41 protein-coding genes (1 of these 41 running past the window's edge) are annotated in these 49,861 nt (G+C 66.3%); 14 read left to right on the top strand and 27 right to left on the bottom strand.

Annotation, left to right across the window (positions count from 1 at the left end; translation table 11 throughout):
- The 4 genes from AC22G6_RS16320 to AC22G6_RS16305 form a co-directional block, all read right to left on the bottom strand.
- Window positions 1-617: retention module-containing protein (locus AC22G6_RS16320; protein ID WP_487367628.1), on the bottom strand; the 617-nt coding region annotated here is incomplete at its 3' end.
- Between the two features lie 133 nt (window positions 618-750).
- Window positions 751-1,371: a response regulator transcription factor gene (locus tag AC22G6_RS16315; RefSeq protein WP_487367627.1), complete on the bottom strand. Its 621-nt coding sequence runs from the start codon at window positions 1,369-1,371 to the stop codon at window positions 751-753.
- A complete protein-coding gene (locus tag AC22G6_RS16310) occupies window positions 1,368-2,804 on the bottom strand; it encodes an HlyD family type I secretion periplasmic adaptor subunit (RefSeq protein WP_487367626.1) in 1,437 nt (478 codons plus the stop codon). Before AC22G6_RS16310 ends, AC22G6_RS16315 begins: the two co-directional genes overlap by 4 nt.
- Entirely contained in the window at window positions 2,804-4,975 is a 2,172-nt protein-coding gene (locus AC22G6_RS16305) for a type I secretion system permease/ATPase (protein WP_487367625.1), read from the bottom strand. Before AC22G6_RS16305 ends, AC22G6_RS16310 begins: the two co-directional genes overlap by 1 nt.
- Before the next feature lie 246 nt (window positions 4,976-5,221).
- Here AC22G6_RS16305 and AC22G6_RS16300 point away from each other — a divergent pair, with 246 nt between their 5' ends.
- The gene (locus AC22G6_RS16300) at window positions 5,222-5,596 is read left to right on the top strand and encodes a PilZ domain-containing protein (protein WP_487367624.1); all 375 of its coding nucleotides are present in this window, start codon (window positions 5,222-5,224) and stop codon (window positions 5,594-5,596) included.
- A gap of 15 nt (window positions 5,597-5,611) precedes the next feature.
- Here the strand turns inward: AC22G6_RS16300 and AC22G6_RS16295 are convergent, their stop codons facing one another.
- Genes AC22G6_RS16295 through AC22G6_RS16280 form a run of 4 tightly spaced genes read right to left on the bottom strand, consistent with a single transcriptional unit; the run spans window position 5,612 to window position 8,707 of the window.
- On the bottom strand, window positions 5,612-6,217 hold the full coding sequence (locus tag AC22G6_RS16295) for a DUF3299 domain-containing protein (RefSeq protein WP_487367623.1): 606 nt from the start codon (window positions 6,215-6,217) through the stop codon (window positions 5,612-5,614).
- A gap of 2 nt (window positions 6,218-6,219) precedes the next feature.
- Complete coding sequence (locus tag AC22G6_RS16290; protein ID WP_487367622.1) at window positions 6,220-7,497, bottom strand: ABC transporter permease; 1,278 nt, start codon at window positions 7,495-7,497, stop codon at window positions 6,220-6,222.
- The gene (locus AC22G6_RS16285; protein WP_487367621.1) at window positions 7,494-8,201 is read right to left on the bottom strand and encodes an ABC transporter ATP-binding protein; all 708 of its coding nucleotides are present in this window, start codon (window positions 8,199-8,201) and stop codon (window positions 7,494-7,496) included. The genes AC22G6_RS16290 and AC22G6_RS16285 overlap by 4 nt, the downstream gene beginning before the upstream one ends.
- Entirely contained in the window at window positions 8,198-8,707 is a 510-nt protein-coding gene (locus AC22G6_RS16280; protein ID WP_234418826.1) for a DUF2796 domain-containing protein, read from the bottom strand. Before AC22G6_RS16280 ends, AC22G6_RS16285 begins: the two co-directional genes overlap by 4 nt.
- Before the next feature lie 108 nt (window positions 8,708-8,815).
- Here AC22G6_RS16280 and AC22G6_RS16275 point away from each other — a divergent pair, with 108 nt between their 5' ends.
- From AC22G6_RS16275 to AC22G6_RS16255, 5 genes are all read left to right on the top strand, one after another.
- Window positions 8,816-9,298, top strand: coding sequence for a Fur family transcriptional regulator (locus tag AC22G6_RS16275; RefSeq protein ID WP_487367620.1), 483 nt, complete (start codon window positions 8,816-8,818; stop codon window positions 9,296-9,298).
- Window positions 9,299-9,366: 68 nt separating this feature from the next.
- Window positions 9,367-9,519, top strand: a complete 153-nt coding sequence (locus AC22G6_RS16270) for a hypothetical protein (RefSeq protein WP_159098084.1) — start codon at window positions 9,367-9,369, stop codon at window positions 9,517-9,519.
- Window position 9,520: 1 nt separating this feature from the next.
- Window positions 9,521-10,279, top strand: coding sequence for a zinc ABC transporter ATP-binding protein AztA (gene aztA / locus AC22G6_RS16265; protein ID WP_487367619.1), 759 nt, complete (start codon window positions 9,521-9,523; stop codon window positions 10,277-10,279).
- On the top strand, window positions 10,276-11,148 hold the full coding sequence (locus AC22G6_RS16260; RefSeq protein WP_108971740.1) for a metal ABC transporter permease: 873 nt from the start codon (window positions 10,276-10,278) through the stop codon (window positions 11,146-11,148). Before aztA ends, AC22G6_RS16260 begins: the two co-directional genes overlap by 4 nt.
- A gap of 16 nt (window positions 11,149-11,164) precedes the next feature.
- Window positions 11,165-12,115, top strand: a complete 951-nt coding sequence (locus tag AC22G6_RS16255) for a metal ABC transporter solute-binding protein, Zn/Mn family (RefSeq protein ID WP_487367618.1) — start codon at window positions 11,165-11,167, stop codon at window positions 12,113-12,115.
- Here AC22G6_RS16255 and recD read toward each other — a convergent pair.
- From recD to AC22G6_RS16225, 6 genes are all read right to left on the bottom strand, one after another.
- Complete coding sequence (gene recD, locus AC22G6_RS16250; protein ID WP_487367617.1) at window positions 12,078-13,928, bottom strand: exodeoxyribonuclease V subunit alpha; 1,851 nt, start codon at window positions 13,926-13,928, stop codon at window positions 12,078-12,080. The genes AC22G6_RS16255 and recD overlap by 38 nt on opposite strands.
- Window positions 13,928-17,698: an exodeoxyribonuclease V subunit beta gene (gene recB, locus AC22G6_RS16245; RefSeq protein WP_487367616.1), complete on the bottom strand. Its 3,771-nt coding sequence runs from the start codon at window positions 17,696-17,698 to the stop codon at window positions 13,928-13,930. Before recB ends, recD begins: the two co-directional genes overlap by 1 nt.
- Window positions 17,699-17,726: 28 nt before the next feature.
- Entirely contained in the window at window positions 17,727-18,578 is an 852-nt protein-coding gene (gene asd / locus AC22G6_RS16240) for an archaetidylserine decarboxylase (protein WP_487367633.1), read from the bottom strand.
- A 72-nt stretch (window positions 18,579-18,650) separates the two neighbouring features.
- Entirely contained in the window at window positions 18,651-22,082 is a 3,432-nt protein-coding gene (recC, locus tag AC22G6_RS16235) for an exodeoxyribonuclease V subunit gamma (protein ID WP_487367615.1), read from the bottom strand.
- Window positions 22,083-22,158: 76 nt separating this feature from the next.
- Window positions 22,159-22,377, bottom strand: a complete 219-nt coding sequence (locus AC22G6_RS16230) for a DUF3820 family protein (RefSeq protein WP_487367614.1) — start codon at window positions 22,375-22,377, stop codon at window positions 22,159-22,161.
- A 21-nt stretch (window positions 22,378-22,398) separates the two neighbouring features.
- On the bottom strand, window positions 22,399-23,013 hold the full coding sequence (locus AC22G6_RS16225; RefSeq protein WP_487367613.1) for a MarC family protein: 615 nt from the start codon (window positions 23,011-23,013) through the stop codon (window positions 22,399-22,401).
- A gap of 202 nt (window positions 23,014-23,215) precedes the next feature.
- On the opposite strand from AC22G6_RS16225, the gene AC22G6_RS16220 reads away from it, so the two are divergent.
- Window positions 23,216-24,880 carry an ATP-binding domain-containing protein gene (locus tag AC22G6_RS16220; RefSeq protein ID WP_487367632.1) on the top strand — a complete coding sequence of 555 codons (1,665 nt, stop codon included), beginning with the start codon at window positions 23,216-23,218 and terminating at the stop codon, window positions 24,878-24,880.
- Between the two features lie 33 nt (window positions 24,881-24,913).
- Here AC22G6_RS16220 and AC22G6_RS16215 read toward each other — a convergent pair whose 3' ends face one another.
- From AC22G6_RS16215 to AC22G6_RS16185, 7 genes are all read right to left on the bottom strand, one after another.
- Entirely contained in the window at window positions 24,914-26,287 is a 1,374-nt protein-coding gene (locus AC22G6_RS16215; protein WP_487367612.1) for a GTPase/DUF3482 domain-containing protein, read from the bottom strand.
- The gene (locus tag AC22G6_RS16210; protein ID WP_487367611.1) at window positions 26,284-27,693 is read right to left on the bottom strand and encodes a DUF2868 domain-containing protein; all 1,410 of its coding nucleotides are present in this window, start codon (window positions 27,691-27,693) and stop codon (window positions 26,284-26,286) included. The genes AC22G6_RS16215 and AC22G6_RS16210 overlap by 4 nt, the downstream gene beginning before the upstream one ends.
- A gap of 10 nt (window positions 27,694-27,703) precedes the next feature.
- Window positions 27,704-27,964: a membrane protein insertion efficiency factor YidD gene (gene yidD / locus AC22G6_RS16205; protein WP_108949868.1), complete on the bottom strand. Its 261-nt coding sequence runs from the start codon at window positions 27,962-27,964 to the stop codon at window positions 27,704-27,706.
- A gap of 72 nt (window positions 27,965-28,036) precedes the next feature.
- Window positions 28,037-28,465 carry an RNA polymerase-binding protein DksA gene (dksA, locus tag AC22G6_RS16200; RefSeq protein ID WP_108971749.1) on the bottom strand — a complete coding sequence of 143 codons (429 nt, stop codon included), beginning with the start codon at window positions 28,463-28,465 and terminating at the stop codon, window positions 28,037-28,039.
- A gap of 127 nt (window positions 28,466-28,592) precedes the next feature.
- Window positions 28,593-29,996 (bottom strand): AdeC/AdeK/OprM family multidrug efflux complex outer membrane factor, encoded by a 1,404-nt coding sequence (gene adeC / locus AC22G6_RS16195; RefSeq protein WP_487367610.1) that lies wholly within the window; start codon window positions 29,994-29,996, stop codon window positions 28,593-28,595.
- A complete protein-coding gene (locus AC22G6_RS16190; RefSeq protein ID WP_487367609.1) occupies window positions 29,993-33,154 on the bottom strand; it encodes an efflux RND transporter permease subunit in 3,162 nt (1,053 codons plus the stop codon). Before AC22G6_RS16190 ends, adeC begins: the two co-directional genes overlap by 4 nt.
- Before the next feature lie 11 nt (window positions 33,155-33,165).
- On the bottom strand, window positions 33,166-34,359 hold the full coding sequence (locus AC22G6_RS16185) for an efflux RND transporter periplasmic adaptor subunit (protein WP_487367608.1): 1,194 nt from the start codon (window positions 34,357-34,359) through the stop codon (window positions 33,166-33,168).
- A 163-nt stretch (window positions 34,360-34,522) separates the two neighbouring features.
- Between AC22G6_RS16185 and AC22G6_RS16180 the strand changes: the two genes are divergently transcribed.
- The 3 genes from AC22G6_RS16180 to AC22G6_RS16170 all read left to right on the top strand — a co-directional run bounded on the left by AC22G6_RS16180 (window position 34,523) and on the right by AC22G6_RS16170 (window position 37,464).
- Entirely contained in the window at window positions 34,523-35,161 is a 639-nt protein-coding gene (locus AC22G6_RS16180; protein ID WP_487367607.1) for a TetR/AcrR family transcriptional regulator, read from the top strand.
- Window positions 35,162-35,321: 160 nt separating this feature from the next.
- Window positions 35,322-36,329: an adenosine deaminase gene (locus AC22G6_RS16175; RefSeq protein WP_487367606.1), complete on the top strand. Its 1,008-nt coding sequence runs from the start codon at window positions 35,322-35,324 to the stop codon at window positions 36,327-36,329.
- Window positions 36,330-36,363: 34 nt separating this feature from the next.
- Window positions 36,364-37,464, top strand: a complete 1,101-nt coding sequence (locus tag AC22G6_RS16170) for a BMP family ABC transporter substrate-binding protein (RefSeq protein ID WP_487367605.1) — start codon at window positions 36,364-36,366, stop codon at window positions 37,462-37,464.
- A 62-nt stretch (window positions 37,465-37,526) separates the two neighbouring features.
- On the opposite strand, the gene AC22G6_RS16165 is transcribed toward AC22G6_RS16170, so the two are convergent.
- Window positions 37,527-38,609 carry a metal-dependent hydrolase gene (locus AC22G6_RS16165; RefSeq protein WP_487367604.1) on the bottom strand — a complete coding sequence of 361 codons (1,083 nt, stop codon included), beginning with the start codon at window positions 38,607-38,609 and terminating at the stop codon, window positions 37,527-37,529.
- Between the two features lie 117 nt (window positions 38,610-38,726).
- On the opposite strand from AC22G6_RS16165, the gene AC22G6_RS16160 reads away from it, so the two are divergent.
- Window positions 38,727-38,996: a hypothetical protein gene (locus AC22G6_RS16160; protein WP_487367603.1), complete on the top strand. Its 270-nt coding sequence runs from the start codon at window positions 38,727-38,729 to the stop codon at window positions 38,994-38,996.
- Between the two features lie 232 nt (window positions 38,997-39,228).
- On the opposite strand, the gene AC22G6_RS16155 is transcribed toward AC22G6_RS16160, so the two are convergent.
- From AC22G6_RS16155 to AC22G6_RS16140, 4 genes are all read right to left on the bottom strand, one after another.
- Complete coding sequence (locus AC22G6_RS16155) at window positions 39,229-42,303, bottom strand: AAA family ATPase (protein ID WP_487367602.1); 3,075 nt, start codon at window positions 42,301-42,303, stop codon at window positions 39,229-39,231.
- On the bottom strand, window positions 42,300-43,445 hold the full coding sequence (locus AC22G6_RS16150; protein WP_487367601.1) for an exonuclease SbcCD subunit D: 1,146 nt from the start codon (window positions 43,443-43,445) through the stop codon (window positions 42,300-42,302). Before AC22G6_RS16150 ends, AC22G6_RS16155 begins: the two co-directional genes overlap by 4 nt.
- Window positions 43,446-43,561: 116 nt before the next feature.
- Complete coding sequence (locus AC22G6_RS16145; RefSeq protein WP_487367600.1) at window positions 43,562-43,963, bottom strand: H-NS histone family protein; 402 nt, start codon at window positions 43,961-43,963, stop codon at window positions 43,562-43,564.
- 103 nt (window positions 43,964-44,066) lie between these two features.
- Entirely contained in the window at window positions 44,067-45,005 is a 939-nt protein-coding gene (locus AC22G6_RS16140) for an alpha/beta hydrolase (RefSeq protein ID WP_487367599.1), read from the bottom strand.
- 209 nt (window positions 45,006-45,214) lie between these two features.
- Between AC22G6_RS16140 and AC22G6_RS16135 the strand changes: the two genes are divergently transcribed.
- The 3 genes from AC22G6_RS16135 (at window position 45,215) to AC22G6_RS16125 (ending at window position 48,602) form a co-directional block, all read left to right on the top strand.
- Complete coding sequence (locus tag AC22G6_RS16135) at window positions 45,215-45,946, top strand: SDR family oxidoreductase (protein WP_487367598.1); 732 nt, start codon at window positions 45,215-45,217, stop codon at window positions 45,944-45,946.
- A 125-nt stretch (window positions 45,947-46,071) separates the two neighbouring features.
- Window positions 46,072-48,189: a 5-histidylcysteine sulfoxide synthase gene (gene ovoA / locus AC22G6_RS16130; protein ID WP_487367597.1), complete on the top strand. Its 2,118-nt coding sequence runs from the start codon at window positions 46,072-46,074 to the stop codon at window positions 48,187-48,189.
- Complete coding sequence (locus tag AC22G6_RS16125) at window positions 48,186-48,602, top strand: secondary thiamine-phosphate synthase enzyme YjbQ (protein WP_487367596.1); 417 nt, start codon at window positions 48,186-48,188, stop codon at window positions 48,600-48,602. The genes ovoA and AC22G6_RS16125 overlap by 4 nt, the downstream gene beginning before the upstream one ends.
- 82 nt (window positions 48,603-48,684) lie before the next feature.
- Here AC22G6_RS16125 and AC22G6_RS16120 read toward each other — a convergent pair whose 3' ends face one another.
- Window positions 48,685-49,861 carry the final stretch of an efflux RND transporter permease subunit gene (locus AC22G6_RS16120; RefSeq protein WP_487367595.1) on the bottom strand. 1,949 nt of this gene lie beyond the right edge of the window, so the window shows 1,177 of its 3,126 coding nt (coding positions 1,950-3,126); its start codon lies off the right edge, out of view; the stop codon is at window positions 48,685-48,687.

The following is a 49,861-nucleotide window of genomic DNA, read 5'->3' as shown; positions in this document are numbered from 1 at the left end:
CTGACCGGGATCGAGGCGGCGTCCTCTTCACCCGTTGCGGCTACAGCGTTGGTCTCAGGTGCGTCATTGACCGGCGCCACCGTAACCGGCGTTTCCGTCTCATCCGTTGTGGTGACGGTTTGTGCTTCGTCGGTCCCGTCTCCTGCAGCCCGCAGTTCCGGCACAACGGCTGCTGCGGATGTCTCGAATTCGAGCTCGAACGGATCAACACCCTCGGTAATCCGCAGCAGGCGCACGAAGTCATTGCCGTCGCCACCGCCGCCACCGGTCAGGCCGGCGGCCGGGTCTTCGAGCACGTCGTCGAGGCTGGTGCCGTCGTTGAGGGCCTGGATGACCTGCTGGATGGTGCCGTCAGCCAGTTGCGCTTCATTGGCCTGCGGACGGGTGGTCTCGGAAAGGTCGGCCGAGATCAGGACGGCCTGGTCTTCACCGACCGGAACGATGCTGCCGTCGGCAACCACCAGGAGCTCGGCGCGAGCACCGGCTGCGGTCACGAGGGTCTCGCCTTCGAGCAGGGCGTCGCCAACCTTGAGCAGGCGGAGATTGCCCGCCTGGTCCCTGGCCTCTACCTTGCCGGTGATACTGACGACGGTTGCGACTGCCTTTGCGCTTGCCATGTTCTGCTCTCCTGATCTGCTGCCCCGTGCGCCAGAGCAGCGCATCGGGAAACGGGTTCGATGGCAGACACCTTATCGGGCTGCGTTCTCCGCCTCTATTGGACCAGTGGACAAGCCGTGACTTAGCTCACGCTCAGGGGGCAAGCGCACCTGCATGGCTGGACATCTTCAACGCAAGTTGCATGCGATCGCGCACAGCAAGCTTCTCGAAGATGGCTGACAGATGGGCCTTGACCGTGCGCTCCGTGATGTCGAGCGCTGCAGCGACTTCCTTGTTGGTGAGCCCGCGCGCAACAGCGAGCGCGACCTCGCGCTCGCGCTCGGTCAGGCCCGCCAGGGCGTGCTCCGAAGACAGATCTGTCGGTACCCCACCCGCGCTGGTGGCACGAATCGCTCGCGCCATGAGCTCCGGACCCACCCACAGGCCGCCGTGAAGCACGACGACCGCCACCTCGCGCAGCATCGCAGGCGTGGCATAGGCATGGCAGTAGCCCCGGGCGCCGGCTTCGAGGGCCTGCAGCCCCTCGATCTGGCCGGGGGTACCGGAGATCACGACGCTGCGGATGCCTGCATCGCCCTGTTGTTGCGCCAGTTGTTCGCGCCAGTCGGGCACGCGGGTGCTGACCCACAGAATGCTGGAATCGTCGTGAATATGACCCACGGGCACGGTGGCCACCGCGACAGCCTCCGGAAACGCCTCCTGCCAACGGGGCAGGAGCTGACGGTCCGGGCTCAGAAAGAAATGCTTTGTCATCGTTCCGTCAAGGCATTGGCCTTGGCCCTGATTACGGGCTTGATCAGATAGGAAAGTACCGTCTTCTTGCCGGTAAGGATGTCGACCTCGGCCACCATGCCGGGAATGATTGGCAGGTTTTCACCGAGGCTGCTCTTGAGCGTGCGCACGCGGACGATGTAGAAGGCATTGCCCTTGTCGTCGGTCACGCTATCGGCCGAGATCTGCTCCACAACGGCGTCGAGACCGCCATAAATGGCGAAGTCATAAGCAGTGAACTTGACCACCGCATTCTGGCCGGGACGCAGGAATGCAATATCCTTGGGCGTAATCTTGGCCTCGAGGATCAGCGCATCGTCGAGTGGAACGATCTCGACCACTTCCTTGCCCGGTTGCACGACGCCGCCGACGGTACTCACCAGCAGACGTTTCACGGTTCCGCGCACCGGCGAACGTATTTCGGCGTGCTTGACCCTGTCTTCCAGCGCGCGACTGCCTTCGGACAGGCTGCCGAGCTTGTTCATGGTGTCCGAGAGTTCGTTGCGCAGCTGGTTGCGGAAATTGAGTTCAACCTCCTGAATCTTGCCATTGGCCTCGTTGATCGCCGACTGAATCCGCAGAATCTGCGACGAAGCCTGATCGCGCTCGCCACGCAGGCGGGAGACGTCGCGGCGCAGGCGCAGCAGATCGACTTCGGACACCGCACCGGACGCAAGCAGCGGCTCGGTGACGGTCAGCTCCTGCTGCACCAGATCAAAGGAGCGCCCGGCCTGCTCCCGGCGCGAACGCACTTCGTTGAGCTCCTGCTCGCGCTGGTTGAGCTGCTGACGCGCAATCGACAGCTGCGCCTCCATCTCGGCGCGGGTCGAGTCGTACAGACGGCGTTCATGCGCAACGATATCCGGCACCTCACGTTCGGCCTCTGGCGGAACCGTCATCGCGGTGCCGGCGGTGAGCGCCTGCAAACGAGCAGCCTTGACCTGCAGGGCGAAGTACTGCGCACGGTTCTCCAGCAGGGATGAGACGAAGCGTGTCGGATCGATACGCAGCAGCAGGTCACCGGCGTTGACGATCTGCCCCTCACGCACCGGCATCTCTTCGACGACACCGCCATCGACGGTTTGAATGACCTGCAACTGGGTCGACGGCACGACCTTGGCCTCGCCGCGGGTGACCTCGTCGATGGGCGCAAAGGCGGCCCACACAAGGAGGATGAGCACCACAGCCGCCACCCCGCGCAACAGCATGCGCGCTCGCAGGGGCTCCTGCTGCAGGCGGGCCCAGTCGGCGTCACCCGCCCAGTCGAGCTTGTCTTCACGCTCGGGCGGCGCAAACCGGCCGAACAGGCGTTCGGAGAACGGTCGCGCGCGCTTGTCCACCTGCGCCGACACCTTGCCGATGCCCTTGAACGCACGTTCCTGGACGCCGCCGCCCCCGGCTTTGTTGTCACTCATCACAAGGCCCTCCCGATCCGGCCCTGACGCAAGGCCTCCACCACCTGGGCCTTGGGTCCGTCAGCCACCACCTTGCCGGCATCGATGACGATGATGCGATCTGCGAGGTCCAGGAGGGAGGTGCGGTGGGTGATCACGATCATGCTGCGGCCTTCGGCATACTTGCGCAGCTGGCCCTTCACCGCCTCCTCGCTGGAGTGATCCATCGACGCAGTCGGCTCGTCGAGCAACAGGATGGGGGGATCGCTGATGACCGCACGTGCAATCGCCACACCCTGACGCTGACCGCCCGAGAGCGACTCGCCGCGCTCGCCCACGAGCATGTCAAAACCACGCGGATGCGCATTGGCGTATTCGAGCACGCCGGAAATCTGTGCTGCGCGCAGGATGGCCGCGTCATCTGCCAGCGGCGCCGACAGCGCGATGTTGTCACGCAGCGAGCCGTAGAACAGCGTCACATCCTGCGGCACGTAGCCGATATTGCGGCGCAGTTCGGCCGGATCGAGCTGGCGCAGGTCGATGCCATCCACCAGCACCGCCCCCGAAGTCGGCTGGTAGAGACCTAGAATGAGCTTTTCCAGCGTGGTCTTGCCGGAGCCGATACGTCCCAGGATGGCCACATGCTCGCCGGGCTTGATCCGCAGCGAGACGTTGCGCAGGGCCAGGGTGTCTTCGCCGGGGTAGGAAAAGCTGACATCACGGAACTCGATATCGCCCTTGAGCCCCTGACGGCTGACGAAGCTGGTGTCCTCGGGGCGCTCGACCGGGCGCTGCATCAGCTCGTCGAGCGAGTGCAGCGCAGTGGCAGCAGTGTGATACTGCACAAGCAGTCCCGCCACCTGGCTGATCGGCGACATCGCGCGCGAAGACAGCATGTAGCAGGCAATCAGGCCGCCCATGGTCAGCAGGCGTTCGTCGATGAGATACACACCGATCAGGATGATGGCCACACTCACCGACTGCTGAACCCACAGCGCGCCATTGGTCGTGGTGGCCGACAGCAGACGCAACTGGGCGCCGACGCGGGCCAGCAGCGCAGCACTGCTCTCCCATTTGCGCTGGATCGCCGATTCGCCGCCCAGCGCCTTGATCGTCTCGATCCCGACCAGACCCTCAATCAGCGTGGCATTGCGCTGGGCGCCGGCACGGTAGGTGGTTTCAGACAACTCGTGCATCCGCCCCTGCACCGTCATTGCGTACACCAGCAGCACAACGACGCCGATGGCGAAGGGAATCAGCAACTGCCAGCTGATCCAGCCGATCACCGCCAGGAACAGCAGGGCAAAGGGAAGGTCGATGAACGCCACCACCGTGGCCGAGCTGATGAAATCGCGTACCGACTCGAACGCGCGCAAGTTGGCCGCGAACGAGCCCGCAGACGTTGGCCGCGCCTCCATGCGCAGGCCAAGGACCCGCTCCATGATGAAACTGGACAGGCGCACGTCGATGCGACTGCCGGCAAGATCGACGAAATGCCCGCGCATCGTGCGCAGCACCAGATCGGCCGTCACCACGACAAAGACACCGATGGACAAGGCCCACAGCGTGTCCGTGGCGTGATTGGGCACGACCCTGTCGTACACGTTCATCACGAACAGCGGCATTGCCACGGCAAACACGTTGATCATGAACGCCGCCAGCAGCACATCGCGGTACAGCGCCCGGTTCTCGGCGATCACGCTCCAGAACCAGTGCCCCTCGCGCGTCTTGCGCACGCCGGGTGCGCGGGCATCGAAGCGAAAACCGGGACGCAGGTAGATTGCATGGCCGGCATAGCGGGCGGCAAGCTCGGCCGCCGGCAGGGTAACGGTGGTCTCGCCAAGCTCGGGGAAAACGACCTCGACTTCGCTGCGGTCGTCCGACCAGGCCGCAAGCACGCAGGCGCGCTCGTCGTCGAGCAGCAGAATGGCGGGCAGCAACGCGGGATTGATACGCTCCAGCGCACAACTGACGACACGGCCATGAAGACCGGCGCGACGGGCCGCGCGCGGTACCAGCGAAGGGGTCAGCTTGCCATTTTCGAGCGGAAGACCGGACAGCAGCGCATCCGGTGTCAGTGCCGCGCCATGTCCGCGCGACACCAGCAACAGGCATCCCAGCAATGCATCATCGACCAGACGCGGGTCCTCTGCAGCCACAGCGTCCTCTGCCCCTGACTGCGCACCAGCCATCGGCGTCGCACCTGCTCCACCTGGTCTTGAATCAGTCACGCATTCCCCAGATTAGGTATTGATTGAGGGCCGATTTTAGACAGGATTGAGCACGGATGACCGGATACTTGCGGCCCTGCCGCTAAAAACCACACAAAGCGGTGGAGAATTTCCGCCAGATGACGCCCCAACGTGCTTGCTGCCACTTTCCGTGCGCCGCAGAATGTCCGCTCATGCGCGCTGCCATGCCGATTGAGGAGACACATGATGAGCGAACAACGCCGACAGTACTCCCGCATTCACTTCAGCAGCGGGGGACGGCTGCTCGTGGCCGACCGCGAGTTCGCCTGCGCGGTGCTCGACCTCTCCCTCAGAGGCGCGCTACTGGCATTCGACGGCGACCTGCCCGATGTGGCGCTGGACGAACGCTGCCTGCTTGAAATCACGCTCAGCGACACCTGCACCGTCATCCGCATGGAAGCTCATGTGGCACACGCCGAGGGCTGCCATCTTGGCCTGACATGCTGCGAAATCGACCTCGACAGCATCACCCATCTGCGCCGCCTGCTCGCCCTCAATCTTGGCGATGCGGAAATGCTGAACCGCGAATTCGCCGCGCTCGTCGCCGGCGCCACCACCTAGCCCGGCGCCTTCGTACTACTTGGGCATCGGCTCCTTGTATTCTTCGACCGTGATGGCGCGCAACTGGTAACCCGCGTTACCCAGATCCGACTCGAAGCGGGCGACGTTCAGCACCCCGTTCACCCACACCGGCAACATGTCGAGCTTGGCGCTCACCGGCTTGTCAGGCATCACATGGATTAACTGGTTGGCCGGTGGCGGCGGCACATGCACACAGGCACCAAAGTAGGGAACGAGCAGAAACTCGCGGATGGTCTTGCCGTCGGTTTCCAGCGGCACGATGAAGCCGGGGATGCGAATGCGCTCGCCGTTGAAGCGCTGCACCAGCGGCGCACGATCCCATTCCTCGCGGATCTTCTGCATCACCTCGGCTGCGCGCGGATCGTTGTCCTGCAGATCGTTGAGCTTGAGATCGAGAAAGAACTTCTCCGGATTCCAGTCGGCCGGGATGAGGTCGTCCCAGCTGATCTCGCGAAAACGCCCGGCCCCTGCCTTGCCCGTCTGGCCGAGCCGCTGCCCAACCTGGTAGCCATCCTGGCCCGCCTTCTGCGCCAGTACCGGCAGCGGAGCAAGCACAAGCGTGCCCACCACTGCGGCAATGGCCCACTTCATGGAATTCATATTCAGATCCTGATCGTCATGCCATCGGCCAGCGAATAGCGATAGGCCCGCACACCCGGCACCACGCTTGCCAGCACACTGGCGGCCAGTACGGCCCCCAGCAAACTCAATTCCGCCGTCGACGGCCAGCTGATGCGGACATGCAGCCCGTATTCTGCCGCGAGCCAGGGTGACAGCGCAGCAGTGCCGACATTGACCACGACCAGGCCAATTAAGATCCCGGCCAGGGCCAGCGACATGCTTTCGAGCATCAGCAGCGCCAGAATCTGTCGCGGCCCGGCACCCAGGGCGCGCAGGATGGCCAGCTCGCGCCGGCGCTCGCCCAGGCTGGCGACCATCACCGCGACGAGGCCGGCGAGTCCGACCACGACCACCAGCGCGGACACGGCCAGCAAGGCCTGCTCGGCCACACCGACCAGCGACCACAGTTCCTGCAAGGTCGCACCGGGCAGGATCGCGGTCAGCGGCTCGGCCGCAAAAGTGTTGATCTGGCGCTGCACCCTGAACACCGTCACCCGATTCTTGAGACCGATCAGCGCAGCGGTCACCGTCTTCGGCGAAATGTCGAACTTGCGCACCTGCTCGGGTGCAATGTGCACGCCGGGAATCGGTGCCCCCGCCTGCCAGTCGACGTGAATCGCTTCGATGCCCTCCAGGCTCACCAGCACCGTGCGATCCACCGGCGTGCCGGTGCGCTTCAGGACACCCACGATGGTGAAGGGCTTGTCGGCGTGATCGGAAAAGCTCACCCCGCCCCCGCTGCCGTGGCTGAGTACGATGCGCTGGCCCTCGGCATAGCCAAAGCGCGCGGCCACCTCCGCACCAACCACCGCCTCGAAGATGCCGTCGGGCGCCGCAGAAAACGAACGGCCCGCCGCGAAAGCGATGGTTTCATCCTCGGCATAGCGGTAGCGCTCGAAAAAAGCCGGCGTGGTTCCGAGCACGCGAAAGCCGCGATGCGAATCGCCGAGCGAGACCGGCACCACCCAATTGACCTGTGGCAAGGCCGCGATCTGTTGCAGGCTTTGCCACGACATGTTGTTGGTGGCGTCACCCATGTGAAATACCGAGTACAGCAGCAACTGCACCGGCCCGCCGCGCGCGCCGACGATCAGGTCGGTGCCGGAGATGGTGCGGGCAAATGCGTGTCGAGCCTCGGTGCGCAGTCGCTCGACGCCGATCAGCATTGCCACCGCCAGCGCCACCGCAACAACGGTCAGCCCGACCGACAAGCGCCGGTTCGCGATGCTGCGCCAGCACAGGTGCCAAACCGGGCTCACGACGCACCTCCCGCAGCGTGGCTGATATCCGCAAGGTTTAGCACGCGGTCAAAGCGCGCCGCCAGGCGCGGATCGTGGCTGACAAAGAGCAGCGCCGCCCCGCTGGCAGCGCACTCGCCCTGCAGCAGATCGAGAAATGCGGCCTGACGGTCTGCATCGAGTGCCGAGGTGGGCTCATCGGCGACCACCAGTCCCGGCCCGCCGATCAGGGCGCGCGCCGCGGCCACCCGCTGCTGCTGGCCCACCGAGAGTTCGGACGCGCGGCGCGCAAGCAGCTCGGGCGGCAGGTCAAGGTGTTCGGCGAGGCGCAGCACCTCTTCGTCCGGCCTTCGTCCGGCGCGCAGCAGGCGCTCGCGTCTGGCGGCCGAAAAGCGGCAGGGCAGCAGAATGTTGTCGCGCGCAGAAAGGTAGGGCAACAGGTTGAAGAGCTGGAAGATGAAGCCGATGTGGTCCGCGCGAAAACGGTCGCGGGCCGACGATGACAGCGTGCAGAGCACCTGCCCTGCCACCGAGATGCTTCCCGCGGTCGGCGCAAGCACGCCACCGATCAGTGCCAGCAAGGTGCTTTTTCCGCTGCCGCTTGGCCCCTGCAGAAACACCCGCTCCCCCGCTGCAAGCTCAAAACGGTCGATGGCAAGACAATCCGCGCCGGCGCCCGGCCAGCGCAGACGCAGATCACGCACCTCGACCGCGGCGGCGCTCACAGTGAAAGCATGCGTTGCTTCGGCGTCAGCTTCGCCGCCACCTGACCACGGGGCGAAGCACGCTCGGCCCGAATCTCCCGAATGCGGGGAAACTGCTCGAACAGTCTGACCTCCAGCCCGGTGAGCGCGCTTGGCGTCGCACATTGCAAGGTGTGGACGACGCTCATCTCCGCATGACCACTGTCGCTGCCGGCGGATGACTCGGCAAAGGGCTGTTCGAGTTCGGTCCTGAGCACCGCGCATGCTGCTTTCGCGGGCAGGGTCACGATGCGTTCGACGCCCTTCAGAATCACCTCTGCCTGCGCCAGTGCCATACGCTCGGCATCGGAGCGTGGCGCATGTTCAAAACCGACCAGATTGTCGAGCGGGCTCTCGAATTCGATCTGCAGGGTGTTGCCGGCAATCGCCACCCGCAGTTCTGCCACGCCATGCTCGTGAGGCAGGTGCTGCGCAAAGGCGGTGCTCGCGCTCAGCAACATGGCCAGCGCGACGGTACGTTGTTTCATGAAATCTCCATCAGGCATGAATGCAGGGCGGTCGAAAAATGAGGTGCAATCGACCGGGCGTGCTAATGCTACAATGTTGCAATACCGATCGCAAACAGCAACAAGCGCATGCGCACTTCATCGAACGCACCGACCTCTCCGCAGCCAGAGCACGCCGCACGTGAGCTGATCACGCGCCACGGCGGCCGCGTCACCCGCACCCGGGTTGCCGTCGTCACGGCGCTGCAGGACAGCGCCCAGCCACTGTCGCACGAGGAACTGGGCGCCGCGCTGGCCGCAATCGACATCCCGCACGACCGCGTCACGCTGTATCGCGCCCTCGACTGGCTGGTCGAACAGGGTATTGCGCGGCGCATTGCCGGCAGTGATCGTGCCTGGCGCTTCGAGATGGTACGCCCGCACAGTCATCGCCATGCGCACTTCCACTGCGACCGCTGTGGCCAGGTGATCTGCCTTGAAGGCCTTCAGCCTTCTCCAAGCGTCAACCTGCCCGACGGCTTTCAGCTCGACCGTGCAGAGCTCGTGCTGCACGGCGCATGCGCCACCTGTGGCCTTCATGGGCTCGCCCCCGAAACGACCGACGAGGACTGAGCGCAGCTCAACTCTCCGCCTCCGCTTTCAAACATTTCCAGGCGTGCGTCAGTGATGCACCCACCGACATGGCCCATTCACACTCTCACTCGCATGCTCACTCGGCGTCCCGCCACCCACCGCGCATCAGCCCGCTCGGCAGCAGCCTCGGGCTGCGTCTCGGCATTGCTGCCGCCGCCACTGCGTTGCTGTGGCTGGCCGTCCTGTGGGCAGTGAACTGACATGCACGCCACCATGCCCCCCCTGATCCGCTTCGAGAACCTGACCCTTGGTTACGAGCGCCATCCGGCCATTCACCACCTGAGCGCGGACATCCCCGCCGGCGCGCTGGTCGCCGTGGTCGGCCCCAATGGCGCGGGCAAATCCACCCTGCTCAAGGGCCTCGCAGGCGAATTGCGTCCAATCGGCGGCCACATCCACCTGCCCGATCTGCCCCGCGGCGGCATTGCCTACATGCCCCAGCGCAGCGAGATGGACCACAGCTTTCCGGTATCGGTGTTCGACATGGTGGCGATGGGGCTGTGGCGCGAGATCGGCCCCTTCGGCGGCCTCAGCCGTGCCCAGCGCCACCGGGTGGAGAATGCCATCGAGGCGGTCAGCCTGTCCGGCTTCGAAGCGCGTCAGATTGGCTCGCTGTCTGGCGGACAACTGCAGCGCGCGCGCTTTGCCCGCCTGCTCCTGCAGGACGCGCCCATCATCCTGCTCGACGAGCCTTTCGCCGCCATCGACGCCCGTACCGTTGAAGACCTGGTTCACCTGATCCTGCACTGGCATGCCGAAGGCCGCACCGTACTCACCGTGGTGCATGACTTCGAGCAGGTACGGCGGCACTTCTCCACCTGCCTGCTGCTGGCTCGCGAGCTCGTCGCCTTTGGTCCGACCACACAGGTCATGACCGATGCCCTGCTCGCCCGCGCCCGCCATCTGTCGGAAGCCTTCGACGACAACGCACCCGAGTGCCATGTGGCGGAGGCCGCATGAGCCTCAACGAACTGCTCTTTGCGCCCTTTGCCGACTTCGGCTTCATGCGCCGTGCGCTTGCCGGCTGTCTCGCACTGTCGCTCGGCGCCACGCCGGTGGGGGTGTTCCTCCTGTTGCGGCGGATGAGCCTGATGGGCGATGCAATGAGCCACGCCATCCTGCCCGGTGCGGCGCTCGGCTACCTGGCCTTCGGTCTGTCGCTCGGCGCGATGACCATCGGCGGCATCCTGGCCGGCCTGGTCGTGGTGTTCGCTGCCGGACTCGTCACCCGCGCCTCTGTGCTCAAGGAAGACGCCAGCCTCGCGGCCTTCTATCTGCTGTCGCTCGCCGCAGGCGTGATGATCGTGTCACTGCGCGGGCGCAATCTCGACCTCCTGCATGTGCTGTTCGGCTCGGTGCTGGCACTGGACGACCAGTCGCTGCTGCTGATCGCGAGCATCACCAGCCTCACCCTGTTCGGTCTCGCCCTGCTGTTCCGGCCCCTGGTGCTGGAGTGCTTCGACCCCTCCTTCCTGCGCGCGGTCAGCCGCCTGTCGCCGGTCGCGCACTACGGCTTTCTGCTGCTGGTGGTCTTCAACCTGGTCAGCGGCTTCCATGCGCTGGGCACACTGATGGCCGTCGGCATCATGATCCTGCCCTCGGCCGCCGCCCGGCTTTGGACACGCAATCTGCCGGCGATGCTGCTGTTCGCCAGCCTGTCCGCGCTTGCCAGCAGCATCGCGGGGCTGCTTTTCTCCTTCCATGCCGACGTTCCGGCCGGCCCGGCCATCGTGCTGATGTGCGGTCTGGTCTATTTCGGCTCGCTGCTTGCCGCGCCCGGCGGGCTGCTGGCCGGACGCCTGCCCATCCGAAAACACCTCGAATCCTGAACCCCTCGGAGTCCTCATGCTGTCGCTGTCACGCCTCACCTCCACCCTGTTTGCCACCTTTGCACTGAGCATGGGCGCAGCCCATGCCGCACCGATCGAAGTCACCGCCAGTTTCAGCATCCTTGGTGACATGGTCCGTGAGGTCGGTGGCGACCGGGTGACAATACAGACGCTGGTCGGGCCGGACGAGGATGCGCATGGCTTCCAGCCGCGCCCATCGGATTCACGTCGTATCGGCAGCGCGCAGCTGGTCGTTGCCAACGGCCTCGGCTTTGACGACTGGATGATCCGGCTGGCGCGATCGGGCGGCTACACCCGGCCGGTCGTGATCGCGACTGCCGGCATCGACACCCTTGCCAAGGCAGCCGGCAAGCACGATCACGACCACGACCACTCGCATGGCGACGAACACGACAAGAAGACCGGCATCGATCCGCACGCCTGGCAGGATGTTGGCAATGCGCAGCGCTACGTCAGCAATATCGCTGCCGCACTGATCGAGGTCGATCCGGCGGGCGCCGACTACTATCGCGCCAACGCCGAACGCTACCAGGGCGAACTCAAGGCACTCGATGCCGAGATCCGCAAGGCGCTGGGCAGCCTGCCGGCAGCGCGCCGCAAGGTGGTGAGTTCGCACGCCGCCTTCGGCTATTTCGCCCATGCCTACGATGTGCAGTTCCTGTCACCGGTGGGCGTGTCGAACAATGCCGAGCCCACGGCGAAAGGCGTGGCACAGCTGATTCGCCAGCTCAGAAAGGAGAAGGTGCCGGCGATCTTCGTCGAGAACATCAGCGATCCGCGCCTGAGCGAGCGCATCCGCGCCGAAAGCGGTGCAGTGATGGGTGGCACGCTGTATTCGGACGCGCTATCGACCACCGCCGGTCCGGCACCCACCTATGTGGCGATGATGCGCCACAATCTGAACACCCTCATGGCTGCGCTGACATCCGCGCCGCCAGCCCGCTGAGGCGCACCGTCCGCAGCCCGCAGCCGGCTGCAAACACCCGCGCCGGCCCCGCCAGCGTGACCTGTCGCGCCGCGCGGGTCACGCCGGTGTACAGCAACTCGCGGGTGAGCACCCGTACCGGTTTTGCCGGCAGCACCAGCAACACCTCTTCGAACTCCGAGCCCTGACTCTTGTGCACTGTCAGCGCAAAGGCGGTGTCATGCACCGGCAGGCGCAAGGGTGCAATGCAGCGGTAACTGCCGCCCGGCTGCGGGAAAAACACCATCAGCGTACCGCTGTCGTCCGGCAGACACAGGCCGATATCGCCGTTGTACAGGCCGAGCAGGGCGTCGTTGCGCAGCACGATTACCGGGCGTCCGAGCCATGCATGTCCCGGACCGCGCTCTGGCGGAAGATCCAGCGCAGCGCGCAGCACACGTTCCAGATGGGCGTTGAGCGCCACCAGCCCGCGCCCGCCTTCATGCACCGCCACCAGCACGCGAAAGCGGTCGAAGGCGGCAAAGGCCGCTGCGGCGCGCGCCTGCGCATCGACAGCCGGTGCGCGCGAGGCCGCCAGATAGGGGGCATAGCCTGCCTCCATCGCGTTCAGCGTGGCTTCGGATGGGCGGGTGCCTTCATCATCGATCCAGCGCGCCGACGCATCTTCGCCACCACGCAGCCAGGCCAGCGCCTCGGCGCCCTCGCCGGCGTTGATGTTGGCCGCCAGCCGACCGATGCCGGAGTCCTGGCGGAAACGGTGGCTCTCGGTGAGCCAGACCACGCTGTCGGCCAACGCCTGCGCGGTGGCGGGCGACTGCAGGTGCGCCAGATCCGCCGCCGGCGTGCCGGTCAGCAGCGCCAGTTGTTCGAGGGTGTGTGCACCGAACACACGCGCAGCAGAGAGTTCGGCAAACACCGCGCCGGCCTCGACTGCCGCAAGCTGGTCCTTGTCGCCGAGCAGGATCAAACGGGCGTCGGGCGGCAGCGCGTCGAGCACCCGGGTCGCGAGTGCGAGATCGAGCATCGACGCCTCGTCCACCACCAGCACATCGACCGCCAGCGGGTTGCCGGCGTGATGTCGGAAGCGCCCGGCGACCGGGGTCACACCCAGCAAGCGGTGCAGGGTATGGGCTTCGGCCGGCAGACGCTTGCGCAGCTTTGCCGGCAGATCGGCTGCACGCGCACGCAGCGCTTCGAGCATGCGCGCCGCCGCCTTGCCCGTGGGTGCGGCGAGCGCGATCCGCAGCGTGGGCGTGAGCTCCAGCAGACAGGCGAGCAGGGCCGCCACCGTGGTGGTCTTGCCCGTGCCCGGCCCGCCGCTGATCACCGTCAGCCGCCCCTGCAGCGCGAGCGCGACCGCCAGTTTCTGCCAGTCCGGCCCCGGTGCCGTTCGCGGCTTGAACAGCTTGTCGAGCGTGCTGCGCAAGGCGGGCGGCACAAGCTGGGCCGGCGCACGGGCGCGCATCACCAGCGCCGCAGCGAGGCGCTGTTCGAGATCGAAAAAGCGGCGCAGATAAAGGCGGTCGTCGGCGTCGAGTACCAGCGGATGCGCGCAGTTCACGGGTGGCAGCGGCGCCGCAAGTACCGTCACCCCGCTTTCGAGCAGCCTTGCGCGCAGCCCGGCCGGCGTGCAGGCGATGGCCTCGTCCTGCGCAAGTTGCGCCAGCGGCAGGCACACATCGCCCTCGCTCGCGGCCAGCGCCAGACTGCGCGCCACCGGCGCCAGCACCGCACACGCACTTGCCGGCGCACCGAGCGAACTCGACCAGTCCTGCAAGTGGCGGGAAAAGCCCTCGGCGAGGTCGAACTGCGGCATCGAATCGAGTGCAGCCATCAGTGCGCCACTCCCTCGACACGCACCCGTGCCGCCAGCAGATCGTCGAGCGCCTCGATCACCTGCCGCGGCGCACGGTGGTGGAAGACCCCGGCAGGCTCACCGCCCGCCTGCCAGCCCGGACGCACGCCGCGCACGAAGAGGTAGAGCACGCCACCGAAGTGCGTGTCGTAGTCGTAGCCCGGCAGACTGCGTGCGAGATGGCGGTGCAGCGCGACGGTGTAGAGCAGATGCTGCAGATGGTAGCCATGTGACTGCATCGCCCCTTCGAGCGCGGCCGGACCGTAATCCGCAGGGCGCTCGCCGAGATGGTTGGACTTCCAGTCCAGTACCCAGAAGCGGCCATCGTGCTCGAACACCAGGTCGATGAAACCCTTGAGGTAGCCGGCAAGATCGGAGAAGCCGAGCCGTGGCATGCGGTAGCCCTTGTCCGCCAGCCAGGCATTGAGGCGCGCCGCCGACAAATGCGGTGCCGGCAGCTGGAAGCCGAGTTCGACCATGCGCTGCGTCTTCGCAATGCGTGACAGCAACAGCGGGGCCCGCCCGGCCTCTTCCACCAGCGCGGTGGCGAGCACGTCCTCGAGCAGGTGGCGCAGCATGCGCGGATGGCGCTCGGCCTCGGCCGCATTGGCAGCCGGTTGCGGATGGGCGCGCAGGGCAGCGGCAATCGCGTCGTCCCATGTGTCCGGGTCGGTGAAATCGACGTTTTCGAACGCGGCATGCAGGCAATCGCCCGCGGCCGGACCGCGCGGAAAGCGCAGGATGTCGTCGGCCGCGGGCGGCAGCAACACGCCAGCGTCGGCCTCGGCAGCCGCCTCGTCGCCGGCCTCATCCAGCTCAGAGCGCTGCGGCAGAATGCGGGCATCGTGGTCGAGCGCCGCGGACTCGTGTGATGCACCCGAAATCAGCGCACTGAAACTGCCCATGCGCCAGCCCGACGGAATCTGCGGCGGGCGCTGCGCCCGCGGTGTGCGACCGCCCGCCTCGGCCGGCGGCAGGGGATCGCCACTGCCATCGGGCAGATCCTCGAGCGCCATGACCGGCTTGCCGTCGAGCACACTGCGACCGACCAGGCTGCGCCACTGCGCATCGACCTCGGCCGGGCTGAGCTTTGCCTCGCGCCACTTCTCGAGCCCGTGTTCGGCACCGGCCACCATCCAGTTGAGCAGGCTGCGGGCACCCTCGCTGTAGCTTGGACGGCCGAAGCTCGTCTTTGCGTAACAGCCGACGGTCAGGTAGCAGCGATGCACGGCGCGGGTGAGCGCCACGTAGATCAGGCGCATGTCCTCGGCCTGGCGCTCGCGCAGCTGACGCGCAGCGATCTCCTTGTCCGTGGCCGAGGCCATGCGGTAGTCGAGGATCAGCTGGTCGGTGTCGTCATGCCAGGCGCGCATCGGCCCGCTGTCGCCCTTTGCGGGATGACCGTCGAACAGGAAGGGACAGAACACCACCCCGTACTCCAGCCCCTTGGCGCGGTGGATGGTGATGATCTGCACCAGGTTGCGGTCCGACTCCAGCCGCAGCTGGGCCGCCTCGCCCGCGCTGGCATCGGTACGCCGGGTTGCGAGCGTGCGCAGCAGCACTTCGGGCGACGCGCTGCCAGCCGTCTGCTGCAGCAGTTCGGCGAGATGCATCAGATTGGTCAGACGGCGCTCGCCATCGTCGCGCGCCAGCAGTCGTGCAGCCACGCCATCATCAGCCATCCAGCGCCGCAGCATCACGCCGAAGCCGTGGCGCAGCCAGGCGTCGCGCCAGCCGGCGAAGCGGTCGAGTACGTCGAGCAGCGCGGCCTCGTCTTCGGAAAGCGCTGCGAGTGCCTGCGCATCGCACCCCATCAGCGTGGTGGCGAGCGCAGCCTTGACCCGACGCTCGCGCGCCGGCTCGCTGATTGCCAGCAGCACCCGCTCCAGTTCTTCCGCATCTTCGGTGGCGAATACGCTCGCCTGCGACAACTCGACGCTCACCACCCCCATGCGTGCCAGCGCCTGGCGCATCCGCGCGCCCTGTCCGTGACTGCGCACCAGCACCGCGATATCGCCCGGTGCCAGACCGCGCTCACCGATGCGGACCGCTCCCCTGGCGCCGGCCGCCAGCAAGCGCGCAATCTCGGCCGCGGTGGCAGCCGCCGAACGCTGCATCGCCAGCGCCCGCGGCAGACGGTCGCCGCCCTCTTCGCCCTCCTGCGCCTCGTCGCGCGGGATGCGCCACAGGCGCAGGGCCGCGGGGCTGGTGCCCGAGTGTGTGTCATCCACCAGCGGCGCACGCGTGCGCTCGCCGCTGCCGACCGCACGATAGTCGAGCCCGCGCAGCATGAACACGGCCGGATTGGCACCGAACAGGCGGTTGCAGGCTTCGATCAGCGCCGGGGTCGAGCGCTGGTTACGCCCGAGACTGTAACGCGTGTCTGCCCTGTCGCGGGCACTGAGATAGGTGAACAGGTCGGCACTGCGGAAACTGTAGATCGCCTGCTTGGGATCACCGACCAGGAACAGGCTGCCGTGACGGCCTTCATGGCGATAGATACGATCGAAAATGGCGAACTGCAGCGGGTCGGTATCCTGGAATTCGTCGATCAGGGCCACCGGGTAGCGCGCATGCAGCGCCGCTGCCAGCCACGACTGCGTGCCCGAATGCAGGGCTTCGTAGGCATTCCACAGGATGTCGTCGAAGGAGATCAGGCGCCGCTCGCGCTTGCGCCGGCGCAGATCCTCCGCACCCTGTTCGAGAAAGCGGCGCAACAACTGCAGCCGCGCCGCCTCCAGCCCCTCGTCGGCAAGCCTGCGTGCCTCCAGCAAGGCGGCTGCGGCATCGAAAAAACCGTGCTGCGGTGGCGAAATGCCGCGCTTGAGACCGTCCTTGGTGGTCTTGTCGTTCAGGGTGTCGGCCGACAGCAGATGCAGCTTGCGCTCCTTTTCCGCCGGCAGGGCGTTCAGTGGATTGCCGGCGCCGAGCCAGTCGTCCCACTGCTGGCGCGCGCGCTCGATGGCTTCCGGCTTGTAGCTGTTCTTGTTGAGGCCGTCGAGTGCAGTGCCGAGTGCCGCCATCGCGGCATCAATACTCACCCACTCCACCACCGCATCGCCATAGGCGCGGACAAGCGCATCGCCGGCGTCACCGAGCGCGCCCGGCGCCGGCGACTCGTCCCACCGCGCCTGCGCCAGCGGTCTCCCCATCGCCGCCTTAAGCTGTGCCGCCCAGGTGTCGGGGCAGTCGCCACGCTGCACCAGCGACTCGACCAGCACTTGCGGCAGTGCGCCGCTCGCCACTTCACGCCGCCAGAAGTCCTGCGCTACTTCGAGGCGCAGGGCGCTGTCGTCCTCGACCAGCTCTACCGCATAGGGCAGCACCGCGGCAAAAGGGGTGTCAGCGAGGGCGCGCTGGCAGAAACCGTGAATGGTGAAGATCGCCGCTTCATCGAAGGTCTGCAGCGCATGGCGCAGACGCTGGCGCATCTGCGCCGGATCGACGCCGGCCGCACTGACCGTGGCGATCAGCTGCGGCACGAAAGGGTCTGGCCCGGCATCGCCGCCGTCGAGCACGCGCAGGGTATCGACGATGCGGTCGCGGATGCGGGTGGAAAGCTCGGCGGTTGCGGCCTTGGTGAAGGTCACTACCAGCAGCGCACCCACCTGCAGATCGCGCTCGAGCAGTTGCCGCAGGTAGAGTCCGCAGATGTTCCAGGTCTTGCCCGTGCCCGCCGAGGCCTCGATCAGGCTGATGCCGTCGAGCGAACAGCTGAACACGTCGAGATCGATGTCGATCGAGGCCATGGGCGCGAGGACGGCAGTGAAGTGAGGCTCAGGCTGTTGTCAGCGCGGCCATGGTTTCACCCATGCGGATTGCCGCGCCGGGCGCCCATGCCGGATTGAACTTCACCCGCGGCTTGGGGAAGAGCATCACCACGGTGGAGCCGAGCAGGAAACGCCCCATCTCCTCGCCCTTCCTGAGCTGGATGTCCTGATCTTCGTAGCGCCACTCGCGCACGCTCGCCGAACGCGGCGGGTTCACCACACCGTGCCACACCGTGGCCATGCTGCCGACAATGGTGGCCCCGACCAGCACCAGCACGAAGGGGCCGAAAGCCGACTCGAACACGCACACCACGCGCTCGTTGCGTGCAAACAGGCCGGGTACCCCGCGCGCAGTGGTCGGATTGACCGAGAACAGCTCGCCCGGCACGTAGATCATCCGCGTCAGGCGGCCGTCGCAGGGCATGTGGATGCGGTGGTAGTCGCGCGGGCTGAGGTAGAGGGTGGCAAAACTGCCGTCCTCGAAGCCTGCCGCCAGTTCGGCATCGCCACCGACCAGCGCGGTGGTCGAGTAGGCATGGCCCTTGGCCTGGAAGATCTGGTCGCGCACGATCGGACCGAACTGGCTGATCGCACCGTCCACCGGGCTGATCAGGTCGGCCTCGGCCAGCGGCCGCGCGCCGTCGCGCAGGGGCCGGGTGAAGAATTCGTTGAAGCTCGGGTAGCTGCCAATATCCGGGTTGGCCGCCTCCTCCATGTTGACCCCGTAGCGGCCGACGAACCACCTGATCACACTGGTGGTGAGCCCGCCCGCACGCATGCCGGCCAGCTTGCCCGCCAGAACGGTAAGCGCCTGCTTGGGCAGAAGGTACTGGGGCAGAACGGAGAGACGGTCGGACACAATGGATACCTGAGACAAGGACAGTTGCGGATTATACCGGTGGCAGTGCCTGCGCTTCGTGCCGCGCAGGCATCAAGCCTGTTTGCCGGGGAACAAGCCGAGCCGCCCGTCCTCCAGCTGCGCGCGCAAAGGCCCGAACACCCGCCGCGCAATGTCGAAGAAGGCCTCGTCCAGCGGATCGCCGAGACCACGCAGGGCCAGTCGGTACGCGGGGTTCTGCGCTTCACCGAATTCGGCACGCTGACCGCCACTCCACTTCAATCTCGCCTTGGCAGCACTCTCGTCATTGAAGATGTAGGCCCAGGCCGACTTCGGGAAGAAATGCAGCGGCGCGCTCAGGCCTTGCCTGTAGAGCGCCAGCAGGTCGGCAAGCAGCTGCCTGGCGCGATCCGGCGCGACCGCATGCAGACGGAAAGACCCGTCGCGCGACAGCCCAAGGGTTTCGCAGGCCACCCCCGGCGCCGGCGCAGCGCACAGCATCAGGTGCGCTAGCCAGGCGGCGAGGTAGTCTGCGGGTCGGGTGTCGTCATAGCGGTGACGCACCAAGCCTTGTGCATGGAGGTCGCCAAAGGCGGCGCTCAGTGTCCAGCACTCGGGCTTGCCGTCGGCCGCAAGCTCGAACTCGAGGGTACAGACATGCGCTGGCAGTGGCTTCGCCACGGCCGCCGCAACCTGCCGTGCGTAGTGGTCGAGCACGCTGACTTCGCGCTGCAGGGCCGCCGCACCGAGCACACCGGCAGGATATTCGCCGCCGGCACGCGCAAGTTCAAGCAGTGCCGCGGGAGCCACCTCTGCAGCCTGCGCCTTCTCATCGCGCGCGAGCAGGGCCGGCAACAGGCGCGCAGCAAGTGCCTGCCGTCCCTGCCAGTCGGGCAGGAATGGCTCGACGTCCTCCAGTTCCTCGTCGGCCTCGGGCAGGTCGAGGCCGAGGCGGTCGCGCAACAGGCTTCGGCAGGGATTGCGGAAGAAGCGGATCAACTGCTCCAGCCCGACCTCGCGCCAGGCCGCTTCCAGCGCAGGCAGCGGAGTCTCGAAAAAGGGGCGCTGCGGCACTGAAGGGGCGGTGTCACCTTCGCTCTCTTCGCCCTCTCCGTCTTCGTCGGCCTCGTCCCACGCACTGTCCGGCACCGCCTGTGCAAGGCTGGACGCCCTGCGCAAGCGGGCAGCGAGCGCGGCCGCGTAGTCCTCGTGAAAGCTGCTCAGGCGCGCATCGGGCGAGGCGTCGGCAACGAAATATTCGATCGAGAAGGGCTGCAGCGGATGGGAGACGGTCAGCCGGCGCCGGGCAGCTGCCAGCTGTTCGGGCTGCGACGCATCTTCGGCACACGCCGTGGCAAGTGCGTCGAGCAGTTCGTCGACCAGTACCGAGGGCGGCAGCGGACTGCCGTCGCGCACGCTGCGCCCGACATGGGACAGATGCAGGACATCGCGCGCCGAAAGCACCACGTCGAGGAACAGGTTGCGATCGTCGAGCCGGCGCTGACGGTCGCCGCGCTGCGGGCGGGCGGCCATCAGATCGAATTCGGCCGCACGGTCGCTGCCCGGAAAAGCGCCCTGGTCCATCCCGATCACGCACACCACCCGGTAGGGCAGGCTGCGCAGCGACGATAGCGCGGAGAAGGTGACGGTGCCGCCGGGCACGCCACCGCGCGCCGGGTCGTCCAGGCGCGCAGCAAGCGCCGGATGCACGACGTCGAGCGCCACCTTGCCGTCGGGATGACCGCTGCCCATGTCATCGGCCAGCGCATTGATCGCGGCACGCACTTCGCGCGCGGCTTCGGCCTGGTCGGCCGCCTCACCGACGATGGCCTCGAGCGCACCGATCAGGGCTAGACGCCAGCCCTCGGCGTCGTGCGTACGCAGCAGGCTGTCGCGCAGCCGCTGCAAGGTCTCGGCGTAGCGCCAGAATCGGCCAAGCGCCAGCCCCGCACTCCCCTCGGGCGCGCCCGCACCGATGCGTCCGGCAAAGGGCGTGGCATGTGCGGCTTCGCCACCGGCCCAAGCCAGAAACAGCCGGTGCAGACCTTCTTCCAGCGTGTGCAGCGGCAACGCCGCGGCGGCCTCGGCCTGCGCCGCATCCAGCCCCCAGCGGATACCTGCATCCCGCATCCAGTCGTGCACCGTTTCGAGTTCGGACTCGCCCAGCCCGAAATGCGCAGCAACCAGCGGTTGCTGCAGCAGATCGAATACCCGGCTCGCCGGGAAGCGGCTCGCCACCAGCGCCAGCAAACGGTCGAGTGCCTGCGCCACCGGGTTTTCCTGCGTACCGCCAAGACCGGTGATCCGCCAAGGGATGCGCCGGGCAGGCGGCGCAGTACCGAACACCGCCTCGATCAGCGGCGCGCTCGCGTCCAGATCGGGCGTCAGCACCACGATCTCGTCGGGTCGCGGCGGGTTGAGGCCCTTGAACAGGCCGAGCAGGCGGTCGTGCAGCACTTCGAGTTCACGGGTGCGCGAATGGCACACATGCAGCTCGATACTGCGATCCCCCGCAGCCAGGCTGACGCTGCCCGGCTCGAGGTCTTCGAGATCGAGTATCGCGTTATGCAGGCGGGCAAGCAGATGGCGCCCCGGGTGGGGATCGAAGGCCGCGTCCTCGACCACCGCATGCTCGCCCTCGAACAGCAAGCCGATATGCGCCTGGGTCTGCTGCCCCCAGGCCGCGAGCAAACGGTTGCCGGTTTCGTGGAACATGTCTTCCTGACGCGCGGCCAGCCACGACAGCCTGCGCGCATCGACGATCTCGAACCAGAACTCGCGGCAGGGGTTGAGCACGTACAGACGCACATCCACCACCCGCGAGAGTTCGCGCAGCATGTCCAGATACAGCGGCGGCAGCGTCGGCAGACCGAACACATGCACGGTTTTCGGCAGGCCGATGGCGGCGAGCTCAGCGTCGTCCATCTTCGTCACCCGGCTCAGGAAGAGCGCGGCCGGATGCGTCTGTCGCAGCGCCAGACCATCACGAATGCGGCGCCACAGATCGGCCTGCCAGGCCTCGTCGGCAGCCTCGGCCTCGCTTGCCTGGCCCAGACCGGCGGCTTGCCCCGCCGCCCAGCGCTCCAGCCACTGCGGACGATAGGTGAGGTAATGATCGAACACGCGCGCGATACGCTCTGCCAGTTCGAAGCGCATGCGCGCATCCGCCCCCTGCAGGTAGTGCGCAAGCCGCGGATGCGCCGCCACCCAGGCGCCCGCCTCGGAATCGGCATCGATCAGCGCGAACACCCGCCACGCCAGCAGCGCCGGTGCAAACGGCGAGCGCACAGGCACTTCGACCACATGCCCGATCTGCGTCCACAGCCACTGCGCCAGGTAGCCGAAATCAACATTGGCACAGATCCCCTCACGATCCGCGACTGCCAGCTCCACCTGGCGCCGCAGCGCACTGCTCGGCACCACCACCTCGCGCAGCCCGAACGGCCCCGGCTGCTCTTCGGCAAGCCGGTCGAGCAGGGTATCGAGGAGGATTTCGAAGCGATTGGAAAAAGCGATGGAAAACATGTCGAGTGGGCAGGCCTGAGCCGGTGAATGATGGCGGAGCGGCGCGCGTCTGTCATCCAGTCGCAGGCGCCGGGCGCTACTTCGGTGGTTCGCGCAGGGGCTTCAGCAAGTCCGACAGCCCGTTGTGGTCGATCTCCTGCATCAGCGCGAGCAGGCGACCGATTTCGCTGTTGGGGAAACCCTCGCGGGCGAACCAGTTGAGGTAGTTGCCCGGCAGGTCGGCAATCAGTCGTCCCTTGTACTTTCCAAAGGGCATCGTGCGGGTGACGAGCAGACGCAGGTCTTCGGGGTTCATGTCAGTCCCGGGTGTCAGGCGTCAGGCCGAGGCCAGGGTACGCACGCCGACGGCGATGAACTCCACCGCTAGCGCCGCCAGCACCAGGCCCATCAGCCGGGTCATGATGTTGAGCCCGGTCTGGCCGGCAAGCCGGCTGATGGGGCCGGCGAGGCGCAGCGTACCCCACACCACGCCACCGATGACCAGACCGATCACGATCAGAATCAGCATCTCCCACCAGCGCTGCACGCGCTCGGAATAGATGATGACCGTACTCACCGTGCCCGGACCGGTCAGCAACGGAATGGTCAGCGGCACGACCGCGATGCTCGAACGCTCGGCCGCCTCATGCGCCTCCTCGGGCGTGGTGCGGGCGCGGGTGGGCTCGGCATTGAACATTCTGAAGGCGAGCACGAACAGCAGGATGCCACCGCCTACCTGCAGCGAAGCGATCGAGATGCCGAACACGCTCAGCAGCGTCTGCCCGAACAGGGCCGACACCCCCAGCACCACGGCGGTCGCGATCGCTGCAGTGTTCACCGTGCCGCGCACCTGCGGCGGTGTCTGCGTGGCGGTGAGGCTGAGGAACATCGGGATCGCCCCGAAGGGGTTGATCAGGGCGAGCAGGGTGATGAAGACTTTCAGTGTTTCCATGGTGGTTCCGTAGCGAAACTGGGGGCAGGAGATGGCGCATCCGCCCCGCGGCCGTCGAGCATAGCGCATCGACCGTGGGCACGGCAGCGGGACTTGTGCCAAAGTTGCGCCATCGGCGCACCCGGCCCGCACGCATACTGAACCCGCACATGACCGTCATCCTCGTTTTGTCCTCCGCTCCGGGCCTCGCGCCATGCTGAAGATGGCCCGCGTCCACCCCGAAGGCTGGCGGCATCTGCCCGCGAACGGTGCGCAGGGCCGCGAACTGGCCACCCTGGCGCTGCTGGCCGAAGGCTTGCCGCACGAATTCAACATCTACCACGGGCTGCACTGGACCCGCGCCGAAGGACAGCACGCAGTATTCGGCGAGATCGGCTTCGTCATTCTCGGCCCGGACGGACGCATCCTGCTGATCGAACAGCAGTCGGGCTTTCTCGACGAGAGCGCCAGCGGCCTGTTGCGCCCGGGCAAGCGCCGCAACCGCGACATCAGCCTGGACCTTGCCCGCACGGCCGATGCGCTGCGCGCGCGCCTGCGCCCGCTGCTCGGCGGCACCGAGCCGGTACTCGATACCCTGCTCTACTGCCCCGACTACACCGTCCGCCAGCCCGGCACCGCAGGTCTGGACCCGGCCCGCATCGTCGATGCAAGCCGGCGTGGCCGCCTGCTCGACATCGTGCGCGAGCTGTGCCGGCCGCAACACGATGCGGCCGGAGCCGGCACTGCCGCCCATCGTCACGCCCTCCATCGTTTCTTCGCCGAACTCCTGGAACTTGTACCGGACGTGCAGGCGCTCGCCGGTCAGGCGGTGGCGCTGACCACGCGGCTATCGGGCGGGCTGGCCGAATGGGCGCGCCGCATCAGCCTGCATCCGCACCGGCTGCGCGTCACCGCCACCGCCGGCAGCGGCAAGACCCAGCTCGCGCTGGCGGCCTATACCGACGCCCTGCACGCCGGGCGCCGCCCACTGTACGTGTGCTACAACCGGCCGCTGGCAGATCACTTCGCGCGCGTCGTGCCGCCCGGCGGCGAAGTCGCCACCTATCACCAGCTGTGCGATCGCCGCCTGCGCGCGGCCGGCCGCACGCCGGACTTTTCCGCTCACGACCGCTTCCGGCGCATGGAAACGGACTTCGCCGCGCTGCTCGCCCACGGCAACAAGGATCCGGCCTGGCGTTTTGACGAGCTGATCGTGGACGAAGGCCAGGACTTTACCGATGCCTGGCGCGACAGCCTGCTCGCCCTGCTCACGCCCGAAGGCCGTGCCTGGTGGCTGGAGGACCCGCTGCAGAATCTGTACGGCCGCGAACCGGTAAAACTGCCCGGATGGGCCGGGCTCACCGCCGACACCAACTACCGCACACCAGCCGATGTGCTCGAACTGCTCAACGACCGCCTGCCCCTGCCCACGCCGATCGTTGCCGGCAGTCCGGTGGCCGACAGCGAACCGGAAGTGATGAGCTGGCACGACGAGACCGGTCTGATGGAGGCCACCAAGCGCGCCATCACCCGTGCCATCGGCCTCGGCTTCCGGCGCGACATGATCGCCATCATCAGCTTTCGCGGCCGCGAGTATTCACGCTTCACCCCGCTCACCCACCTCGGCCCGCACCGCCTGCGCGCCTTCCATGGTCGTTACGACCTGTTCGGCGAAGCCGAATACAGCGAGGGCGAACTGCTGATCGATTCGGTCTACCGTTTCAAGGGCCAGTCCGCCCCGTGCGTGATCTTTACCGAGATCGACTTCGAGGCACTCGATGAACTGACGATGCGCAAGCTCTTCGTCGGCGCCACCCGTGCCACGATGAAGGTGATCTTCGTCGCGTCGGAACGCGCCGCTGCCGTGCTCGCACCGGACCAGGCCTGACCCCCCGCATCTCCGGGAACTGCGCTCAAAACCTCAGGCCAGATACTCGGCGAGGCTGCGCTCGGCATCGTCCCTGTCGTCGTCGCCTTCATGTGCCCACTCCGGATGCGCCCGTGCCTGCAGCAAGGCGTCGGGCAGGCGTCCTTCGCGCCAGTCGGCACTGTCCGGATCGGACTCGGGCGAGACCGCCTGTGGCAGCTCGATCGGCGTCATCGCCGCATGGCCACGGCCTTCGAGCGCAATCAGCAGCTGCCGCTGACGCAGCGCGACCAGGCGGAGGATGGCGTCGTCCACGGTGAGTTCGTGATGGCCGCGCAGGCGGGCTGCAATGCGCTCACCGTAGTGGCCGAAGGTCTGCCACAGGCCACCGGCGACTGCGCCGAGCGCTGCTGCAGCCCCCAGCGTCAGACCGCCGGTCATCAGGTCGATCCCGACCCCTGCCGCAGCCCCTGCCGCCACCCCGGTGCTGAGACGAATGCCCATCTGGCGCAGGGTTTCGGGATTGAACAGGTCGTCGTCCCAGCGCCCGTCGGCCAGCGGCAACTCGGCAGCACGCGCGTCGTCGGGGCGGAAGCGGTAGAGCTGCAGCAAGGCTTCGACGCAGGCCTGCTCGCGTGCGCGCACCGTCTCGCGCAAGCTGTGGACAGCGGCCTGCAGCGCCGCATCGTCATCGGCATCGACCACGTCGCGGCGGGCGGCAAGTTCGATCAGAAGTTCCGCCACCAGCCGGCGCGCGCTCAGGCGGCGCGATTCCGCCTCTTCCTCGCGGTCGGCGATCAGGGCCTCGAGTGCCCCACGATGACTGTGCATCAGGGTGGCAAGGGTCTCGAACAGGCGTCGCTCGCCATCGACCGCCGGCGCCACGGTGTCGAAGCGCACGACGGCGTGCAGGCCAAGACGCGCCAGTGCCGCATGCCAGTCGTCGGCACGCGCAGCCGGCGAGGCGATGAAATTGAGCACCGGCAGCAAGGGCCGGGCTGCGCTGGCAAGCAGGGCGAGTTCGTCCTTGTGCTTGGGCAGTACCGGATCGCGGGCATCGACCACATACAGCGCCGCATCGCTCGCCAGCAACTGGCGCAGCACCTTGGCCTCCTGCTCGAAACGCGCACCCGCCTCGGCAGTGGCCAGAAAGCGGCTGATGCGATCGGGGCCGTCGACCCGCTCACCCGGCGCGACCAGTTCGTCGATGAATTCGAGCAGGGCGATAGCATCTTCCATGCCCGGCGTATCGTAGAGCTCGACCACCGGCTGATCGTCAGCCATCAGGCGCAGGCCCTCGACATGCCGGGTGGTGCCGGCCGAATCCGACACCTCCCCGAAACCGGCATCGCGTGCCAAAGTCCGCAGCAGCGAAGTCTTGCCCGTGTTGGTATGACCGACCACGGCGACGCGCAGCAGTGCGCTCATACCGTCGCTCCCAGCCATGCTCGCACCTGATCCTGATCCGCCATCAACGCGCCCTCATCGAGTTCAAGGCCAGACAGCCCATCCTGCCACAAGCCCAGGCGACCGCTACCGCCATCGGGCACAGGCAGCGCCCATACCCGGGTTTCACCGGCGTGGTCGGCAAGCTCGGCGACAAGGCCCAGACTGCCGCGATCCGGCGTCAGTCGCGGGTCGATTGCAATCAGCAGACGTGCCGGCGGCGTCGCACCGAAGCGAGCGATGGCCGCACGACGCTGGTCGCGGCTATCGAGACGGCCGCCATCGGCAGCCAATCCTTCGCAGCCGACCGGCGGCCAGGGCAGATCCGCGCCAAGTTCGAGCGCCACCATGACCGCAGCGCCTGTTTCCGCAGCGGCGTGTCCATGGCGTCCCGGTCGTGGCATCCGTGCCGGCGCGGGATCGCTGATGCCGATGCGTTCGCTGTCGGGCAACAGCCGTGGCTTGAGACGGATGTAATCGGGCAGCGCCAGATCCAGCTGCAGGCGACTCAAGCCATACCGCCAGCCCTGCGCACAAACCAGCACGAGCAGCAGTCTTGGCAGCACGCCATACACCAGCACGCAGCCCAGCAGCCAGCCCGACCACGCGCGGCGTCCGGCTTCATCCACCATGACCGCATCGCCGCTGGCAATGACGTGCGCTGCGTCCGGCACCGGAAAGCCGAGGTAGCCGGGAACCACGCCCAGCAGGGTGGTCAGCGCGACGAAGGCGTCGCCCGGCAGAATGGTGGTCTCCCACACGAAGCCGTAGCGGCGCACCGCCAGCATTCCCAGCAAACCCGCTGCGGCGCCGACAAGGGCCAGGAACCAGAGCAAATGACTGACTGCACCCAGCCCCCAGCTTGCGAGGCGGCCGCGGGCGAGCAGCCCTCCCAGCGCGAGCGGCAGCTCGGCCGCGACAGGACTACGGTCGAACACGCTGACCAGGCGCAGCCACACCGTGCCCAGCGCACTGCCGCCGCGCGTCCGTCCGCGACCGGCCACAAGCGTGCCAAGCAGCCACAGCAGGAGGCTGAACAGGTGCACGCCGAGCAGACCGCCCAGCGCCCACACCACATTGACCGGCCGGCTGCCATCGCCGAGCACGGCCGCTGCCGTGCCCGCACCGAGCACCAGCGCCAGCACGCACGCGAGCGCGAGAATCAGCCGCGCACGACCATGCCAGCGCAGGATGTCATCGCGCCAGCCTTCGCGTGTGCCGAGGCGTTCGGCGCGACGACAGATACGGGTTTCGAAATCGGGAGGGGCGCGGCGGGCCTCCGCCAGTTCGACCGCATCTTCGAGACGGCCGTGGCGGGATTCGTGGCGGCGAACAAGTTCGGCCAGCCAGCGGTGTTCAAGTGCGGAAAGCGGCGCGGCAGGATTCACGCTGCGGCTCCTAGTGCCGGTGCGTATGCGTTTCGTGCGGGGGATGATCCTTGCAGCAGACAGGCGGCACGAGATCGACCCCGCCGGCGCTCCAGGGATGGCAGCGCAACAGCCGGCGCAAGGCCAGCCAGCTGCCCTTCAGTGCGCCATGGGTCTCGATGGCCTCGAGCGCGTAGTGCGAGCACGTCGGGTAAAAACGGCAGCGCGGCCCGAGCAGGGGGCTGATGAAGAGCTGATAGCCGCGGATCAGACCGCGCAGTAGCCAGCGCATCAGGTGGAATCGGATCGGGCAGTCTGACCAGGGCGCAGACACGGCGTCTGCGTCCCGGACAGCAGGCCGAAATCAACCGCCATGCATCTTCTTGAGTTTCTCGCGGCGCTCCTGGGCTTCGAGCGACAGGGTGGCGGTGGAGCGTGCCAGCAGACGGCCGATGCCGATCGGCTCGCCGGTTTCCTCGCACCAGCCATACTCACCGGCGTCGATGCGGGCAATGGCTTCGCCGATTTTCTTCAGCAGCTTGCGCTCGCGGTCCCGCACGCGCAGTTCGAGGGTGTGCTCTTCCTCGACGCTCGCGCGGTCGGAGGGGTCGGGCGTGGCCTCGTTGTCCTGCAGGTGGGTGGTGGTTTCGTGCGCGTTCTCAAGCAGCTGATCCATCTCGGTCTGGAGACGGTGCCGGAAGAATGCCAGCTGACGTGCTGACATGTAATCCGACTCGGGCGCAGCAAGGATTTCGGCCTCGGTCATAAGGGCTGGAGTAGTGGTTGCGTTCATGTTGAGATTCCTTGTTCGGCATACGTCCGGACTGGCAGGGCGAGACCATACCGTAAAGCGGGAATTGTTGCGACATACTCCGCAAAACAGCGCTGCCAGCCGGCGTTATTACCGGAATTACACCACGTTATTGCCAGCCGCCACCCATCACTTTGTATAGTGCAACCCGGTTACCCGCCTCGGACAGACGCGCAGCGATCAGCTCCTGTTCTGCAGCATACCGCGAACGTTGCGCATCGAGCAGCACAAGATAGCTGTCGACGCCGTTACGGTAGCGCGCATCGGACAGGCGATAGCTCTCGGCACTGGCCTCGACCAGCTTGCGCCGGGCGTCGAGCTGTTCGCCAAGGTTGGCACGCTCGGCCAGCGCATCCGCCACTTCACGGAAGGCGCTCTGGATGGCCTTCTCGTATTCCGCCACCTGGATCTCGCGCTGCACCTTGGCCACGTCCAGGCTGGCACTGAGCGCACCGGCGTTGAAAATGGGCAGCGTGAGCTGGGGCACGAAAGTCCAGGTTCCCGATCCGGCCTGAAACAGTCCGTCGAGGGTGGCACTCGCCGTGCCCGCCGTTGCCGTCAGCGAAATGCTCGGGAAGAAGGCTGCGCGCGCTGCGCCGATGTTGGCGTTGGCCGCACGCAAGGTACGCTCGGCCTGCAGCACGTCCGGACGGCGCACCAGCACCTCGGACGGAATGCCGGGCGGCAGCTCGGCAAGCGCGGTCACCGCGTCGATCAGTTTCTCTGGCAACAGGCGCGCCGGCACCTGCCCTCCGGTGAGGACTGCGAGCGCATTCTCGTCCTTTGCCACCTGCGACGCATACTGCGCCGCGTCTGCGCGGGCGCGCTCCATTGCGCTCTGCGCCTGACGCACATCGAGCGCGGAAACTGCTCCGGCCTCGAAACTGCGACGGGTGAGATCCACCGATTTCTGCTGCGTCTGCCACGTCTCACGTGCGAGGTCACGCAGTTCGCGGTCGGCCGCAAGCGTCAGCCAGGCATTTGCAACTTCGGCAACGAGACTGATCTGTGCGCTCCGCCTCGCCTCCTCGGTGGCGAGGTAGGTTTCCAGCGCCTGGTCGCGCAGGCTGCGCACCCGCCCGAAGAAGTCGAGCTCCCACGCGGAAATTCCGACGGTCGTGGAGTACTGGCGCGAGATCGTGGATTCGCCGCTGCTGGTGAGGTCACCCGGCAGGCGCTGGGCACTCTGACCGCCACTGAGTGCAACCGACGGGAACTGGTCCGCCCGCTGAATGCGGTATTGCGCCTGCGCCTTCTCGATGTTCAGCGCCGCTACACGCAGGTCGCGATTGTTCTCCAGAGCGATCCCGATCAGCTCGCGCAAGCGCGCATCGGCGAAATAGTCGCGCCAGCTGATATCGGCCACCGCGACAGGGGCTGCAACCGCCTCGGTCTGCCCCGGCCAGGCCGAGGCCACCGGTGCGTCCGGGCGCAGGTAATCCGGCGCGAGCGTCGTGCACGCACCGAGCAGAGTCGCTGAAACAGCGAGGGTCAGGCTACGAAGGGTGTTCATGTCCGTTCCTCCGGCGCTGCCGCAACATGATTCTCAGGCTGCACCGGCTTGTCCTTGAAAATGCGCTTGATCACAACGTAGAACAGCGGCACGAAGAAGATGCCCAGCACCGTGGCGGCGATCGTGCCACCGAGCACGCCGGTACCGATCGCGTTCTGGCTGCCCGAACCCGCGCCGGTGCTGATGGCCAGAGGCAACACGCCCAGGCCGAAAGCCAGCGAGGTCATCAGGATCGGACGCAGACGCATCCGCACCGCGGTCAGCGTCGCGGTAATCAGATCCTTGCCCGCCTCCATCTCCGCCTTGGCGAACTCGACGATCAGAATGGCGTTCTTGGACGACAGACCGATGGTCGCCAGCAGACCCACCTGGAAGTAGATGTCGTTCGACAGCCCACGGCCGGTCGCCGCGAGCAGGGCCCCCAGCACGCCGAGCGGCACCACCAGCATCACCGCAAACGGTACCGACCAGCTCTCGTACAGCGCCGCCAGGCAGAGGAAGACCACCAGCAGTGACAAGGCATACAGCGCAGGAGCCTGCGAGCCCGAGCGACGTTCCTCGAACGAGGTACCGCTCCACTCGTAGCCGATGCCTGCGGGCAGCTTGGTCATGATCTCTTCGACTGCAGCCATCGCTTCACCCGACGACAGGCCAGGCGCAGCCTGCCCCAGCACCTCGATCGACGACTGGCCGTTGTAGCGCTCCAGACGCGGCGAACCGTAAGTCCATTTCGCCGTGGCAAAAGCCGAGAACGGCACCATCTCGCCCATGTTGTTGCGCACGAACCACTTGTTCATGTCTTCGGGCGTCATCCGCGCCGAGGCGTCGGACTGCACGTAGACCTTCTTGATCCGGCCACGGTCGATGAAGTCATTCACGTAGCTGCCGCCCCACGCGGTCGCCAGCGTGTCGTTGATGTCAGCAACCGAGATGCCCAGCGCGCCTGCCTTGGCGTGATCAACCTCGAGGCGGAATTCAGGCGTGTCGTCCTGACCGTTCGGACGGACGCCGACCAGACGCTTGTCCTGCGCCGCCATGCCGAGGAACTGGTTACGCGCTGCCACCAGGGCCGTGTGGCCGAGACCCGAACGGTCCTGAAGCTGAACGTTGAAGCCGTTCGACGTACCGAGTTCGATCACCGCCGGCGGCACGAAGGCGAACACCATCGCCTCGCGGATCTGCGAGAACGCGCCCATCGCACGCCCGGCAACCGACTTGACGTCCATGCCAGGGCCCTGGCGCTCGTCCCAGCCTTTCAGGTTAACGAAGCCGATACCCATGTTCTGGCCGCTGCCACCGAAGCTGAAACCGGCAACGGTAAACAAGGCCTTCACGGTGTCCTTCTCGTCCTCGAGAAAGTGCCTTTCGACCTTCCGCAACACCTCGAGCGTGCGCTCCTGCGTCGCCCCGGCGGGCAGCATGACCTGGTTGAACATCACGCCCTGGTCCTCTTCCGGCAGGAAGGAGGTCGGCATGCGCACGAAGAGGAAGCCGAGCACCACCACGATCGCCAGATAGATGGCGATGAAGCGCAGGCTGCGATTGAGGATGCCGCCCACCGCCGACTCGTAGCGTCGGGTATTGCGGTCGAACATGCGGTTGAACCAGCCAAAGAAGCCCGAGAACATGCCGCCCTCGCCGATGTCGTGCCCCTTTTCCACCGGCTTGAGCATGGTTGCGCACAGCGCAGGTGTGAACACGATGGCGACAAGCACCGACAGCGCCATGGCGGACACGATGGTGACCGAGAACTGCCGATAGATCACGCCGGTCGAGCCGCCGAAGAAAGCCATCGGCACGAACACCGCGGACAGCACCAGGCCGATACCCACCAGCGCGCCGGTGATCTGACGCATCGACTTGCGGGTCGCCTCCTTGGGAGACAGACCTTCCTCGCTCATCACCCGCTCGACGTTTTCGACCACCACGATCGCATCGTCCACCAGCAGACCAATGGCGAGCACGACACCAAACATGGTCAGAGTGTTGATCGAGAAGCCGAAGGCGGCCATCACGCCGAACGTGCCAAGCAGCACCACCGGCACGGCAATGGTCGGGATCAGTGTCGCACGCAGGTTCTGCAGGAACAGGTACATCACCAGGAATACCAGCACCACGGCTTCGATCAGGGTCTTGACCACTTCCTCGATCGAAATCCGCACGAAGGGCGTGGTGTCATACGGCACAACGATATCGATACCTTCAGGGAAATAGGGCTTCATCTGGTCGAGCTTCGCGCGCACCGCATTTGCGGTCTCGAGCGCGTTCGAACCTGCGGCCAGCTTGATGCCGACACCAGCAGCCGGTTTGCCGTTGTAACGGGCAACGGTGCCGTAACTCTCGGCGCCGATCTCGACCCTTGCCACGTCGGCCAGACGAACCTCACCACCCTGAGCCGAGGTCCGCAACAGAATGGCTTCGAACTGTTCAACAGTCTGCAAGCGGCTCTGCGCCGTGATCGAGGCAGTAAAGCCCTGGCCCGGCAATGCAGGCGTGCCACCGAGCTGACCTGCAGAAACCTCGGTGTTCTGGGCCTCGATCGCCGCCTTCACGTCAGCAGGCGTGAGCTTGTAGTTGTTCAGCTTTTCGGGCGACAGCCACACGCGCATGGCGTACTGCGAACCAAAAACCGTCACTTCGCCAACGCCGGTGACGCGCGACAGCGAGTCCTGCACCGACGACACCACGAAGTCCGCCAGATCGACGCCATCCTGCTTGCCTTCAGGCGAAACGAAACCGATCACCATCAGGAAGTTGCGCGCGGATTTTGCAACCTGCACGCCCTGCGCCTGCACCGCCGTCGGCAGCAGCGGCATGGCAAGCTGCAGCTTGTTCTGCACCTGGACCTGGGCAATGTCGGGATCGGTGTCCGCGTCGAAGGTCAGCGTAATGGACGAAGAACCGTAGGCATCGCTGGACGAGTTCATGTAGAGCAGACCGTCGAGCCCGGTCATCTTCTGCTCGATGATCTGGGTCACGGACTCTTCCACCGCCTGTGCGGACGCACCCGGATACTTGGCGTTGATGACAACGGCCGGAGGCGCGATCGCCGGATACTGCGACACGGGAAGCTCAAGGATGGACAGTGCCCCTGCGAGCATGATGACCAGCGCAATCACCCACGCGAAAATGGGCCTGTCGATAAAGAAGCGAGCCATTGTTCAGCCCCTCACTTCGCCGCCGGCGCGGCAGCCGGAGCAGCGGCCCCGGCCTCCTGCGGCTGCACCGTGGCGCCGGGGCGGATGCGCTGCAGGCCATCGACGATGATGCGGTCACCCGCAGCGAGACCATCGGTCACCACCCACTTGTCGCCCAGCGAACGCGTGGTCGTGATCGTGCGCGCCTCGACCTTGTTCTCGGCGCCGGCCACCATCACCATCGGGTTGCCACGCGGGTCGCGACTGACGGCGGCATGCGGCACCAGAATGGCGTTGTCCGCCTCGCCCTGTGCAAGCTTTGCACGGACGTACATGCCGGGCAGCAACTCACCCTTCGGATTGGGGAAGACGGCACGCAAGGTCACACTGCCGGTACCCTGATCGACCGTCACTTCGGAGAAGGCCAGCTTGCCCTCGGCCGCATACTGGGTGCCGTCTTCGAGCACGAGCTGGACCGGGACGGCCTTCGCACTGGAACTCTTGAGCTTTCCTGCCTCCATTGCACGCCGCAGACCGAGCAGTTCGGCGCTCGACTGTGTCAGGTCCACGTAGATCGGATCGAGTTGCTGCACCGTCGCCAGCGCGGTCACCTGATTGGCGGTGACCAGCGCACCTGGGGTCACGGCAGAGCGGCCAATGCGCCCCGAGATCGGGGAGGTGACGCTGGTGAAATCAAGATTGATGCGGGCGGTCTCGACCGCCGCACGGGCGGAGGCCACATCGGCCTCGGCCTGCTTGAGCGCAGCGACCGCATCGTCGTTGGCCTGCTTGCTCACGGCATCGATCTTCACCAGATCCGCGTAACGCGTGGCCTTCAGGCGCGCGCTGTAAAGATTGGCCTCGGCACGTGCATGGCTGGCCTTGGCGCTGTCGTACGCCGCGCGATAGGTGGAGGCATCGATTTGATACAGGGTCTGACCGGCCTTGACCTCGCTACCCTCTGTAAACAGGCGCTTCTGCACGATCCCGGTGACCTGCGGCCGCAACTCGGCGACCATGTAGGGCGACGTGCGACCCGGCAGTTCGCTCACCAGCGGCACCGACTCGGCGAAGGCGACGACCACGCCTACCGTGGGAGCCGGGGGCGGACCGCCCGCAGGACCTGCCTGACCAGTCTGCTCACCACCACTGCAAGCGCCGAGGATGGTGGCGCTTGCCAGCGCCACGGCAAGTGTTCTGATAAGCAGTTGGGGGGGGTTCTGCATGGACGGGCCTCGTGAAAATTTATGTGGTGCCAATGCCCGCCGGGTGAGGCGGAGATTCACCAATGGTAGAATGGATATTCTAGATTGAACGCTCATTCTATGTTAGCCTTTCTACCCTTGCAAGCAGTTAAAACACATTCTCATTACACGTCGGAGACAGGTCATGAACGCAGAAGCGCATACGCCCGCGGACTGCTCACGCGCAGAAGCGCGTCGAGCCCAGATCCTTGCAGCGGCTTCCGACTGCTTTCGTGCTCACGGCTTCCATGGTGCCAGCATCTCGCAGATTTCCAAGTCCGCTGGCATGAGCGCAGGGCACATTTATCATTATTTCGAGAACAAGGAAGCGATCATTGCCGCCATCGTCGCGCACGATCTTGACTGGCTGCTGACGCTCAGCGCCACTTGGCGTGCGGCCGACGACATACTCGAAGCCATGATCGGCGGCGTCGCGGAAGGCGTGAAGCGGAATCTCGACAGTGGTGAGGCCGGACTCAAACTGGAAATCCTCGCAGAGTCCTCGCGCAACCCCGAAGTCGCTGCCGTCGTCCAGAACGCCGGCAAGCGCTGCAACGAGAACATCTCCGAAATTGTGCGACTCGCGCGCGCTGCGAAGGGGCTGAGCAGTGACGACGCAACCATTTCCACCATTGTCGATATTCTCGGCACCATGTTTGAAGGCGTGCTGGCACGCGGTGTGCGCAGCCCGGACCTTGATGCCGAACGATTCACACGCGCCTTTCAAAGCGTGGTGCGAGATCTGATCACGACACCCGGATTCCCGGCAGATCCGCCCGCCTGAGCGCACCCGAGGCCGCACTGCCTTATCCGCTTCGCTTTATGATCGGTATTGTCAGTTGGCTTCGCGCACCCCCTGGCACTCGCACTATGATCGTCCTGACGATTTCTGCGGCAGTGCAGCATCACCGCGAAGCCGGCTCAATCCCGAACTGGAGATCGCGATGGACCTCGAAACCTATATCCGCGCCCTGCCCAAGGCCGAGCTTCACCTGCACATCGAGGGCTCGCTCGAACCCGAGATGATGTTCGCGCTGGCGCAGCGAAATGGCGTGACCCTGCCCTGGTCGAGCGTCGAGGCCACCCGCGCCGCCTACGCATTTTCCGACCTGCAGAGCTTTCTCGACCTCTACTACGCCGGTGCCGCTGCACTGATCCATGAGCAGGATTTCTGCGAGCTCGCCATGGCCTACTTCGCCCGCGCTCACGCCGACGGAGTGGTGCATGCAGAGCTGTTCTTCGACCCTCAGACCCACACCGAACGCGGCGTCGCCTTCGAAACGGTGCTCGACGGCCTTGAACGCGCGTGCGACGAAGCCCGCGTGCAGTACGGCATCAGTTCGCGTCTCATCCTGTGCTTCCTGCGCCACCTGAGCGAGGACGAAGGCTTTGCAACACTCGAGCAGGCCGTGCCGCATGTTTCACGCATTCACGGTGTCGGCCTCGACTCCTCCGAGAAAGGCCATCCGCCGTCCAAGTTTGCCCGTCTCTTTGCGCGCTGCCGCGAACTGGGCCTGCATATCGTCGCCCATGCCGGCGAGGAAGGCCCACCCGCCTACGTCGTCGAGGCGCTGGATCTGCTCAAGGTCGAACGCATCGATCATGGCGTGCGCGCGGCCGAAGACCCGGCGCTGGTCGAACGCCTGGTGCGCGAACAGATTCCGCTGACGGTCTGCCCGCTGTCGAACATCAAGCTGTGCGTCTTCCCGACGCTTCGGGACCACAACCTGAAGCAACTGCTCGATGCCGGGCTGAAGGTCACGATCAACTCCGACGATCCCGCCTACTTCGGCGGCTACATCGGCCAGAACTTTCTCGCCACCGCCGAAGCCCTGCACTTGAGCCGTGCCGAACTCAAGCGCATCGCACGCAACAGCCTCGAAGCGAGCTTTGTCGGCGACGCCGAGCGCACGCCCTGGCTGGCGCGCCTCGACGCATTGCCCGAAGACTGATCCCCGCACTTCTTCCACCTGCCGGAGTTCACACATGACTGACCGTCGTACCGTCCTCAAGTGGAGCGCAGCGCTCGCTGCCACCACACTGCTCCCCGTTTCGGCCGTTAATGCCCAGAGCACCGGGCCACTGAAGGTGGGTTTCGTCTATGTCGGTCCGGTCGGCGAGGCGGGCTGGACCTTCGCCCACGATCTTGGCCGGCGCGCCGTCGAAGCCGCCTTCCCGGGCAAGGTGAAGACAACCTTCATCGAGAGCGTGGCCGAGGGCGCGGACGCCGAGCGCGTCGTGCGCAGTCTTGCGCAGGACGGACACAGTCTGATCTTCACCACCTCCTTCGGCTACATGGATGCCACGCTCAAGGTCGCCCGCCAGTTCCCGAAGGTGATGTTCCAGCACGCCACCGGCTACAAGACAGCAGCAAACCTGGGCACCTACGACGTCCGCACCTACGAGGGCGCGTATCTGGCCGGCGTCGTCGCCGGCAAGATGAGCAAGTCCGGCAAGCTCGGCGTGGTCGGCTCACACCCGATTCCGGAAGTCATCCGCAACATCAACGCCTACACGCTGGGCGCACGCAGTGTGAACCCGGCCGCCAGCACCCGCGTCATCTGGGTCAATTCCTGGTTCGATCCCGGCAAGGAGCGCCAGGCAGCACTGACCCTGCTCGCACAAGGTGCCGACGTGCTGATGCAGAACACCGACTCGCCCGCCGTGCTGCAGGCCGCGCAGGAGAAGGGCGCCTATGCCTTCGGCTGGGATTCCGACATGCAAGCCTACGGCCCGAAAGCGCAGCTGGCCGCCAGCGAGATCAACTGGGGCGTGTGGTACACCAAAGTGGTCGGTGAACTGCTGGAAGGCAGCTTCAAGCCGCAGCAACAGGTCTGGTACGGACTCAAGGAGGGTGCAATCGACCTCGGCCGTCTTGGCGACATGCTGCCGGCCGACGTGAAGCAACTGGTGGCCGAACGCCGTCAGGGCATCATCGACGGCAGCCGCCCGGTGTTCATGGGACCGCTGCGTGACCAGGCCGGCAAGGAACTCGTCGCAGCCGGACAGGGCATGAGCGAAAAGGACAAGCTGGCGATGAGCTACTACGTGGAAGGCGTCGAGGGCACGGTCCCCGGCGGCAAGTAAGCGTTCGATCCGGCACCGCGCAAGCTTGCGCGGTGCCTCACATCAGGGCCGTCGCACCCGGCTCACTCCCCGATCCACCGGCGTCCGCCGGTGACGCGCTCGAAGATCCGCCAGCCCTCGGATGCGCCACCGCACAGACCGTAGCGGAAGGGCACGCCATCGCGTCCCGGCGTCTCGAAACGCAGATCGACGAAGTTCACGCAAACACCGCCGCCAGCGGCGGGCTCGACCTGATCGAGCATCGGAAACATCGCAAACCAGCGATAGAAAGCGAATTTGTCCTCGTCCCATACCTGGCGTGCAATGGCGCTGGCGTCACCGTTGCCGAACACCGGACGCACCGTCCACTGTGCCATCGACAGCGGCACATAAGCCGCCGACAGACGGCGAACGAAGTTGTCGCTCTCGGCCACCTCAAGCGGCTCGCTGCGCCGGGTATTGATGTGGGCGTAATGGTAGCGCTCGCCATCGAACACAACGGCCGTCCAGTTGAACGGCGAGGCCGGTCGTGGCACCGCATCCACGCTCACGATGTCGATATTGTTCGCCGTGGCGTGGGTGCGCGCAAACTCGATGGCATCGTGACGCGCCGATGCGCTCAGCCCCACCCAGCCCGCAAGCACCACAAGCGCCAGCCCGGCGGGCGCACGGCTGCGACGCCAGAGCGCGCTTGCCAGCAATCCGGCAAGGATGATGCCGGTAAAGCCGAGGTCGATGATGAAGGTCGTTCCCCAGCCAAAGCGCCGGTCCGAGAAGGGCGCCAGAATCATGGTGCCGAACTGGGTGATCAGGTCGCCGAGGATGTGGATGAAGATGCCGGAGCAGGCGATCAGGTAGAAGGCGCGCCAACTCGCTGCGCCCTCGCGCCCGCGTCGAAGGCGGAACAGGCCAGCCATCAGCGCTGCGACCAGCAGGGCCCACACCGGCATCAGCAGCAGGGAATGGGTGACGCCGCGATGCCCGCGCAGGTAAGTCAGCTCGGAGACGAAACCGAGCACGAAATCCAGATCGGGAAATGTCGCGGCAGCCGTGCCGACCGCAACGGCCTGCCAGACAGGCGGCGGCAGCGTACCCGCCGCGCCTTTGCGCGGCGCGAGCAATCTTCCGGCGAGCGCGCCGGAAAGGGCATGTGTCAGGGTATCCATGGCGGCTTTGAATGGGCCGGACGAGAATCGTTCCCGTTACCGAAATGCGCCCGCGATGGAACGACGCACAAGGCAGTCAATCGAAGCTCACTCAAACCCCCGCATGGAGCGCATGACATGGATGAGACCGGCACTTCGGCGTGGAAGGTCGCCTTCTTCGAGTCGCTGCAGGCATGGTACGGAGGCGGCCAGGCGGTTCAATCGCTCGACTTTGCGTCGGAGGGTGAGGCGGTGATCTGGGCGCGCACTCAGGAGATGGGGCGTTTTCGTCTGGCGGCGATCACGCAGGGCAATCTGCTGCGAGCCCTCTATCTTGAGCCCCCACCCGACCCGCTGCTGATGCGTCAGGAGCGGGTCGAGATTCCGGCGGTCGCGCCCGCACACTAGCGGTTCGGGCGGCTCCGGACGGCGGGCGCCGGGTCAGGCAGCAGTTTGCACGTCACGCGGCGGAACGCCGAGGTAGCGGGCGGAAGTTCGAATGAAATGTGTCAGGGTGTCTGTGCTCATCGCACACCTCTCGTTATGGTTGTTTAAGAACCGGTTCAGAGGGCTTTCACGGTGAGCAGGTTCCGCAAGCGATTGCAACAACGTATTGCACCGGCATCTTGCAGGAGCCGGCTCACGCCCTGATGCGCACCCTGCTTCCCCTCACCCCCTGCACCACGTCGATCGCGACATCGATCTGCTGCTTCATTTCGTCGACGTGCGAGATCACACCCACCATGCGGCCGCGCTGCTGCAGGTCGATCAAGGCCTTCATCGCCATGTCGAGCGACTCCGGGTCAAGGCTGCCGAAGCCTTCGTCGATGAAGAGCGTGTCGAGCTGCACGCCGCCGGCATAGGCCTGCACCACGTCGGACAGACCGAGCGCCAGCGCCAGCGAGGCCATGAAGCCCTCGCCGCCCGACAGCGTGCTCACCGGCCGGGCACGACCGGTGTAATCGTCCATCACCTCGAGGTCGAGGCCGGCCGCACGTCGCGCATCAGCCACTTCGTCGCGCCGCTGCAGCAGATAGCGCCCCCGACTCATTGCCCGCAGGCGCAGGGACGCAGCCCGCAGCACGTCGTCGAGCAGAGCGGCCAGCACGTAACGCTGGAAGGTCAGATTGCGACCATTCTCGCCATTGGCAATCGCGGCCAGATGACCGGCGACACGGTATTCCGCTTCGATGCTGCCGGTTTCGTGGGCGATCTCCGCCAGCTTTTTCTGGCTGAGCATGATCTTGTCGAGCTCGGCCTTGCGCTGGCCGAGTTCGCCCAGCACGACATCCAGCCGCTCGCGCTGCGCAGCGGCGGTCGCCTCAAGTGCCACGAGATCCGGCCGCAGCTGCCCCTCGACCGCCCCTTCCGCGAGCTTGCGTCGCTCGCGTGCCGCGGCATGGTCCTCGTCGAAACGGCTCAGCTCCGCCGCCAGCGTGTCGATCGCGGCCGGTTCAAGCAGCGCTTCGCGATAGGCGGGTTCGTCGGCAAACCCCGTGGCCGCAAGCGCGGCGGCGAAACCATCGGCCGCATTAGCCTCGCGCCGTGTGGCGGAAGCCAGCGCCTTCTCCAGCTCTTCCTGACGGGCACGCAGGGCAGCGTCCTCGCTGACGGCCTTGCCGTGCGCAGTCTGCGCCTGGCTCAGCGCGCGCTCGAGCGTCTGGCGCCGGGCGCGGGCCTGCTCCAGCGCGGCGCCGAGCGCAGCCGGCTCCCGCAAGGACTCGGGAACCACTGCGCGACGCTCCTCGACGACTTGCCGTGCCCCCTGCTCCTCGCTTGCGGCCTTGCTGACCGCCGCACGTGTTTCGTCCAGCATCGCTGCAGCTTTCAGCTGCGCGGCCTCGAGCGTGGCGAGTTGCGAGCGTGCGGCGGCGAGCTCGGTCTGTGCGGCAGTGGCCACCTGCAGCTGCTCGCGCAGTGTGGCGACCGAATCCGGCACCGCCCCGTCGTCTCCCGCGCTCGCGTTCAACGCCGACTGCAGCGCATCGACCTCGGCCTGCGCGATTGCAGTTTGCCGCGATGCCGTGTCGAATGCGGTGCGCGCGCCATCGTGGGCCTTTTCGGCACGACTGACGGCTTCACGCGCAGTTTTCAGCGCGGCTTCGGTCGGCAACTCGCCGTCGAAGCGGGCAGGCGCGGGATGTTCGGCGCTGCCGCACACCGGGCAGGGAGCGCCCTCATGCAGGTGATGGGCGAGGATCGCGCCCTGGGCCTGGCGCCAGGTGGCATCCAGCGCCTCGAACGTCTGCCGTGCGCTGTCGCGGGCGGCCGTTGCCTGATCCAGCACACGCTGCTGCGTGACTTCGGCGCTGTGGAAGCCGTCGCGCTTGCGCTGCTGCTGCGCCAGGTTGAGCCGCGCACGTTCGTGCTGCTCCGCCTGCTTGAGTCGCAGACCCAGTGCCTCGACGCCCGCCGCCTGTGGCTGCAGCACCTCTATCCGCTGGGCCAGTTCAAGCCGGCGGATGCCGAGTGCTTCCGCGTCCTTCATCGCTGCTGCCAGCGCCGCATCCGCCCCAGCCCTGAGCTTTTGTAGGGACTGCAGACCGGCCTCGGCCCGCGCGAGGTGCGCCACCTTTTCCGCCAGCCCCTCCAGCCGCAAGACTTCACGCTGGGCCGCATCACGTGCCAGGACCTGAGCGTCGGCGTTCTCATGGGCCAGCGCCTGAGCCGCCGCGCTCAGCGCATCGGCAAGCCTGCCCGCCTGCTGCGCCAGCGTCGCCACCGCCTCACGGGCGCCTTGCACCTGCTGCCGTGCGTCGCTCAGAGAACGGTCGGCCGGCAGCACCTGCACGGCCTTGCGCGCAATGCCGAGACGGCTGCGCTGACGATCCGCTTCCGGCTGACGCGCTTCGAGCGACTGCATCGCCATGACCGCCGCTTCACGCTCGGCGAAACGGGCGTCGAGCGCTCGTGCGACCTGCAAGGCGCTCCGGGCCTGAAGGTCGGCCTCACGTGCGCGCTTTTCGTCTTCGGCGAGCGCGCGCGAGACCTCGTCCAGCGCCAGGCGCTGGGCAGCAAGGGCTTCTGCCGAGTCCACGCCGGCCTGCTCCAGCAGGATCTGGCGTTCCATGCGGGCGCGCTCGGCACGTTTGCTCAAGGCGGCTGCCTCGGCCTTGAGCGCATCCTGCACGCGCTTGTAGGCGATGGTGCCGAACAGGGTTTCGAGGATCTTCTCGCGCTCGCCGGAGCCGGCGGCCAGCAGCTTGCGGAACTGGCCCTGAGGCAGCAGAACGACCTGACGGAACTGTTCGGCTTCGAAACCGAGCAGCCTGGTCACGTCCTGCGTGACCTCGGTGCTCTTGCTCGACATCGGCACCCAGCCATCGCCGTCCGCTGCCGCATCGAAGCGGAACAGCGCAGCCTTGGCCGGCACCTTCACCATGCTGTCGCCGCTGCGGGTCGCGCGCTGCGCCGGGCGTTCCTGCTCGGGCGTGCGCTGCACCCGGTAGCGCTCACTGCCGAGCGCGAACTCGAATTCGACTTCCGTCAGCATCGCCGGATCGGCGTGATGGCTGCGCATCTCGCGCGCACTGCGCTCTCCACCCGAGGTGTCGCCGTAGAGTGCACAGGTGATGCCGTCGAGTATCGAGGTCTTGCCCGCGCCGGTGGGGCCGGAGATCAGGAACAGGGAACCCGCCGGCAACAGCGTGAAATCGATCTCCTCGCGGCCGGCAAACGGTCCGAAGGCCTGCAGGATGAGTTTGAGCGGCTTCATGCGTGGCGCCCTTCGTGTTCGAGTTCATCGACGATACGGGCGAGCACTGCGGAACCGGCTTCATCGAGCGCCTGGCCCGTCATCTCGGTGTAGAAACCGGCGAACAGCGTGTCGATCCTGACGCGCCGGTGATCCTCCGCCGCCCGCCCTTCGCCTTCGCCGTGCAGCGCCGGGCGCTCGATGGCGAGCGCATTGGGATAGGCCGAGCGCAGCTTGCCCATCGCATCGAGCAGGGCGCCGCTGTCGCTGAGGCGGGCGAGCACGTAGTCGGCGCGGCCGGGATCGTCGGCGGCCCCGGCAACGATGTCTTCGAGCGTGCCTTCGACAATGCGCAGATCGCGCCTCGGCTTGAGTGCGATCTGCTCCACACGGCACTGCCCGGCGCCGTCGAGTTCGACCAGATTGACCGACTTGAGATGACCGGCTTCGGCAAAGGAGTACTTGAGCAGCGAACCGGAATACTGCACGCGATCGCTGCCGGCGCGCTGCGGGCGGTGCAGATGCCCAAGCGCAACGTAGTCGAAGCCGTCAAACACGCTGGCATCGACGGCGCCCGTGCCACCCACGGTCAGCGGCCGCTCCGACTCCGATTCGCTGCCGCCGAGCACAAAGGCATGTGCCACCACGACCGCGCGCACGCCGGCAGGATGGCTCGCCCGGATCGCGTCCAGCTGTGCCGCGAGCGCGGCGTGATGATCATGGATCGTGTCGTCGCCCAGCGCCGCGCGCACCAGCGCAGGTTCGGCATAGGGCAGGGGATAGACCGCGACCTCGCCATCCGCATCACGCAGCATCAGCGGCTGCACCTGTGCACTCACCGGCCCGCACACCGTCAGTCCGGCCCGGGTCAGCAGGCTGGAACCGAAGGCCAGCCGGTCGGGGCCATCGTGGTTGCCCGCGATCACGACCACCGCAATGCCGAGGCCGGACACCAGTTCGGTGAGCACCTCGTCTAGCAGGCGCACCGCATCGGCAGGCGGCACCGAGCGGTCGTAGATGTCGCCCGCGATCAGGATGGCATCGGGACGCAGCTCGGCGGCGATGCGCACGAACTCGCGCAACACATGGGCCTGGTCTTCCAGCAGCGAGACGCCGTGATAGACGCGACCGAGATGCCAGTCGGCGGTATGAAGAAAGCGCATGGCGATGACAGACAGGATGGGCGGGGCCGCAGTTTCGCACACCTCGCAACCTCGCAATGCAGGTGAGATGCGCAAACGCACGCCCGACGCCTTTCCGCGCGTCGAAGCGCGTCGCCTTACAGTTGCTGCAGGCGGAAGTTGCGCGGTGCCATCTTCTCGGCGGCAGTCGCCAGCGCATCCATCGAGCCGCCGTTGGCCAGCCAGGCCTTGACCCAGTGCGGCTGACGTCCCCGGCCCGACCAGGCGAGTTCGCGATTGCTGGGGTGACGATACTTCGCCGCCACCTGCACACGCGCGGATGCCCTTTGCGCGATGCTCGACGGTGCTTCGACGATTTTCTCGGCGGCCTTGTCGCTGCACGCCTCTTCGAGCGTCAACCCGTGATCGCGGGCCAGCGATGACAGCCGGCGGCGCAACACCGCCTTGCTGTTGAGCTGCTGGCGGCGAATTTCATTTTCGATGCGGTTGCCGAGCACACGAAGCTGCGGCAGCGAGTAATCCTTCAGGTCGATGACCATGGCGAGAACGCTTTTCCCTCAAGGAGTTGGAATGGTGCCAATGATGCCACGAAGCCTGCGCCGAAACACCCGATATCTATGACTAAAGTCGAAGCACTGGAGATCACCCGCGAAATCGAGGATCCGCGGGTGCTGCAACCATGTCGCTTGCAGTCGGCGGCAGTGCGGACTGCAGAAAGGCGGTGATGGTCTTCATTTCCCCCGCCATGTCCTCGAAGGACTCGTGATCCCCCGGCAGTGTGAGCAGGTCCACACGGTCGTGGGCGCGCGCGGCGTGCAGGCGGGTGGCATCGGCCACCGGCACCACGGCATCATGCTCGCCATGCACGAGCAGCACCGGGCAATGCAGGCGCGCGATGCTGGCCACGGGCGCGATATCGTCGAAGCGAAAACCGATGGTCGCCTGCACGTAGTTGAGGATGTAGGCCTCCAGCCAGCGAGGGATGCGTTTGCTCGCGAGCCAGCTGCGCATCATGTCCGCGGGATGGGCGAAGGCTGACACGCTGACGACCGCCGCCACCTCGCCGCGCCGGGTCGCGGCCAGCAGCACCGCACCGGCGCCGACGGAATGGCCCAGCAGGGCGATGCGGCCGCCACTCGGATCGGCCCGTGCAGCCAGCCAGTCACAGGCGGCTTCGACGTCTTCGGCAAACCGCGGCAGTGAAGCAAAGCTGTCGCCGTCCGAGCGCCCATGGCAGCGCGCATCAATGAACAAGGCTGCAAACCCGGCTTCATGCAGCGGCTGCGCCAGCGGCAGCATCATCTGCGCATTGCCGCCCCAGCCATGCAGCACGATGACCGTCGCTGCAAGCTCGACACCCGCTTTGGGCGGAATCAGCCAGGCGTGCAGATGCTTGCCGTTTGCGGTCGGGATGCGTTCGGTTGAGAACGGCAGGCCAAGCGAGTCCGGACCTGCAGTCTCCCTAATCCGAGGTGCAGCCAGCCCGGCACGGATCGCGCAGCGGAGGCCCGCACGCACGGCCAGCACGGCCGCGCCGCCAGCGAGCAGATACAGTGCATGGAGGGGTTGAAAGGCGCTCATGGGCAGACAAACGTCAAAGCGGAATTGTGCGCGTCGTGGTTTCGATCCGGCAAGCAGGCGCAAGGCCGCGAATCGCTGCCTGCCACCTCGCCACTGCGGCCTGGTGGCGCATTCCACGACGCGGCGAGCACCGTCGCCTTTCATTCATCGTCGACTTGATCCCGAGCGCCATTGCTCCCCACAATCAGGTTTTGACGACAGGAACGAGCATGCGCGCCATTGTTACCGGACACAGCCGCGGACTTGGGGCCGCTATTGCGGAGAGCCTGCTCAAACGCGGCATCCGGGTGCTCGGTCTTGCACGTCACGGCAACGCCGATCTTGCCGTGCGCTTTCCGGCCCTGCTGCAGGAAGAAGCGCTCGACCTGTCCGAGCTCCCGTCACTCGACGCCTGGCTTTCGGGCGGCCGCTTCAAACGCTTTCTGGCCGACGAAGGCTCGGCATTGCTCATCAACAACGCGGGGCTGCTGCAACCCGTCGGCCTGCTCGGAAACCAGTCCACTGCCCGCATATTGCAGGCGGTGAGCCTGAACATTGCCGCACCGCTTGCGCTGGCGAATGCCTTTGCCGCGGGCGGGAGCCCCGAGCGCGCACGCCGCATCGTGCATATTTCGAGCGGTGCCGCGCGCAAGCCCTATGCCGGCTGGAGTGTGTATTGCGCAAGCAAGGCCGCACTCGACCACCATGCGCGTGCAGTCGCACTCGAAGCCCCACCCTGGCTGAAGATCAGCAGCATTGCACCCGGCGTGATCGACACCGACATGCAGGGCGAGATCCGCGCTTCGTCGGAGGCGGCCTTCCCCCAGCGTGCCCGCTTCGAGGCGCTCAAGCGCGAAGGCCAGCTCAACAGCGCGGAACGGTGCGCCTTGCAGCTGGTCAATCATGTGCTATCCGATGCCTTCGGGCACGAGGCGGTGTCTGACCTCAGAGAGCTGGACTAGGGTATGTGCAAGGTGCAGTGGCAACGCATCGCCCCCCTGCCGACACACCTCGACCGCGCCTGCGCTTGATCGCGCACATCCAATCGATCAAAGTCCGATCCATGCTGACTATGCCGAATGCTCGAATGAACCCGCTGTTCCCGCGCACACCGCTGCTTTCGGGCACCGATGTCGAAGCCAAGCGGGCAGAGATCCTTGCCTGTTTCCACGCCACCTTCGACCGCTACGAATCCCTGTTCCAGGTGCTCGCGAACGAGGAGGCCTACACCACCAAGGCCATCAGCCTGCGCCACCCGCTGATTTTCTATTTCGGTCACACCGCCACCTTCTTCATCAACAAGTTCATCCTTGCCGGCCTGATCGAGGAGCGCCTCGATCCGCGACTCGAGTCGATGTTTGCCGTCGGCGTGGACGAAATGAGCTGGGATGATCTCGACGACGCTCGCTACGACTGGCCGAGCGTGGACGAAGTGGCCAACTATCGCCTCCAGGTGCGAGCGGTGGTCGACCAGGTGATCCGGGAAACGCCCCTCACCTTGCCGATCGGCTGGAGCGATCCGTTCTGGGCGGTGCTGATGGGCATCGAACATGAACGCATCCATCTCGAAACCTCCTCCGTACTGATCCGTCAGCACGCCCTGAAGTACGTCAACACCCACAGCGCGTGGCAGCCCGCCACCCAACACGGTACGGCGCCGGACAACACGCTGGTCGCCATTCCGGCGGGGACGGTCAGACTCGGGCGCGATGCGGACGAGCCGATCTACGGCTGGGACAACGAGTACGGCCGCCACGAAGCCGAGATTCCCGCGTTCAAGGCCGCGCGCTACCTGGTGTCGAATGGCGAATTCCGCGCCTTCGTCGACGCCGGCGCTTACGCGGACGACAGCCTGTGGGACGAGGAAGGCCTGGGGTGGAAGCGCTTCGCCCGTGCCGAGCACCCCACCTTCTGGGTTCCGGACGGCAGCAACTGGAAACTGCGCCTGATGACCGAGGAGGTGCCGATGCCGTGGGACTGGCCGGTCGAGACCAACTGCCTCGAAGCCCGGGCCTTCTGCCGCTGGAAGGCGCGCGAAAGTGGCCAGCCGGTGCGCCTGCCCACCGAGGACGAGTGGAACCGCATCTACGACCACGCCGGACTGTCGGACGTGCCATGCGACGCCCCGGCGCACGCCAACCTGCATCTCGACTACGCAGCGTCGAGCTGTCCGGTCACGACCCACGCCCACGGCGACCTGTTCGACGTCGTCGGCAACGTCTGGCAATGGTGCGAAACCGCGATCTACCCATTCGACGGCTTCAAGGTTCACCCGATCTACGACGATTTCACCACGCCGACCTTCGACGATCGCCACAACATCATCAAGGGCGGCAGCTGGATCTCCACCGGCAACGAATCGCGCCACGCCTCGCGTTACGCCTTCCGCCGCCATTTCTTCCAGCATGCCGGCTTCCGTTACGTGGTCACCGACGCGCCCGTCCTCAATCCGGCCTCCTCATACGAGACCGATGCCTTGCTGTCCCAGTACGCCGAGTTCCACTACGGTGACGAAGTCTTCGGCGTACCCAACTTCCCCAAGGCGCTGGCCGATATTGCCATCGACGCTCACAAGCGACTGGGCAATGGCAACAGCGCACGGGCACTCGATCTGGGCTGCGCCACCGGCCGCGCCAGCTTCGAGCTCGCTCGGGCTTTCTCGAGGGTGGTCGGCATCGACTTCTCGGCGCGCTTCATCCAGGCCGGGGCCCGGCTGGCGGAAACCGGCAGCCTGCGCTACACCCTGCCCGACGAAGGCGAACTGGTGAGCTACCACGAGCGGCGCCTCGACGCCCTCGGACTTGCCGAAACCGCAGGCCGGGTCGAATTCTGGCAGGGCGATGCCTGCAACCTGAAGGACATCCACACCGGCTTCGACCTCATCCTCGCCGCGAACCTGATCGACCGCCTCTACAGTCCGCGCCGCTTCCTTGAGGGCGTCGCCCATCGCCTCAATTCAGGTGGCCTGCTGATCCTGGCCTCCCCCTACACCTGGCTGGAAGAGCACACCAAACGCGAAGAGTGGATCGGCGGCTTCAAGAAGGATGGCGAGTCGTGGACCACGCTCGACGGCCTGAAGGACATCCTCGGCGCGCAATTCGAACTCGTACAGGGCCCGCAAGCCGTGCCTTTCGTGATCCGCGAAACCCTGCGCAAGCATCAGCACACGCTGTCCGAACTGACGGTGTGGAAGCGCCGGACGTGAGCCACCAGGCCCGCCTCACGGTCAGCACCCGTGGCCGCGGGATGACCGACATTACCTCTGCCGTGGCCGAAGCCGTGTCCGCCAGCGGCGTCGATACCGGTGTCGCTCACGTTTTCGTGCGCCACACCAGTTGTGCGCTGCTGATCACCGAGAACGTCGATCCCGACGTGCGGCGCGATCTCGAAACACTGGCGCGGCGCTGGGCGCCCGACGGCGACCCGGCCTATCGCCACGACCTCGAGGGTGATGACGACATGGCCGCCCATGCCCGCAGCGTACTGACCGAAGTCGCACTTACGGTGCCGGTCGCTGGCGGCAGGCTGCTGCTCGGCACCTGGCAGGGCATCTTCCTGTGGGAACACCGCAGCCAGGGCCACGCGCGCGAGCTCGTGGTCACCATGCTCGGCACCTGAGCACACGCCGGCGCGACCGGCACCTGCTCACGACCGACTGCGCCCTGATGTCAGGCGCAGACGATCACCCTGTGGCGGCACCTCAGGCGTTCAGACGCTCCGGATCAGGAGCAGGCCCCATCAGGCCTGCCACCCAGCCCTTGAAGCTCTCCAGCAGCGACAACAGCGCCGGCACGAAGAACAGCACCAGCACCGCCGACACGCCGAGCCCGAACGCAATCGAGGTGGCCATCGGAATCAGGAACTGGGCTTGCAGCGAGCCCTCGAACATCAGCGGCATCAGTCCGCCGATGGTGGTGAGCGAGGTCAGCAGCACTGCGCGCAGGCGTCCGCAGGCCGCGCCGACAAGCGCATCGTGCACATTGGCGCCCTTGTGGTGCAGATCCTTGAACAGGCTGACGAGGATGATGGAGTTATTAACCACGATGCCCGACAGGCCGAAGAGACCGAACATCGACAGGATGGTGAGGTCCAGGCCCAGCAGCCAGTGGCCGAAGATGGCCCCTGCGAGGCCGAGCGGAATTGCCGACATCACCACCAGCGGCCAGCTCCATGAGGCGAAGGACCACACCAGCACGAGGTAGATGAGACCGAGCCCAAGTATCAGGCCGTTGCGCATGTCGTTCATGGTTTCACGCTGGTCTGCGGCGCGCCCCTCGAAGCTGTAGCTCAGGCCGTATTTCTCTGCCAGACGCGGCAAAGCCTCGCGCCGGAGCTCGGCCTGCACTGCATCGGCGTTGCTGCGATCGGTATCGATCTCCCCGGACACTTCGACTGCGAGCCTGCCGTCAGCATGACGCAGGGCCTCGAAGCCGCGCCGCGACTCCCAGCTCGCCACCGTGGCCAGCGGCGCAAAACTGCGATCCGGCAGGCTGACGGTCAGCCGCTCGAAGACATCGAGGCGTTCGCGTTCGTCACGCGGGAGCAGCACCCGCACTTCGAGCTCGTCGCGGCCAACCTGCACCAGTTGCGCAAGATGACCGTCAAACGCCGCACGCAGCTGGCGACCGAGGCTTTCGGTGGTCAGGCCGAGCGCTTCGCCGGCCGGCGTCAGGCGGTACACCAGTTGCTCACGCCCGAAGGGCATGTCGTCCTCGAGTTCGCTCACACCGTCTATGCTCTTGATGGTTTCCGCGAGTTCGAGCGCGGCAGCCTTCAGCGATTCGGCGTTGCCACCGGTGAGGCGGACATTGAGATCGCGTCCGGGCGGGCCGGACTGGCGTGAGTTGAAGGTCAGCAGCTCGAGCCCGGGCGGCTCG

The organism is Parazoarcus sp. PS-13 R2A, from assembly GCF_057621855.1.
Note: the sequence above shows the minus strand (reverse complement) of the source record. Positions and strands in the feature narration are given on the sequence as shown.

What these genes read in the sequence shown, in the direction of transcription:
- AC22G6_RS16315 (WP_487367627.1), bottom strand. Translation starts at nt 1,371, where the DNA reads ATGACAAAGCATTTCTTTCTGAGCCCGGACCGTCAGCTCCTGCCCCGT.
- AC22G6_RS16310 (WP_487367626.1), bottom strand. Translation starts at nt 2,804, where the DNA reads ATGAGTGACAACAAAGCCGGGGGCGGCGGCGTCCAGGAACGTGCGTTC.
- AC22G6_RS16305 (WP_487367625.1), bottom strand. Translation starts at nt 4,975, where the DNA reads ATGGCTGGTGCGCAGTCAGGGGCAGAGGACGCTGTGGCTGCAGAGGAC.
- AC22G6_RS16300 (WP_487367624.1), top strand. Translation starts at nt 5,222, where the DNA reads ATGAGCGAACAACGCCGACAGTACTCCCGCATTCACTTCAGCAGCGGG.
- AC22G6_RS16295 (WP_487367623.1), bottom strand. Translation starts at nt 6,217, where the DNA reads ATGAATTCCATGAAGTGGGCCATTGCCGCAGTGGTGGGCACGCTTGTG.
- AC22G6_RS16280 (WP_234418826.1), bottom strand. Translation starts at nt 8,707, where the DNA reads ATGAAACAACGTACCGTCGCGCTGGCCATGTTGCTGAGCGCGAGCACC.
- AC22G6_RS16275 (WP_487367620.1), top strand. Translation starts at nt 8,816, where the DNA reads ATGCGCACTTCATCGAACGCACCGACCTCTCCGCAGCCAGAGCACGCC.
- AC22G6_RS16270 (WP_159098084.1), top strand. Translation starts at nt 9,367, where the DNA reads ATGGCCCATTCACACTCTCACTCGCATGCTCACTCGGCGTCCCGCCAC.
- aztA (WP_487367619.1), top strand. Translation starts at nt 9,521, where the DNA reads ATGCACGCCACCATGCCCCCCCTGATCCGCTTCGAGAACCTGACCCTT.
- AC22G6_RS16260 (WP_108971740.1), top strand. Translation starts at nt 10,276, where the DNA reads ATGAGCCTCAACGAACTGCTCTTTGCGCCCTTTGCCGACTTCGGCTTC.
- AC22G6_RS16255 (WP_487367618.1), top strand. Translation starts at nt 11,165, where the DNA reads ATGCTGTCGCTGTCACGCCTCACCTCCACCCTGTTTGCCACCTTTGCA.
- recD (WP_487367617.1), bottom strand. Translation starts at nt 13,928, where the DNA reads ATGGCTGCACTCGATTCGATGCCGCAGTTCGACCTCGCCGAGGGCTTT.
- recB (WP_487367616.1), bottom strand. Translation starts at nt 17,698, where the DNA reads ATGGCCTCGATCGACATCGATCTCGACGTGTTCAGCTGTTCGCTCGAC.
- recC (WP_487367615.1), bottom strand. Translation starts at nt 22,082, where the DNA reads ATGTTTTCCATCGCTTTTTCCAATCGCTTCGAAATCCTCCTCGATACC.
- AC22G6_RS16230 (WP_487367614.1), bottom strand. Translation starts at nt 22,377, where the DNA reads ATGAACCCCGAAGACCTGCGTCTGCTCGTCACCCGCACGATGCCCTTT.
- AC22G6_RS16225 (WP_487367613.1), bottom strand. Translation starts at nt 23,013, where the DNA reads ATGGAAACACTGAAAGTCTTCATCACCCTGCTCGCCCTGATCAACCCC.
- AC22G6_RS16220 (WP_487367632.1), top strand. Translation starts at nt 23,216, where the DNA reads ATGGCCCGCGTCCACCCCGAAGGCTGGCGGCATCTGCCCGCGAACGGT.
- AC22G6_RS16215 (WP_487367612.1), bottom strand. Translation starts at nt 26,287, where the DNA reads ATGAGCGCACTGCTGCGCGTCGCCGTGGTCGGTCATACCAACACGGGC.
- yidD (WP_108949868.1), bottom strand. Translation starts at nt 27,964, where the DNA reads ATGCGCTGGCTACTGCGCGGTCTGATCCGCGGCTATCAGCTCTTCATC.
- dksA (WP_108971749.1), bottom strand. Translation starts at nt 28,465, where the DNA reads ATGAACGCAACCACTACTCCAGCCCTTATGACCGAGGCCGAAATCCTT.
- adeC (WP_487367610.1), bottom strand. Translation starts at nt 29,996, where the DNA reads ATGAACACCCTTCGTAGCCTGACCCTCGCTGTTTCAGCGACTCTGCTC.
- AC22G6_RS16190 (WP_487367609.1), bottom strand. Translation starts at nt 33,154, where the DNA reads ATGGCTCGCTTCTTTATCGACAGGCCCATTTTCGCGTGGGTGATTGCG.
- AC22G6_RS16185 (WP_487367608.1), bottom strand. Translation starts at nt 34,359, where the DNA reads ATGCAGAACCCCCCCCAACTGCTTATCAGAACACTTGCCGTGGCGCTG.
- AC22G6_RS16180 (WP_487367607.1), top strand. Translation starts at nt 34,523, where the DNA reads ATGAACGCAGAAGCGCATACGCCCGCGGACTGCTCACGCGCAGAAGCG.
- AC22G6_RS16175 (WP_487367606.1), top strand. Translation starts at nt 35,322, where the DNA reads ATGGACCTCGAAACCTATATCCGCGCCCTGCCCAAGGCCGAGCTTCAC.
- AC22G6_RS16170 (WP_487367605.1), top strand. Translation starts at nt 36,364, where the DNA reads ATGACTGACCGTCGTACCGTCCTCAAGTGGAGCGCAGCGCTCGCTGCC.
- AC22G6_RS16165 (WP_487367604.1), bottom strand. Translation starts at nt 38,609, where the DNA reads ATGGATACCCTGACACATGCCCTTTCCGGCGCGCTCGCCGGAAGATTG.
- AC22G6_RS16160 (WP_487367603.1), top strand. Translation starts at nt 38,727, where the DNA reads ATGGATGAGACCGGCACTTCGGCGTGGAAGGTCGCCTTCTTCGAGTCG.
- AC22G6_RS16155 (WP_487367602.1), bottom strand. Translation starts at nt 42,303, where the DNA reads ATGAAGCCGCTCAAACTCATCCTGCAGGCCTTCGGACCGTTTGCCGGC.
- AC22G6_RS16150 (WP_487367601.1), bottom strand. Translation starts at nt 43,445, where the DNA reads ATGCGCTTTCTTCATACCGCCGACTGGCATCTCGGTCGCGTCTATCAC.
- AC22G6_RS16145 (WP_487367600.1), bottom strand. Translation starts at nt 43,963, where the DNA reads ATGGTCATCGACCTGAAGGATTACTCGCTGCCGCAGCTTCGTGTGCTC.
- AC22G6_RS16140 (WP_487367599.1), bottom strand. Translation starts at nt 45,005, where the DNA reads ATGAGCGCCTTTCAACCCCTCCATGCACTGTATCTGCTCGCTGGCGGC.
- AC22G6_RS16135 (WP_487367598.1), top strand. Translation starts at nt 45,215, where the DNA reads ATGCGCGCCATTGTTACCGGACACAGCCGCGGACTTGGGGCCGCTATT.
- ovoA (WP_487367597.1), top strand. Translation starts at nt 46,072, where the DNA reads ATGAACCCGCTGTTCCCGCGCACACCGCTGCTTTCGGGCACCGATGTC.